A 55,788-nucleotide genomic window follows, 5' to 3' on the forward strand; every position below is an offset into this window, starting at 1 on the left:
GATTTGTGCTCGGTTTCGCGATGAACCGCGGCTCGATCTGCACCGTCATCGCCACGAGGGAGTTAGTATTGGAGAGGAGGCCAGCGCGTTTCATCGCTCTGGTCGAATGTGCCGCCTGGGCGGCCCTCGTCTACGCAATCCTCGAAACGGCACCGATGATGCCAGAGGGCTGGTCGTCACTCGGCTACTTGGTTCCCGCAGCCATTCTGCTTGGAATCGGTTCCTATTTGAACGGCGCCTGCGTGTTCGGGTCTGTTGGGCATCTCGGCAATGGCGAAATCGAATTCGCGTTCACGTTTCTCGGCATCTATGCGGTCGTCCACATTGAATCCCTGCTCGATCTGCTTACGGATCGGCCGGCGATAGATGCTGCCCCATCGCTTGGGGCGGCGCTTCCCTCGCTTCTACTGCTGACCTTCGTGATTGTCAGGCTTGGCGTGTCACACAGATCCAAGTCTGGTTTCCGACGACTGTCGCTGTCGATGGGTGCGGTCGGCATCACTTCTTCGATCCTGGCGGTTCTTGCGCCCGGGTTCTCGCTCACGGCATCGTTTGGGCCGATCGCTTCGATACCCGTCGCGGGCGCCTTGGTTTCGTTCAGCATGTTCGGCGGCAGCCTCGTCTCCGCGAGACTTAGGAGGCATGGATTCATGCTGAAATGGCCGTCAGTGAAGACCATGCTCAAGAGATCGCTCGCAGGCATGCTCATGGGATTGGGTGCGCTGCTCATTCCCGGTGGGAACGACACGCTGCTGCTAATTGGTCTTCCCGCGGGAGCCTGGCAGGCAGCGCTCGCCTACGGGCTGTTCGTTGCGACGCTCGCCGCACTTATAGTCAAACTCGGTTCGATCGCAAAAGCTTGGACATGACGCTCGACAGAAGACCGCCCCACCGTCGGATGGTATTATGACGTAGGGCTAAAGTTAGGGAGAGGATCGATGAGTGGCACGCTGCACCCGCTTCTGCAAGAAGCTCTGGAGGCGCACGGCGGGCACGACCGCTGGCGCACGTTCAGGGGTATTGCCTCGACCATACGGACTGGTGGAAAGCTATGGGAGCTGAAAGGCGCTCCTTTGATTCCTGTTCCGCGGCGCGCAACAAGCGAGTTTCTCCGCCAGTGGACCCGAGTCACTCCGTTTGGAGAACCCGACTGGGCCATGACCTGGACTCCCGAGCATGTGGAGATCACTGCTGGAGATGGCTCGATTGTCGCCGAGCGAAACAACGGGCGTGAAGCGTTCGACCGCAGCTTCAATGGACAGTGGGACCCGCTGAACCTCGCCTACTTCAACGGCTATGCCATGTGGACATACCATGCGGCGCCTTTTGTTTTCGGCGAGCACGGCTATGAAGCTCGCGACGTTGTCCCGATCGAGACCGAAGGTGAGAGGCTTCGTGGCATAGCCGTACGTTTCCCTGACTCCGTGCATAGCCATACGCGGGAGCAGCGCTTCTACTTCGGCCTGGATGGATTGCTGCGCCGTCACGACTATACGGTTGATGTGTGGGCGGACACGCCGGCCGCGCACTTTATTTCTGATTACGTCGACGTAGACGGACTGAAATACCCGACTCGCCGTAGCGTGTACGCACTCAAGCCGGATGGCACTCTCGACCGCAATTTCAACGCCGTCACAATCGAGCTGTCGGATTATGCGCTGTTCTGAGTCGAGGCTGCCGCGATAACTGTGTTGTTCCCCACGGCTATACTCGAGACCAGTAGCAGCCAATCGTCGAAGTCGCACTCAGGGGCCGCGAGGCCGGTGAACCTTCGCGGAAGACCGAAAATATGATGCGGGTCACCCAGGAAGAGATCCGCCTGAGCCGTGCACCATGCCGCGCCGCGGCGGGCGTTCGGGGATCAAGTTTCACCCGTGCATTCGATTACCGCCATCCTCTCCCCGGGTCGGCGGCGTCAACCGTTCTGCCGCCACGAGCAATTGGTGCGCCATACGTTTGGCCTGCCGGACGGGCTCGGCGACGCGGGTGATTTGCGCAACGGCGACCGCCCCCTCGTGCAGGAGGTTGATCTCGGCCGCGATCCGCTTCGGCTCGGCAAACCGCGCCGCATGGGCGAGTTCCTCCAAATAGGCGAGCGCCAAGCGCTTGTGCATCAAGGAAGCGCGAAACACGGGATCGACCGTGTCCTTGTGTTCTCCCGCCGCGCTCATGAACATGCAGCCGCGGAACTGCTTGTCGCGGACCGTGGTTTCGAGGAAATCGAACGTCGTCAGAAGGCGTTCGACCGGATCGCTCGCATGCTGCTCGACAAAGGCACGCATGGCATTGCGGTCCTCCTCGTCGCGCCTCTCGAGCGCGGCCAGGATCAAGTCTTCCTTGTTTTCGAAGTGCCGGTAAAGCGTCGTCTTGGCCACCCCCGCATCGGCGATGATCAGGTCGACGCCCGTCGCGTGATAGCCGTGCTGGTTGAACAGCCGCAGTGCGGTTTCGAGCAGGTGTTCCCGAATTTCCGAACGGCGCATTATCGTCCTCGCAATGCGTAACAGGTCTGTATCTTTTCATACCGGTCACGGAAAACAAATTCAAGGGGCTTTCTGAGGCATTCCTTGCAACGGGCAGCCTTTCGGCTCACGGCAGCCCCGGGAAAAGAAGTTCCCTGGGGAACAAGGCCAGGATCCTTTCAGAAGCTCGCTCTTGCGAAACGATACAGATCGGTATACCTCTTCTCTCGTTCGATACAGATCGGTATCGTTACTCCGCGTCAGTCGGGGGATCGCCCACCGCGACAACCCAAGGAGAAGACAATGCCTCATGTTCCCATCCGCAGCGCCGCGGCCCATCGGCGCGCGCAGACTCGCGCCGCTTTCCTCGATGCGGCCGAGCACCACGGTCGGGCCGTCAGCGCGGCTGGCCTCTATATTTCGCTGGTCGTGATCTATGGCTGGTTCGGCGGTATGAAGTTCACCGCTTATGAAGCGGAAGGGCTGACCGGCCTAGTCGGCAACAGTCCGCTGTTGAGCTGGACCTACTCCATCTTCAGCGTAAGGGACTTCTCAAGCCTTCTCGGCCTCCTCGAACTCAGCATCGGCGCCCTGATAGCGGCACGGCTCGTCAACCCGGTTTACTCGCTCGTCGGCGGCTTGCTCTCCGCCGGGCTGTTCGCAACCACGCTCAGCTTCATGGTGACGACCCCGGGAGTGTCCGTGCCGGAGCTCGGTTTTCCAGCGATTTCGGTCGCTCCCGGCCAGTTTCTGCTCAAGGATATCGGCCTGCTCGCCCTTTCCCTCTGGATTGCCGTCGACTCGCTCGCGGCGCTCCGCTCAACCAGGGCATGACCGAAAACGACGGCGGAGCCCCGCCTCCGCCCGCATTCCTAATTGCATTGAACGAAACCACCATCCCCAGATCGGCCGTGCCGGTCGGTTCAACGAAAGGAACGTCCCATGTACTTGACCTTTGTTCTGTCTAAGATCCGCGCCCACCAGCGCTATCGCCAGACCCTTCGCGCGTTCACGCAATTGAACGATCACTTGCTCGACGATGTCGGCATTGCCCGCAACGAAATCGACGTCGTCGCGCGCCGGCAATACGACCAATGAACCCCCGAGACTGCGTCACGGCTGATCCCAGACTGTGACGCAGAAGGAGATCACCTCATGAACACGCATCGTGCCAGGGTCCTGATCATCGGGGCCGGACCGGCCGGTTATACCGCCGCCATCTCCGCTGCCCGCGCCAACCTGAAACCGCTCCTTGTGACGGGGCTGCAGGCGGGCGGTCAGCTCACAATCACGACGGATGTCGAGAACTACCCCGGCTTTGCCGAACCCGTTCAAGGCCCGTGGCTCATGGAGCAGATGCGGCAGCAGGCGGAGAATGTCGGCACCGAGGTGGTGTACGATATCATCACCTCTGTAGATCTCTCAAAGCGCCCGTTCCATCTCAAAGGTGACTCCGGCGACACGTACATCGCTGACGCGATCATCATCGCGACGGGAGCCCAGGCCCGCTGGCTTGGCCTTACCTCGGAGAAGACATTCAGTGGATTCGGCGTCTCCGCTTGCGCAACCTGTGATGGCTTTTTCTATCGAAACAAGGAAGTGGTCGTTGTCGGCGGCGGGAACACAGCCGTGCAGGAAGCGCTCTATCTGTCGAATCTTGCCTCCAAGGTGACGGTCGTCCACCGCCGCGATCGTTTTCGCGCCGAGTCGATCCTGCAGGACCGCCTTTTGTCCAAACCGAATGTTGACGTCATTTGGAACCACGTCATCGATGAGGTTATCGGCGAACGCGAGCCGAGGAAGTCGGTAACCGGCGTCCGGATCCGCAACGTGAAGACGGGCGAGGTGAAGGAGCTATCGACGCACGGCCTTTTCGTCGCGATCGGACACGATCCGGCAACCGCGTTGTTTCGCGGCCAGCTCGACATGGATGCGGACGGCTACCTCAAGGTCGGCTCCTGGTCGACCAAAACAACCGTCCCCGGGGTGCAGGCCGCCGGCGATGTCATCGACCCGGTATTCCGCCAGGCGATCAGTGCCGCCGGCATGGGATGTATGGCGGCCCTGGAAGCCGAGAAATTCCTGACCGAGCATTCACCCGATTCGGTCGCTTGGCCGATCGAGGCGCGTGAAGCGGAGATGGCTGAAGTATAAGTGCGGGGGATCACCGACGAAACGAGGGGCCCTTGGGAAAGCGCGGACCCGCCCGCATCACTGCGGAGGTCCGTGCCTTCCCTACGCCTTCCGGCTGCCCTTGCATTCGAACGGCGCCGGAGTGACAACCGGTATCCGGCAGCCGCCGATGTCTTTCCTTGCCGAGATGATGGCCCGTTCAATCCAACCCCAAGCGAGACCGATCCATGGACATCAATCAGGTCAGATACTTTCTCAATCTCGCTGAAACACTGAACTTTACCGAAGCCGCGCGTCGAAGCGGTGTCTCGCAGCCCAGTCTCACGCGGGCAATTCAGCGCCTCGAGGAAGACTTGGGCAGTCCGCTGATCTATCGCGACGGCAAGGATAGCCGCCTGACGGCGCTCGGCCGCGACGTCCAGGCTGAGTTCATGCGGATTGAGCTCGCGCTTAGAAACGTGCGCGAGCATTCCGAAAACACGGTGCTCGGCCGGCGCCGGATCCTCGATATCGCTGTCGCCCCGACCATCGGCCCTGCCGCATTTGTCGCGTTCTTTGAGGACGCGCTTGGCGAGCTTCCTTCGGTGAAGATCAACATGCATCAGCTATTGGCTGGCGAAGGCGCTAACGAAGTGCTTTCGGGCAAGTATCACGCCTGTGTCCTGCCGCGGGCTCCCCGCTCCAACCCCAAGCTCAACGTCGTGCCGCTCTTTCGCGAGCCGTTCCTCCTCGCCTGCGCGGAGAGCCATCCCCTGGCGGGCACGGATGTCGTCAGCACCGAGGCGATCGCCGCCTACCCCTATGTCGACCGGCTGGCCTGCGAGTTCCACACCGAGATCACCGAGCACCTGATGGACCATGACGCGGTCATGCAGCCGCGCTTCAGTGCCGACCGCGAGGACTGGGTCCAGCAGGTCGTCGCCGAGGGCCGTGCGATCTGCATCATGCCCGAGCGGTCCATCGTCGTGCAGGGCATAGTTACCCGTCCGGTGGAAGGGATTTCCCTGGCGCGCGAACTGGTACTTGTGACGGTTTCCGGTTCCGGCACACCGCTCGAGATCCGCAAAATCGCGCAGCTGGCGGCCCGGCACGACTGGTCGTGAGCGGGTGCGCCTATCGCTCGGCTATGGAATCTATGCACATCCGATATTGGGAATCCTCATCACCCTTCGCCATATTCAGGCAACAGGAACGGAGGTAAGGGCCATGACCTACAGAAAGACCGACGAGGCGGTTCGGAAGCTGACGTCTGAGCAGTATCGGGTGACCCAGCAGAACGGCACCGAACGCCCCTTCACAGGAGAGTATAATGACAACAAGGAGCCGGGAATCTACGTCGACATCGTTTCCGGCGAACCGCTGTTTGCCTCGGCCGACAAGTTCGATTCCGGCTGCGGCTGGCCGAGTTTCACCAAGCCGATCGTACCGGCAAACGTCAACGAACTCAGGGATAACTCGCATGGCATGATCCGCACCGAGGTCCGCTCGGTGCATGGCGATAGCCATCTCGGCCATGTGTTTCCCGACGGTCCAGAAGACCAGGGTGGGTTGCGATACTGCATCAATTCCGCCGCACTCCGCTTCATTCCGCGCGAGGAAATGGAGGCCGAGGGCTACGGCGACTATATCAACCAGGTAGAGGATATCTAGATGAGTGAAAGACCTGAGAGAGCTGTTTTGGCTGGTGGCTGCTTCTGGGGGATGCAGGACTTGATCCGCAAACTCCCGGGCATCATAGCGACCCGCGTAGGCTACACCGGCGGCGACGTGCCGAACGCGACATACCGCAATCACGGCACTCACGCCGAGGGCATCGAGATCATCTTCGATCCCGGGACGATCAGCTACCGGCGAATTCTGGAGCTTTTTTTCCAGATCCACGATCCGACCACGAGAAATCGGCAGGGCAACGACATCGGCGCTTCCTACCGCTCGGCTATCTACTACGTCGACGAAGAGCAGAAGCGGATAGCCGAGGAGACGATCGCGGACGTTGACGCGTCAGGCCTCTGGCCGGGAAAGGTTGTGACCGAAGTCGAGCCCGTTGGAGACTTCTGGCAGGCAGAGCCCGAGCACCAGGACTACCTGGAGCGCTACCCCAACGGCTACACTTGCCACTTCCCGCGCCCCAACTGGGTGCTGCCCCGGCGGTCGGCGGCCGAGTAAACGGCCGGAGATTTTCGCGACCTAAAGCAACTCCGAGGGGCCTTGCGGATACTCCGGGCTCCTCGGAAAAGCAGGTCGAGCAGTCGACACCCCTGCCAGGCTGCGCTGCGCGAGCTACGCTGACCAGCAACTCGAGCGTTGACGACTTCCGCCTAGGCAGCAGCCGTTGCAGATGTAGAATACTTATCTGCAGCGGAGGGTCGTAACCATGGCATTCAATACGCAACGGCTCCAATTTTCCGTCATTCCGGCGCGGCGCTTAGCGCCGCCTTGATCTGCCAAATGGGCCATTGCGCGCCTACGCGCTTTTTGCCCATTGCTTCACCTGTTCCAAGGATCTGGCGGCAGCGCAACGGATTGCAGCGGAGCTTGCGCGTGAAGGCATCGCTGTCCTGCGTTTTGATTTCACGGCGCTGGGATCGAGCGAAGGCGAATTTGCCTCGACGAACTTCTCCTCCAACGTTGCGGACCTTCTTTCAGCCGCGGACTATTTACGCCACCATTATCAGGCACCCGCGGGGCTGATCGGCCACTCGCTCGGCGGCGCAGCGGTCCTGGCCGTCACCGGGACATTCCGGAAGTGCGCGCCGTAGCCACCTCGGCGCGCCGGCCGATGTCGGCCACGTGTTGAAGAACCTCGGAGCGAGCCTCGAGGACATCGACAAGAACGGTAAGGCCGACGTCGATCTCGCCGGGCGCACATTCCTTATCAGAAGGCAATTTGTCGAGGATACGCGTGCGCACCGCTTTAAGGATGCGGTTGGGAGGCTGAAAATGCCGCTCCTCGTCCTTCACGCGCCGCTGGACCATACGGTCGAGATCGAGAACGCCACCGAGATCTTCGTCGCGGCCAGGCATCCGAAAAGCTTCATCTCGCTGGGACAAGGCCGACTACCTGCTCACCGACCCTGAGGACGCAGTCTTTGCCGGACGGATGATTTCGGAATGGCTGACACGCAATCTTGCCGCCGACACGCCGCAAGGCGCGGGTCCGATCGAACATTTGCGCGTGAGGGAAACGGGCGAAGGCAAGGTTCAAAATGCGGTCTCGATTTCGGACCATCGCTCTACGACTTCCTTGCTATTGCGCTTGGCGCCTGCACCGCTATGACGCTGCGCCTCTATGCCTGTCACAAGCAGCTGGCCCTCGGGCGCATCGGCGTTGACGTCTCGCACACCAAAATCCATGCGAAGGATTGCGAGGAGTGCACCGAACTGGAACGTGGCCGCAGCGGCAGGATCGATCGTTTCGAACGCGTCATTTTCCATTGATAGCGATGTCTCGGAGGAGCTTCGCGGGAAGATCGCCGAAATCGCCGGCAAGTGTCCGGTCATCGAACGCTCGAGCCAGTGGCGAAGATAAGAACGGTTGTGAAGTAAGGTGCCCAGTGACAGGACGATAGCACCAACTTCGATGATCTCTTGGGCCGAGCATGTCTCGGCGCGTCTCGACGACGATGAACGCACAAAAGCGGCTCCTGTTTGGAATTTCTTGCGTTCCGCTCTTTGGAAGAATCGGCTTCTGGCGCGCATTGCTGTCACTCAGCAAGTTGCCCACCGCTTCCGCTCATGAGCTGACTGAGATGATCGGAAGCCGGCAAGATGCGCCCTGTCCGGTTTGTCGACTCCTACCCCTCGCCTGAATGGATCGAACTGTCGACCCTGCATTTGTCGCTCTTGGTGGCAGCTTCGGGCGATTTGGGCGCTGCGTTGGTTGTGTTTTCACCTCCGATCCAGTGCCTGTCATTGATCCTGCGCGTAGCAGCTCACTCGTGCGCAAGCGATATCTTTCCCGATGCGAATTGGCGATCGTGGAAAATCCGCACTGACAGAACGACGCCGGCGATCAGCACAACCACCCCGGCCACTTCGATCGGGGTTGGCCAGCGGGCATGGACGACAAGTCCTCCGATGACACCAAAGGCAGTTTCCGAGACGATCAATTGCGCGGCCAAGGCAACCGGCAGGCTCCGGGCGGCAATGTTCCACGCCCAGACCCCGCCTACGGTTGCCAGCAGCGCGAGGGACACACCCCAAGCATATAGGCTGCCGGCGGCACTCCAGCCGAACCCCAACGTTGGAAGCCGGAAGAGGTCCATCGCGGCACCGACGGGATAAAACGCCAGCATCAAGACGCCGCCTCCGACCAGTATCAGCGCTGACCACACACCGGAGGGCATTTCTGGTCGGGCGGCGAGTGCAGCCTGATTGACAAGGGCGAAACAGACCCAAAGGCCCACGGCAGCGAGCGATAGCGGCACGCCAATCCACACTGATTGGACAGAGTTCAATCCTTCGGCCGTGAATGCCGTGCCATTGACAAGAACGAGGCCGACCAGCACCAGCGCCAAAGGCATCATAAGGAATCGCCATGGCATTGTTCCCTGGCGTTGATTACCGATGACCATCAATACAATCGGGACGAGACCCAGAAATGCGGGAGCGATGACTGGGCCGGCAAAGATGGCCGCTCCTGTCACTGTCAGGAAGTAGCCGACATATCCGACGAAAGCGAGCCAGACGGCTTGCAGGCAGTTTCCAAGCGTGAGGTGGCGCATGACGCCCTTTTCGGAAGCCAGGATGTAAAGCCCGACGAGCGAAGAAACGACGTGCCGGACCAGCGCAAAATCAAAGGTGGAATAGTCACCGATAATAAAGGGCACAACGAAGTTGAGCGAAAAGGCAAAGGCCGCAAAGAGAGCGGCTGACACACCAACATAAAAGACCCTGTTCATAGAGCATCCCTTTGAGTTTGCGTCACTGGTATTTGATTGCGGTGACGCTGACTGCTTTCGTTAGCAATCAAGCGAGATCCTTGAGCGAATGAGGAAAATTACCGACCGCGAGCCTGTGGCGGTACTCAGCGAAAATGAGAACCACCCTCTCGATACGCACTCATCGGACCATGACCCAGATACGATTCACCAGACGGCTGCTCCTATTCAGCAGAACTGATTTCTCATATCCTCAACATCGAGGCTTCCACTCGTAGGGACGTTATGGATCGGCTTGATGCAATGCGGGTTCTGCTTGCGGTGGTTGACGCCGGGAGCTTGTCGGCGGGCAGTCGGAAGCTGAATGCGCCGTTGCCGAGCGTCAGCCGCAAGGTCGCCGATCTGGAGCGATATCTCGGCGCAAACCTCATCATCCGAACAAGCCGCAACCTGCAGCTTACCGACGCCGGTCGCGACTATGTCGATGCGGCACGCAAGATCATCGCCGATCTGGAGGAAGTCGAACGCCGGGCCTCCGGCGAATATCAAACGCCACGGGGACTGCTCACCATCACGATGCCGATCGAATTTGGCCACCGGTACGTTCTGCCGATCGCACTCGACTTCATGAACGAGCATCCGGAGGTGACTTTGAACGTCCTGTCCCTCGACCGTTCTGTTCATCTCGCCAACGAGAAGGTCGACGTCGCCATCCGACTTGGCGAATTGGCCGACAGTTCCCTCTACGCCGTCAAGGCCGGCGAGTTCCGCCTGTTGACCTGCGCAAGCCCGGCCTATCTGGAACGGCATGGCGTTCCCCAACATCCCACCGAGCTCACCAATCATGACGGAATCATGTTTCATAACCGGTCGTTCTTCTGGAGTTTCGAGGTCGACGGCAATTCTGTCGAGGCGATGCCACGCAGCCGGATCGAGGTCAACACTGCGGCCAGTTGCGTCGCAGCCGCGCGAAATGGAGCCGGGATCGCCCGCCTCTTCGACTATCAGGTTCCGGAGGAAGTGTCCTCGGGCGCGCTCGTGCAGATCTTGGGGGACTACGGCGGTAGGCCCAAGCCGATCCACATCGTCTACTCGCGTCAGGGGTTGATCGCTCTCAAAGTGCGTTCCTTTATCGATTGGACGCTCCCCCGGCTTCGCGCGGCTTGCAGCAATTATTGCGATGCGCCGTCACCGGAATGAAGCGCACACCTCCTCGACCGTCCTCTCCAAATCCGGGAGATGCGGGCAATAGCCAGTGTCGGTCGTCGCCGCGACGACAAACGGAAGCCGGGCCAATCGAAAGCGTGGGCCTCGTAATCGTCGGCGAGAGTGAAGCGATGCAGGAAGAGCACCCCTTCGGGTCGATACAATGGACTACCGACCTTCTCAGTTAGATGTCGTGGTCGATCTGAATGAAGCTGATACTCGCCCTCGGTTGATGCGAGCTGATCTCGGCATGTGTCACGGTTGCGATCGAGAAAAACACCGCTGCGGCGGCAAACAGCCGTCGAAAATTGGCCATTGTCATGTCGGTAGCTCCAGCCTGGTCTCACTTCAACGGACAACCCGGTCGATCTGCACCTGGAGGCGCGGGCCGACCAGCAGGATGACGGGGATAACGATGAGATAGGCGATGCTCCACGACCGGAGCCATGTCAGGACGAACCCGCTTGAGAAGCCCAGATTGAGCGCGAGCAACGTGAAAGAGATCAATCCTGTCGTTACGATACCCATCGACAGGGCGAAGGCGATCTTGCGTTTGAAATGCGTGTCCATGTCGGTCTCCCGGTTCGAGGTGAAACAGGGATCGCCTTGGCGGTTACGATCCCGGATTGTGTCTTCGAAGGTCGCGCGACTTCGGCAGCAGCGGTAGCCGGGAAACCCGAGAGGCAGCCTCTTGAATCCCGTAAGTTCTCAAGGGGGAGGAAACCGTTGGATCCGATCGCGAAAGGACACCCGTCATGTCGTGACAGCGCCCCAACGCTCTGATCCCCGATGCGTCCTGTGCGATCGGCCTGGTCTAGGCCGACCGCCTCGTAGGCCGCGGGTACGATCTCGTGCTGCTCTCACTGCGGGCCGAACGCCCCGGCGCGCTCGCGCGCTTCCTTGGAAGCCGAAACTGCCCAACACGCACTGCTTTTCGACATCGTCACGGCGATCCCGCGACTCGCTACCTGAAGCGTCGCTGATCCAAAACGAGAGGCTCACTCTCGTTTTCGCCCGCTACCGGGCAAGTTTTCCCAAGCTCATATTTTCGGTCATCGCAGCCCACAATCGCATTGGTCGGGGCGGCGTCCACCAAACTTGAAAGGAAATGCCATGCCTGAGACATTGGGAACGGCCGTCATTACTGGGGCTTCGAGCGGCATCGGCGCTCTCTATGCCGATCGCCTTGCCCGGCAGGGCTACGACCTGGTGCTCGTCGCCCGAAGTGCCGAGCGGTTGGAGCGGATCGCGCGTTCGATCCGCGAACAGACAGGCCGCACCATCGAGACCATCACTGCCGACCTGACATTGACCGGTGACGTCAATCGCGTCGCCAGCCTGATCGCTGACAACGCCGAGATCACCGTACTGATCAACAATGCAGGCGTGGGAGCGACCGCGCCGTTGCTTCGATCCGACGCCAACGCGATGAGCGCGATGATCGCACTCAATGTCGAGGCGCTGACGCGGTTGACCCACGCCGCCGTCCCCGGCTTCGTAGCGCGCGGGCGGGGAACGATCGTCAATATCGCATCGGTCGTGGCGATCACGCCCGAAAGGCTGAACGGGGTCTATGGCGGCAGCAAGGCGTTTGTCCTCGCCTTCAGTCAGAGCCTCCGGCAGGAGCTAGAGGGTAGCAATGTCCACGTTCAGGTCGTCCTTCCCGGAGCTACCGCCACCGACTTCTGGGACGCCGCCGGTCTGCCCGTCGCCCACCTGCCCGAGGAAATTGTGATGCCGGCCGATGCCCTGGTCGATGCGGCGCTTCTGGGGCTTTCCCGGAAAGAGTTCGTCACCATACCCAGCCTGCACGATGTCACGCAGTGGGACGTCTACGAAGCCGCCCGGCAGGCCATGGCCGGAAATCTGTCTACCAACAGGCCAGCAGCCCGCTATCTCGCCGGCTGAAAATCAACAAGGTACATCTCAATGTCGAAAGTCATCTACACTGGCAACACCAACACCACGGGCGGCCGCGACGGCGCGTCTCGCAGTTCCGACGGGCGTCTCGATATCAAACTGTCGCCGCCGGGCTCTTCGGGCCTGGGCACCAATCCCGAACAGCTCTTCGCGGCGGGCTGGTCCGCCTGTTTCCTCGGCGCAATCGGAAAGGCGGCTGCCGAGCGCCAGCTCCGCGTGCCGGCCGACGCTGCGATAAATGCCGAGATCGAACTGGTCTTGAATGACGATGGCTAGGTGCTGCAGGCACGGCTGAATGCGAAGCTGCCGGGCATCGAGGCAGGCCTCGCCAAGTCTTTGGTCGAGCGCGCCCACGAGCTCTGCCCCTATTCCAAGGCCACCCGCGGCAACATCGCCGTCGAGCTCAACGTCGTTTGATCGTTGTCCGATCAAGGCCCTCCAGCTTAACACCGCGCCGGCGTCCCGAGATATTTCGGTCGTGACCGGCACGACTACCACGGGTTTATTCTCATGACCAAGATTGCAACCGCCCTCGCAACGGCCGCTTTCCTGCTCGCCGCGGGCACACCCAGCCACGCGCAAACGCCGCAACATGCAGCCACACAGTTCCTGCCGATCAAGAACGAGCCCGCACCCAGACTCTTCGTGGATCAGCCCCTTGCGAGACCGCTGACTACCAGAGGCGTGGCGATCATTCCCTATCGCGCCGAGAACTTCCGCATCCTGCCCATCTTCGGCGCCGGCGCGACCGATGTCTCCCCGCGTGCTGGGCACCTCCATGTCAGCATCGATGATCTGCCATGGCGGTGGGCCGATGCAGGCGGCACCGGCGCAATCGTCCTGACAGGGCTGCCGCCAGGCGAACACAAAGTGCTCATCGAAATGGCCACGCCAGAACACGAAGTGCTCGGCGGAAAGGTTGTGAAATTCACCGTACCCGCGACCGACGGCTCACACCATTAGACGTCCAGTTGACATGGTGGCCAGTTCCACTTTGCCTAGCTTGGGCGGCGGGCTCAATTGGGAGTCTTTTATCGAAGACAGACAAGAGATCTGAACCGTCCACCTCTGCGACAATGCCGCCCATCCAGTGGATCCTTGCAAGAGTCCGGCAGAAAGACTCTGTGTTGACTGCCGTCCGTATGACCGTATGAGGGAAGTCTGCGCGCCTTCCGCGTTCAGCAAAACGCATTCCTTCGATACATTACGCGATCTTCCTGGCCCAGAACGGTGGACATCCTTCGCAACAAGCCGTGCACGGGGCTCGTGAAGAACGGCTCGGTTCGACCCGTTGCGGCCGTAGGGACGAGGACCGGGAATGGCTCGATTGAGCCCAATCCGGTCCTTCCAGGTCGCAGAGTTCGGCGAGCCGACATCATGGCCGCAGTCCGAGGATCACTCGAGAATGGTCTTCAACCGCTCCCACCAACCCGGCATCTCGCGTCTTGGCTTCTGTACGTTGTTGCTGAGGCCGTTGATGTAGAGAAGCATGTTCATTGGATCGAACCTCAGACCATGGAATTTCGCCGCAAAGCGTCCGCCGCGGTCGATGACATGCGTGACGGCCCCGTGCATCTGCTGGTCGTCGTCGAGCGGCTCGAAACGGACCTTGTAAGCCTCCGAGAGCTTCCTGGTCGTGTCCTCCGGTTGGCCCGGTCCTATCGTCAGAAACATCCAATTGCTCGCGTCCAATCCGTGCTCGGCGCCATAGGTCTTGAGCACTTCGGGCGTGTCCTTTGATGGGTCGGTGGTGATCGCCAGAAACTGCACCATGTCCTTCATCGGTGTAATGTTGATCTTGCGCTGAATGTCGGCGATCACCTCGGAATGAATCGGACACAGATCCGTGCAACTCGCGAAGATGAAATAGAGCACCACGACGATCTTGTTGGAAAAATCGGAAAGGCGCACCATCTTCCCGTCCGCATCGGCCAATTCGAACGGCGGCGCGACCGGCTCGTCGATGACCTGGAAGAATTTTTCCGAGCTACCCATCATCTTGTCGAGATCCGCTCCCGGATGATGCGGCAGCGTGGCCGGCGCGGAGGCCAGCAACAGCGACAGTGTAGCGATTGCGATTCTTGATTTCATGACCATGCTTTCCAAGTGAGGAGGGATCAGGCGCGCGGGCGGCACATCTACTGCGCCGCCTCTTGCTCACGGCGGCTCATCTCCGCCTGATATCGCCTTTCCTGTTCCGGCCAGCTGCTCTTGATGAAAGCCAGCACTGCCCGGATTTCGTCGTCACTCATCACATTCCCGAACCCCGGCATGTCGCTTCGGTAGCCCCCGCCAACGACAGACGCCGGACCGTCCTTGATGATGCGGAAGAGCACGCCGTCCGGATGGTGCCAGGTGTGGCCGGATACATCGTGCGGCGGCGCAGGCATGCGCCCCGAAGGCAGCGGACTTTTCCAGTCCCGCTGACCTTCGAGGTTCGCGCCGTGGCAGGCGGCGCAGTGCTTGCCATAGAGCGTCTTGCCGAGCGCGATCGCCGCGGCCGTGGCATCGCTGCTCGCCATCTGAGCGACAAGCCAAGGCCATGCCCATGCGAGTCCAAAACCCGCCGCGGCAATCAAGAGCATCGGCATGAGAACTGAAGTCCTTCTCATTTCCCGTTCCGGAATAACAAGTATTTGACGAGCGCCGTAGCCCCGAGGACGAGCACGACGACGACGAGCAGCCATACCAGACCCATGCCGAACATCATGCCGCTCATGCCTTCCATCATCGGGCTGGTCCTATTCCCTGGCGTAAACGCCTCCGACGCCGCCGGATTTCTTGATCTCCAGCATCTCGAACGGTGCTTCCTTGGTGCCGCTCATTCCAGGCGAACCCATGGGCATGCCCGGGAGTGTCACTCCTTTAATGTCGGGACGTTCGGTCAACAGCTTGTTGACCGTGCCGATCGGCACGTGGCCGCTCACCACATAACCGTCGATCATCGAGAGGTGGCAGCCCTGGGCGTCCTCCGGAATGCCGGCGTCCCGGCTCATCTGGGTGAGGTCGTGCGTCGGCTTGACGGCCACGTTGAACCCGTTTTGGCGCAGATAATCGGCATAGCCCTCACAGCAACCGCATTCCGGGTTCTTGTAAAGGGTCACGTCCTTTTGGCCCGCGAGCGCCGGAGTAACTCCAGACAGGATCGTGGTGACGATAAGGGCTTTCAGAAGTGTGGACATTAGCTTCTCCTTTCGTGGCTGTCGGGCGCTCAGGCGACGCGGAAGACAGCCATCATGCCGCCAGCCTGGTGCTCGAGAACGTGGCAATGAAACATCCAATCACCGGGATTATCGGCAACGAAGGCGATTTCGACCTTCTCGCGCGGCGAAATCAGCACTGTGTCCTGCCATTCGCGATGGCGAGTGGGTTGGCCGTTACGAGAAATCACCCGGAAAGAGTGACCATGCAAATGGATTGGATGATGCCACGCGGTGGCGTTCGTCATGGCGAAGACGTGGGTCTTGTCCTTCGCAAGCGTCAGCGCCGGTCTCATGTCGTGACTGGCCTCATCGGCGGCGACACCATTGATGAACCAGGCGGCGCCGGAGTTCATCATCCGCATCATCCCGGACATCATCGAATTCGTGTCAGTCATCATTCCACCCGGCGCGTCCGGCCCCATGCTTTCACCCATGTCCTGCGCCACCATTTCGCCCATCATGCCACCGGTGAAGACCACCTGGTGGCGGCTCGAGGTCTTGAGATCGGGCTCGGGCAATGGATTTGCCGGGAGGGCTAGCGGCCAGTCGGGCGGGCGCTCCCTCAGTGGCGTGGCGTCATAAACGATGTCGACGAGCTTATATTCCAGCCCCTCATAGAACCGGTCCGTGACCGAAGCTCGGCTGCCGCCCTTGCCGGTCATGTCGATGATCAGGTCGACACGCATTGCTGGCCCCAGCACCACCAGGCCCTTGTCCGGCGCGTGCGGAGTGACCGGTTGGCCGTCGAGCGCGATCACGATCGGCTCGTGCCCCGCAAAATCGAGGCTGAAGATGCGAGCATTGGCGGCGTTGATCAGCCGCAGGCGGATGCGCTCGCCCTGCCGGACGGCAAAACCGTCCGGCACGCGGCCGTTGATGGTCACCGTGTTGCCGACGCGGCCATTGTGATGGATGTCGTGCCCGTTACCAAAATCCTCGCGGAGTTCGCCCGCTTTGGTCAGCCGCCAGTCGCCCAGCATCCAGGTCACATCCCGGTCGACACGCAGCGGCTCCGGCTCCTCGATGATCAAGGGACCGTAGAGCCCACGCCCGACTTGCTCGAAACTTCGCTGATGCGGGTGATACCAGTAGGTGCCGGCGTCAATCGCGTCGAACTCGTAAACAAATCGTTCGCCCGCTCCAATGGGTTTTTGCGTAAGATGGGGCACGCCATCCATGGCATGCGGCACGCGCACCCCATGCCAGTGAATGGTCGTCGCCTCCGCCAAGGCATTCTCGACTGCGACCCGCAGCCGGTCTCCATGGCGGAGACGAATCTCCGGACCGGGAACAGTTCCATTGTAGTGCCACGCCGCCGTCTCGCCGAAGGGCCGAGGTGCCAGGCGCATGCGTCCCGGCGCAGCCCGCAATGAGATGTGGCGGATGGTTGCGGCAGCCGAAACTGCCGGTGAGAACGGGACCATCAAGCTTGTCGCGCCGGCAGCCGACGATGCGAGAAGGGCCCGACGCGTAAGCATCGGAGCAAACAAGTTGAACATGAACATGCATCCTGTGATCTGAGGTATGCATCCGCAGGAGCGGTTGCGACTAGGCTTCGGGCGCATACGCATCCAAAGGCCATCACGCCGGCTACCGAGATACGGGGCCAGCGGTCAGCTACAGAATGACGGTTCGAGGAGGAAAAGGGTCAGGCGGCACCGCACGGCCGGCCAATACTTCCAAGGGCAAGACCGGCAAATCGGGCGTGACAAACGTAAACTCAACGCGGGCCGTTACCGGAATAGCGGCCCAAGATGCGAGACAATAGTCGATGCATGACGAGGCCCTGCCGTCATCGGCAGGCGGACATTCATCACAATCGCCCATGTCGGCATCTGCCATGACAGCAGTCGACATGGCCGCCGACATGGCTGCCGCCTTGGCCGTGTGCACGATTGTGCCCGCGGCAAGCACCGCGACCAGCACGACAGCAAGAAGGCGGATGAGTTGGGTCATTAATGGGACTCTAGTCCGATTTCGAGAGATGTCCACATCCCAGGTGTCGCAGGAAGGCGGGGAACTTTGACCGGTTCGGACGTGACGTTGGCCCCCAAAATGCCCCAAGAGATACATGAACGCCGCTCAATGTCGGAGTTCGGGCCGATGGATTGGCACGGGGATGTCGGCATTGTACCGCCTTGTACCACCGGGCGCGAGATCTCGAATTTCCGCACCGGGTCGAACCCGACCCTCCCAGCCGCCAATCCGAACGTCTTGAAAGTCCGCATCTCGGCCATTCGGGCTAACCGCTGCAGACGACCGGTCACCACCCTGCTGAGACGATCGGAAGCGGGCGACACGCCCCCAGCCGGGATGTCGGCTCCTATCCCTCGCCTTTACGGGAGCAGAACGTGAGACCCGCCATCCGACACTGGGCAGTTGATCGGATGCGAACTGCTGACCCTGTCATTGCCATCGAGCAGGCGACATCTCGACGCAGACTGAAGGTCTGACGCCAAGCTCATTATTCCCAGGTTCGCGGCTGCAATAGCGTGCGGCATCAGGAACGCGGCAATCTCCGCGATGACACTCGTTACCCGGATTGTGCGCAACGCCTTCGACAAAAGCGCGCCATTGCCGTTGCTTTTGCTCGTCCTTAGCAAAAGCATCCGTCAAAGCATCCGGTAGTAGGTCTTCTGGGATCGGCGTTTCGCGGCGCTCGAAGGTGGCGGCGATTGCGCGCGCCAGCCTGTCATCATCGAAATCAAAGGACCTGCTGAAAATCCAGATGTCGTAAAAGTCCTTCATCCGGCTGTTCACGCGCCCGAGCATGACCATCGCCTGGAACTTCTCGGCGATGACCGTCTCCCGCGCATAGGCCCGCAGCCGTGGCGCCGGGAAATCCAGCATGCAAGGATAGTCCAGTATCTCCGCTCCGGGCTCCAGCGCATCGCCAAAGCCAATGTCGATCGTCAGGTTGATCCGGGCGCCGCTGATTGAAGCAACGACCCGTAGCCGAGCCCACCATATTCCAGCTCCTCCGGATGCGATCCACCCGCAGAGTATCGGCGTCGAACATGACACCATCGTCAATCTCTAGCGCCAGAATTTCCCGAAATGTCTCCAGCATCGGGTCCGGTTCGGGGCTGCCAAAGCCCAGAAGGTCAAGGTCGCGCGTGCCGCGGTGCGGATCGTCGAACCATCTCATCATAAGCACGGCGCCCTTCAGCACGAAACGACCGGCATGGGGTGACCGGCTGAGCCGGAACAGTAACCGCTCAAGCGCAAAACGAGTCAGAACCAGATCGAAGCTTTGTCCGCTTGCCTTGGCCAGTTGCACAGGCGGGCGCGCACCGAGGCACCAACATTGCTGATGTCCTTAGCCATTGGCGGTCAGTGCCTCGAGATAGGGGCGGATCACGGTGCCAACACCACCACGTTCGGCCTGGTTGGCAATTTCGCTAGGCGTGGCCTTGCGCTGCCGCAGCGCTTCCTGAAGCCCCTCGATCGCCACAGAAAGGCCGATCTTGCTGCGATGGCGGAAGCAATCGGCAATTGTTTTGGCAATCCCAAAGACCTTCACGGGAACGCCTTCAATGACATGGGTTTCGACGCTTTCGTTGAGTAGGCTGCCCGTGAAACGCACGATGCAAATTGGGATGAGACTTCGGAAGAGATTGGGCGCATTCGGCGGCGCTTGGCCGAACTCGATGCCGAGCGCGCGGCGCTTGAGCGTGCGCTGGAAGCGCTCGAGCAAAAGATGGCATCCGATAGTCGGGCATCCGAAGGATCGGCCTCTGCCGATGCGCCGGTCACCAATAATTCGCCATCGATCGAGAAAATCGAACTGTTTCGCCGCTTGTTCGCGGGACGCCCCGAGGTTTTTCCTGTTCGATGGGAAAACTGAAAGGCTGGGCGCTCAGGATATTCGCCGGCCTTCCAGGGCGAGTTGCGACGGCCGCAGGCAAAGGCTTTCGACGCTCTCGTTGCTCACGACAACGGCGTGCTCGCGGCGACGACCGCCTTCGGCAAAACCGTTGTCGCCGCAGCGCTCATTGCGAAGCACCCTTATCCTCGTCCACCGACGGGAACTGCTCGATCAATGGGTCACGCGTCTCAGTTCCTTTCTGAATATCGACTCGAAGCAGATCGGCATTATCGGCGGCGGGAAAAGAAAGCCGACGGGCGTCATTGATGTGGCGCTCATCCAGAGCCTTGTCCGCAACGGTGAAGTTGCGGACCTTGTCGCCGACTATGGCCATTTGATCGTCGATGAATGCCACCATCTGTCCGCCGCAAGCTTTGAGCTTGTCGCTCGCCGGTCGAAGGCGCGATACGTGGTGGGCCTATCCGCGACCGTCGCCGGAAGGACGGACATCATCCAATCATCTTCATGCAATGCGGCCCCGTTCGCCATCGGGTTGATGCAAGAGTTCAGGCTGCCGAACGCGGCATTCGTCATCGCGCTCGCGATCGTGCAACGAAGTTCGAGTTGCCGCCGTCCCTGGCTTCGCTCGAACGCCCTTCGATGCCCGCGATCTATGCGGCTTTGGCGCAGGACAGCGGGCGGAACGCTCTCATTTTCGATGATGTGCTGAGATCGCGCGAGGCGAAGCGTTCCCCCGTCGTGCTGACCGAGCGGAAGGACCATCTCGATTATCTTCAGCAGCGCTTCGCGCCGTTCGTGAAGAATCTCGTGGTGTTGCGCGGCGGCATGTCCGCGAGCGACCGAAAACTGGCAAAGGCGGCTTTGCGGGTCGCGGATGACCAGGAGCGGCCGATCATCGCGACGGGCCGCTACATCGGCGAAGGCTTTGATGACGCCCGGCTCGACACGTTGTTCTTGACGATGCCGATCGCCTGGAAGGGAACCTTAGACCCAATGATCGTCATTCTCCCCGTCCGCGGGGCCGGTGGGTAGCATGGGAGCCGCCAATGTTGCTCACCCGGAGGATGACGATGAAAGAAATGAAGTTCATTGGTCTTGACGTCCACAAGGAGACCATCGCGGTTGCGATTGCTGATGGCGGTCGGGATGGCGAAGTCCGGTTTTATGGAACGATCCCGAATACGCCGGAAGCTGTTCGCCGGCTTTTCGAACGGCTTTCCGGTTCAGGTTCCGATCCGCAGTTCTGCTATGAAGCGGGTGGGTGCGGTTACGGAATCTATCGCCAGCTTCGGCAGCTCGGGGCCGTCTGCAGCGTCATATCGCCGGCGATGATGCCGAAGAAGCGTGGCGACCGGATCAAGAACGATCGCCGCGATGCAGTTGCCTTGGCGCGCTTGCTGCGGGCAGGCGAATTGACGGCCATCTGGGTGCCCGACGAGGACCACGAAGCGATGCGCGATCTTGTCCGTGCCCGGCGGCAGGCGAAGGAGGATCTTGTCGCCGCTCGCCAGATGTTGCTCGGGTTCCTGTTGCGGCACGGGCGCAAGTATTCCGGGCGGACGAACTGGACACGGATGCACTGGCGTTGGCTGGGAGAGCAGGCCTTTTCCTCCCCGCACCAGCAGTTCGTCTTTGCCGAAGGCATTCGCCGCATCGACGAGGCACAGGCCCGGTGTGACCGGCTGGACCGCATGCTTCAGGAGGCGATACTGGGCTGATCTCTGGCGCCGCTCGTCAAGGCATTGCAGGCGTTGCGCGGCATCGGCCTCGTGATCGCCGCCACATTGGTGACCGAGATCGGCGACTTCGGCCGCTTCCGAACGCCGAAGCACCTGATGGGCTGGCTCGGCCTAGTTCCCTCCGAGGCGTCGACCGGAACGCGCACCCGGCGCGGCGCGATCACCAAGACCGGCAATGGGCAAGCGCGGGCGATGCTGGTAGAGGCCGCCTGGTCCTACCGCCTTCCGGCCCGCGAGGAGAAACGCTACCGCATGCGCGTCGAGGGGCTTCCGGAAGAGATCAGGGCCATTGCGTGGAAGGCGCAGGCCCGATTATGCCAGCGCTACCGCCGCCTAGCGGCGGCAGGCAAGTCGCAGCCGAAAGTGATCACGGCCATAGCCCGCGAACTGGCCGGCTTCGTTTGGGACGTGAGCCGGCAGGTCCAATCGGGCTGAAGCCGCTCGGTGGCGTCGACACCGCAACAGGGAGGCCTAGGATCTGATCATCACATAGCAACCTGACTGGCGTGCCGCGAAATCCAGGCATGATGGGAAATCCTCGGACTACGCTGGGGCGAGCGTACGGCTCATGCCCGTCCTTAGAGTGAGGGAAGGCCCGCGACGAAGATGGGAAATGCGGTAATCAATCCGCGGATGAGAGCGTGATCAATCGTCGTCCGATCGGATCGCGGCACCCCAGTCAGGTTGAAATCATCACCCGCCGATGTAAACTCGGCGATGGCTTTTTGTGCGTTCCCACGCCCATGACGATCATGAGAGCGCAGTATGTCGGTCGTCTGCATCGTCTGCATGATGGCAAGAAAGATGTCCTGGTCGTCGACTATGTCGATAACACAGTGCCGGTCCTGGCCTGGATGGCTGCGAGGCGTCGCGCGGGTTATCGGGCGCTGGGCTACATGATCGAGTAGGCGCCCTGCGCGGAGCGGAGTGCCCCTGGCCGGTTCACAGCGACCCCTCCCCATCTTCCCCCCGTGAAGCCGCAACTTCAGAATTGGGATTGCTCCAATCGAAAGCGGCAAGCTCAAAGCCTGAACGCGCCGAGGCCGACGTCGACAGGCTGAAGGCCGAAAATAGGCCCCTGCGCGACTAAATCGCCTATCTGAAGGAGCTGCCGTCCCGCCCGCCCTTCGACCAAATGGGATGGAGAAAGCGACGGATCCGGAGACCAATGCTTCCGAGTACGGACTGCGGACCTTCATCACCAGGCGCAAGATCTCCGGCGGCACCCTCAGCCGCGACGGCCGCATTGCTTCGCGGTGTCATGCTGGGCCTCACGAAGACCTGCCCAGCTCGCGTTTGCCACTATCTCGGTGATCCCCTCCTTGGTCCGGAAACCGGCGGGTCAAAAGTACCGCCGCTGGCCGACCTGTGGCATGCACCGCCTGACGGTCACCCCTTCCGCGAAAATGGCACGAGATTGCCGCCTTGCGCGGCGCCTGCTCTTTTTTCCTTTCGCAAGAGCTGCGGCGAGACGTTCCATTGCCGGCCGTTGTCGCCGTGCACCGTCACCGTTTTGCGGTTTCGACGGATGACGATTCCGGCCTGCGTCTGGCCGTTATTGTCTTCGAACATCACGCGCTCGCCGATCGCCAGTTCAAGCAAAGCATGCGTCGTCTTCTGCTGATGTAGAACGTGCAGCCGATCGACGACCGCGTCGTGCAATTCAATCAGCTCTGCTTCGTTCAAGGCGTCAAGGTTGATCCCGTGCGTCCTGGGCCTCCATTCCGGACGATCGTCACTCCGAAGTTCGACCAATGCAATGCGGATCAACAGCTACCCACAACATCATCAACCAGCTGAGTTTCGGCGCCGCCATCCTTTGCCCCACGTACACCCTGCCTAGCGGCAGCACGAGCAATTCATGAAGAATTAACCGTATGATTTCGTTTCATTTCGCAAACGGAATCTAACTCGGCTCATCTTTCTGTCATCCGGACGCCGAATTCCGTGCCCGATCACTACCGATAGTATTCAAGTATCGTAGTGATCGATTTAGCCGGTTTTTGCCGTTTGTGGCACCTTTGATGCTACTCTGAGGCGGATCCTCGAGATGGAGCCTGTCCCAAGCGATGTCCGGGCAGCGCCCCAACCCTTGATTTCGCTTCAATAATCAATAATAATCACTGTGATTGAAAATGAATCGGCAGGAGCCGAACATCGGCAGGAGCCAAACTTCGGCAGGAGCCAAACATGGAAACGAAGGTGCTGACGGCGCACGTACCACTGCCGCTCGCCGAGAAAGTCGATCAGATCGCGGCCCGGCTTGAGCGCTCGCGCGGGTGGATCGTCAAGCAGGCGCTGACCGCCTGGGTCGACCAGGAAGAGGAGCGCCGACGCTTGACGCTGGAAGCGCTTGCCGACGTCGACGCTGGCCGTGTTATCGATCACCAGGCCGTCCAGGCCTGGGCCGACAGTCTTGATAGGTGACAAGCCGCTATCCTTGCCGCTGTGATGAAGCTTGGGTGGACGAATAAGGCAGTCGCCGATCTTGGGCGCCTCTATGATTTCCTGACACCGGTAAATCGGCAAGCTGCGGCTCGTTCTGTGCAATCGTTGACGAGCGCTCCAGCACGCCTGCTCGAACAATCGCGTATCGGCGAACGGCTGGAGGAATTCGACCCTCGAGAGGTTCGGCGAATTCTCGTTGGCCATTACGAAATACGGTATGAGATCCGGCAGTCGACGATCTACGTGCTGCGGCTCTGGCATACGCGTGAAGACCGTTAGGAGGTGCAAACGGAAAGGCGTTCTTGTGGCAAAGGGGACCTGTCCTGTGACAATCGGCGAGGATGCGATCCTGCGCCGCGCCGAAGAGCTCGACGCGCTCGACGCCATCCTGCCGTTCGACCGACGCGACCAGCTCGCCGCGCTGCTGACCGGCGACGACGTCGCGACCCTGAAACATCTCGCAAGCGAAGGCATGGGCGAGAACACGCTGCGGGCGCTCGCCTCCGACCTCGGCTACCTCGAGGCCTGGTGCCCCTGGCGACCGGTGACCCCCTCCCCTGGCCTGCGCCAGTTGGACTTTTGGGGGCGGTACGGCCCTGATACTCCAGATCGATCACCGCGAGAGTTTCCACGTCGACATTCTCCTCGATGATCCGCAACTTCTGCCATATCTGAATCCGAAGACACAGGGTTACGCCCTCGACATCAGCCCTGGATCCGATGGGTCGCGGACGTTGAAGATTGTTTTCGAGAATGTTGGCGAAAACGACTTTATCTGTGCCCCCAGCCTGACCGGCAACTCGGCGCTGAGAGTGAAGGTGCGCGGGTGACACGTTCTGCTCGAAGCCCCCGGCGAGATCATCACAAAGAAGGTTTACTACCCCCCCGATGCAGCCCCGCGACATGTTCGATATCGCTTGCGTCATGGAAACTCACGGCGTGGAATACCTCAATGACGCCCTAGCGGCGGATAAATGCGAGGCGGCCCTGAAAGTTGCTCGCCAGATGAAACGCAGTTCGCGGAAACCATCATGACGAGACTTCTCTAACGAAAGAGCTTCTCCGATATTCCGCACGTGCCTTAGTCAATGACGATTGAACTCCTGGAAACCATCTGCACTGGCGCAAAGACCTAGCGGACGATACGGAGCCTAGCGGTCCCGGGGCGCCGTTCGCCCGCATCACCGCCATCAGCATTGGCCCGAGCGAAAACTCGCCGCGTGCCGCCCTTCGCGTGAGATCACGCAGGTAGCCGCCGGCGTTGGTTAGGACGCCGCTTGCCTGGCCATGTCGGGGAACCGAGATATCCATGTGGGGCTGTGCGCCCCGAAGTCGGTTCCGCACGCGGCGATGAGCGCGGCGCTAACTTCGCACAGGGTGGGCTAGCCAGCCGCTCCGCGGACATGCCGTTCGGGTACTAGAACGCGTACCGGCCCTTCGTCCTTATAGACAATCTCGCCATCACGGATCTCATACTCCAACCTGCCGAACGAGTGGATGCCAAGAGAAGTATGGTGAGTGCCCATCGGGGGCATTTCGACCTCCGCGATAAGGCTGCTTGTCGTCGATTCCCATCCAGGGAACTCAATCCCTACTATCTTCCGAACAAGGCTGCGCCCACCATCACGCCCGACGAGGTATTCGGCCCGAAGCGATTGACCCTTCTACGCCGATGTCGTCCTGAGCAAAGTCCGATACCGCACTTCCGCAATATATCGTGACGTCTAGCTTGTCGTCCCTGCCGGCAAGTATCCGCTCAATGTGGTTCTGCCATCGACCGAGCCCGTAGGGGTACCTGGTCGGGAAGTCGCTAATGTCGAGCTTGGCCGCGGCGGACCTGACCTGGGCCACCTGTCCTTCCGAGAGGAACCGGTCAGCGATGCCCCGCTGATCAAAAACCTCAATGTTGCGGGAATGGAGACCGCACGCACGCGACGCCACAACGTCCGGAGTGCCGCGACGCTCGACAATGGCAACATCGGTTCCGGCCAGCGTCAGCTCGCACGCGAGCATAAGTCCAAGCCACGCGACATTTTGATGAATTCAAACTTCATCGAAATGTCTTGGCGAGCGGCTCTTTTGCCACGGCGGTAACCACCTGCCGCGCGGGAGAAAGCTCAAGCCGGATGATGCAGGACGCTCAACCCGCCATCCACCGTCAGGCAGGTCGCGTTCATGAAAGGGCACTCGTCGGAGATCATGAAGACGGCGGCGCGGGCGATCTCTTCTGCCGTCGCGATGCGGCCGCCCGGGTGGAGCTTCATGGTTGCCGCCTCGGCTGCCGCCGGGTCCGGGAAACTGTTCCAGTAGTCGTAAGCCTTCTGGGTCAACACATAACCCGGTGCCAGCGCATTCACGCGAATGCCCTTTGGGGCATATTCGATGCCGAGCGCCTTCGTCATGCCGAGCAGCGCGTGCTTTGCGACGGGGTATGGAAAGGTGTGCGGAATGATGGTGAAGGCATGGGTGGACGCAATGTTGAGGATCGCCCCGCCGCCCTCTTCGATCAGGCCAGACAGCACCGCCTTGCAGCAGTTCCAGGCACCACGGAGGTTGATGTCGAAACAGCGCTGCCAGTCGGCATCGCTCATCTCCAGCGGCTCCGAGAAGACGTTGACCCCGGCATTGTTGACGAGCGCATTGATCGGACCGATCGATGAAGCGGCTGCCGACACCACCGCCTCGATCGCATCGGCGTCCGTAATGTCGGCTTCGGCGTAGGCGAGCGCCCGCCCCTCCCGCTGCAGCCGCTTCGCCTCCATTTCAAGCAGGGGACCGTCTCGGTCGACGAGGAAGAGTGCTGCCCCCTCCGAAAGGAACACTTCGGCAATCGCAAGGCCGATACCCTGCGCCGCACCGGTCACCATGATCCGCTTGCCTTTAAGCCGGTCACTCATCCCTTGCCTCCCTTCGGTCCGCGCATAGTCTTCACCATTCGGCAACACTGCCGTCCGCATGCCGCCAGATCGGATTGCGCCAGCGATGCCCCTCCTTCGCGCGTTCGATCACATAGGCCTCGTCCACCTCGATGCCGAGACCGGGCCCCTGCGGAATGGAAACGAAGCCGTCTTCGTAAGCGAAGACCTCCTTGTTGGAGATGTAGTCGAGGATGTCGTTCGCCTCGTTGTAGTGGATGCCGAGGCTCTGCTCCTGGATGAAGGCGTTATAGCTGACGGCATCGACCTGTAGGCAGGCGGCAAGCGCAATCGGCCCGAGAGGGCAGTGCGGCGCCACAGCCACGTCGTAGGCCTCGGCCATGGCAGCGATCTTGCGGCATTCGGTGATCCCGCCGGCATGGGAAAGATCCGGCTGAATGATGTCGACGAAGCCGTCCGAGAGAACCGATTTAAAGTCCCAGCGCGAATAGAGCCTTTCGCCGAGTGCGATCGGCGTCGAGCAATGATTGGCGATTTCCCTCAGGGCTTCGCGGTTCTCGGAAAGCACGGGCTCCTCGATGAACATCAGTTTGAACTGCTCTAGCTCCTTGGCGAGTACCTTCGCCATCGGACGGTGGACCCGCCCATGGAAATCGACGCCAATGCCGATATGAGGGCCGATCGCATCGCGGATCAGCCCTATCGTCTCTACCACCTTGTCGATCTTATCGTTGGTGTCGACGATCTGCATCTCCTCGCAGCCGTTGAGCTTGATCGCCTTGAAGCCGCGGGCGACCACCTCGCGCGCATTGTTCGCGACATCGCTCGGGCGGTCGCCGCCGATCCAGGAATAGACCTTGATCCTGTCACGGCACTGGCCGCCGAGCAGAGAGTGGACGGGCTGACCGAGCGCCTTGCCCTTGATGTCCCAAAGCGCCTGATCGATGCCGGCAAGCGCACTCATATGGATGGCGCCGCCGCGGTAGAATCCGCCGCGATAAAGGACGTTCCAATGGTCCTCGATCAGGAAGGGGTCCTTGCCCACGAGATAGTCCGAAAGCTCGTGAACGGCAGCTTCGACCGTCAGGGCGCGCCCCTCGACCACGGGCTCTCCCCACCCCACGACACCCTCATCGGTTTCGATCTTGAGAAACAGCCAGCGCGGCGGAACGATATAGGTGGTCAGCTTCGTGATTTTCATGAAATGCGTCCAATCTGAATAGGAATATGGCGATCCGAACGGCGTCTATGTTGGTGGTCAGCCTTGCGGCGAACGCCGCTCGACGGCGACGGCAAGATCACGTGCGGCAAGGTCCAGCAACTGGTACGAACAGTTGCGCGCTGCCGCCGTGTCGCGCATCCGCAGCGCTTCGACCAACTGCCTGTGGATTTCCACGGCGTCGCCGCAAGTGTCCGCCGCCTCGTTCGAGGCTTGCAGAGAGAATTTGAGGCCCGCCTGAATGATGCTCGCCAGCTGCTGAAACACCTGATTGTGGCTCGCCTTCAGGAGCGATTCGTGGAAGGCGACGTCCGCCGCAGTAAACTTCACGATGTCGCCTTCGGCGTCCTTCATCTGCTGCCAGGCGCGCTCGATCGCGGCGATTTCCTGCACCGTCGCGCGCGCAGCAGCCAGCTCCGCCGCAACCGGCTCGATCGCACGGCGCGCTTCCAGAATACAGTTCAGAAGATCGAACTGAAAAATCCGGTCGCCGATCCACTCCAGGACCTGTTGGTCGAGAATGTTCCACTCGTCCTTGCTGCAGACGACGGTGCCTACGCGCGAACGCCCGCGCACAAGGCCCTTCGATTCGAGAATCTTCAGCGATTCCCGAATCACCGTGCGGCTGACGCCGTAGCGCTCGCACAGGTCGTTCTCCCGCGGCAGGAAACTGCCTGCCGGATAGTCGTCGCCGCAGATCTCGGCGGCGATCGCCCGCGTCACATCCTTCTGGACACGGGGCCGGCGGGAAGGCGCGCCGCTCGGTTCCATCGATTGATCCTGTTGTCCTTGCACCGAAATCTCCATGCGCGGGCCGCTATTTGCCTGGGACTTGAAGCGATGCTTATCGCAATTGAGCCGAAGTGACGACCCTTCGAGCAGCATGCATTATCAGACACGCGATTATCATTCATCATACATGTTCAATTGACAAGTATGATCTTTCCATCATACACAAATGCGGCTGCTGGGAGCAGTTCGAACAGGGAGAGAAATCATGCGCTTTATCAAAGCCGTCGCTTTGGCCGGCACCGTCGCGATTCTTGCTGCAACATCCGCCTTCGCCGCCGACGTGAAGATCGGCTTCATCGTGAAGCAGCCGGAGGAGCCGTGGTTCCAGGACGAATGGAAATTCGCCGACGAAGCGGCCAGGGAAAAGGGCTTCACGCTCGTCAAGATCGGCGCCCAGGATGGCGAAAAGGTCCAGTCGGCCATCGACAATCTCGGCGCCCAAGGCGCGCAGGGCTTCATCGTGTGCACGCCGGATGTGAAGCTCGGCCCCGGCATCGTCGCCAAGGCGGCAGCCAACGACCTCAAGTTGATGACGGTCGACGATCGGCTGGTCAACGCCGACGGCAGCCCGATCGAGGACGTTCCGCATATGGGCATCTCCGCCACCAAGATCGGCGAGACCGTGGGCGAGGCGATCGTCGCGGAGATCAAGAAGCGCGGCTGGGACATGAAGGAAGTCGGCGCTATCCGCGTTTCCTACGACCAGCTCCCGACCGCCGTGGACCGGGTGGAAGGCGCGCTCTCCGTTCTGAAGGCGAACGGCTTCCCCGAAGCCAACATCTTCGACGCGCCGCAGGCAAAGACCGACACCGAAGCCGCTCTCAATGCCGCGACAGTCGTTCTCAACAAAAATGCGGGCATCAAGAAGTGGATCGCCGTCGGTCTCAACGACGAAGCCGTGCTTGGCGCAGTGCGTGCAACCGAGACGGTCGGCATCCCCGCCGACAGCATGATCGGCATCGGCATCGGCGGCGCGGACTCCGCGATCAACGAGTTCAAGAAGCCTACCGCGACGGGCTTCTACGGCACCGTCATCATCTCGCCAAAACGCCACGGCTACGAGACGGCCCTCAACATGTACGAGTGGATCGCCAACGGCAAGGAACCGGAAAAGCTGATCCTGACCGCCGGCCAGCTCGCGCTGCGCGACAACTATGAGGCCGTCCGCAAGGAACTCGGCATCGAGTGAGCCCTGCTCCGACTGAAACGAGCCCGGTGTCGCCAAGCGCCGGGCGTCCTTCCCGGAGCGCTGCAATGCAGGACTTTCTGGAATTCCAATCGATTTCAAAAGGCTATCCCGGCGTTCAGGCGCTGTCGGAGGTCTCCTTCTCTGTACGCAAGGGCGCGGTTCACGGGCTGATGGGAGAAAACGGAGCCGGGAAGTCCACCTTGATACGGGTGCTCTCCGGAGACCAGGCGGCCGACACCGGCGAGATCCGCATCGACGGTGAGCCGCAGCACTATCGTTCCGTACGCGATGCCTTCACCGCGGGCGTCATCGTCATCCATCAGGAACTGCAGCTCGTACCGGAGCTGACGGTCGCCGAAAACCTTTGGCTCGGCCGCTTCCCCGGCAATGCCGGCGTCATCGACCGTCGACAATTGGTTCGCGTCGTCTCCGACAGGCTTAGGGAAATCGGTATCGACGTCGATCCCGAGGCGAAGGTTGCATCCCTGTCAATCGGCGAGCGGCAGATGGTCGAGATAGCCAAAGCGGTGATGACCGACGCTCGCGTGATTGCCTTGGACGAGCCCACCTCTTCGCTCTCCTCGCGAGAAAGCGAAATCCTTTTCGCCCTGATCGAAAGATTGCGGTCGAACGGCACGGTCATCCTCTATGTCTCCCATCGGCTGGACGAGATCTTCCGCCTGTGCGACAGCCTGACCGTGCTGAGAGATGGCCGGCTCGCAGCCCATCATCCGGACATCTCGAAAGTCGGCCGCGAGCAGATCATCGCCGAGATGGTCGGGCGGGAAATTTCGAACATCTGGGGTTGGCGCGCCCGGACGCTCGGAGCTGCGAGGCTTTCGGTCGAAGGCGTTTCCGGCACCACCCTGCCCCAACCGATCAGCTTTGCCGTCCGCGCCGGCGAGATTCTCGGCTTCTTCGGCCTGATCGGCGCGGGCCGCAGCGAAATGGCCCGTCTGGTCTATGGCGCCGATCGCCGGCGGCAGGGCAAGGTCCTGATGGATGGCGCCGCCGTACCGGCGAACAGCCCGCGGCTGTCGATCCGTGCCGGCGTCGTTTTGTGCCCGGAAGACAGGAAGTCCGATGGCATCGTGCACGGGCGCTCGATCGAGGAGAACATGGCGATCTCCTCCCGCCGTCATTTCTCGCCCTTCGGGGTTGTCGACAAGCGTAAGGAGGCGGACCTTGCCGAGCGTTTCATCGCGAAGCTGCGGGTGCGCACGCCCTCGCGCCACCAGGACATCGTCAACCTTTCCGGCGGAAACCAGCAGAAGGTGATCCTTGGCCGCTGGCTGTCGGAAGAAGGCGTCAAGGTGCTTCTGATCGACGAGCCGACCCGCGGCATCGATGTCGGCGCGAAATCGGAAATATACGAGATTCTTTACGAGCTTGCGGCTCAAGGCATGGCGATCGTCGTCATTTCGAGCGAACTGCCCGAGGTCATGGGGATTGCGGACCGCATTCTCGTGATGTGCGAGGGTCGGATCGCGGCCGAAATCGACCGGAGCGATTTCGACGAACACCGGATACTCGCAGCAGCACTTCCGGATGCCTCAGCCACGACGGCCACCCTTCCCGAACAGGTAAGCTGACCATGACGACTTCCTTGAAAAAAATTCTTCTCGGCGAACAGGGCCTGCTGGTGATCTTTGCCGCCGCCTTCGTGGTGGTGTCTCTGACGGTTCCGAATTTCCTCACCGAACGCAACATGCTCGGCTTGCTGCAGTCGGTGGTGACCATCGGCGTCGTCGCCTGCACCATGATGTTCTGCCTGGCCTCACGCGACTTCGATCTTTCGGTCGGCTCTACCGTAGGCTTCTCGGGAATGGTTGCCGTAATGGCGTCGAACGCGACGGGCTCGATCGTGCTCGGCCTTCTGGCGGCTCTTGCCTGCGGTGGGATCGTTGGTCTCGCGAACGGCATCGTGATCGCCCGTTTCCGCATCAATGCGCTCATAACGACGCTGGCGACGATGCAGATCGTACGCGGCTTCGCCTTGATTGCATCGGACGGCCGTGCCGTCGGGATCAACGATCCGGCATTCTACCAGCTCTCTCTGTCGAAGTTCCTGACGGTACCCACGCCGATCTGGGTGATGGCCCTCTTTTTCATCGTGTTCGGTTTCCTGCTCAACCGGACCGTCTTCGGCAAGAACACCCTTGCGATCGGCGGCAACCCGGAGGCCTCGCGGCTGGCCGGCGTCGACGTTGCGCGAATGCGCATCTGGATCTTCGCCCTGCAGGGGCTGGTATGTGCGGTAGCAGGGGTGCTGCTCGCCTCGCGCATCACTTCGGGTCAGCCGAATGCGGCCACAGGCCTCGAACTCTCGGTGATTTCCGCCTGCGTTCTCGGCGGCGTCTCGCTTGCCGGCGGCCGGGCGACCATGACCGGGGTCGTCGTCGGCGTTCTGATCATGGGTATTGCCGAGAATGTCATGAACCTGCTCAACATCCAGGCCTTCTACCAGTATGTGGTGCGTGGTCTCATCCTGCTGATTGCGGTCCTCCTCGACAATATGCGCTCTGTCGCCGGCAGGTCGCGAGGGTGATTTCCGGCACGAAGGACGCAGGTCCCTCGGTTCTCAATCCTTAGTCCTCTCCCTGTCACAGAAATCATGCCAGCCCAAACCCTTGGGCTGGGTTTACGCGTTTCGCCGCAGCGCCTGCATTGGTGAAATATATTTCACATATAGAAATATATTGACATGCTTCCCTTCCTAGCGTTTCCTGCCTCTACCGGACTTCGAGGAGGAAGAACGGACTTCACGAACACAGCGGCCGCCTTTGGCGCGCCGACGCGCTTTTTGGGAGGGGCTTCGGCCTCGAGGAGGACTCTTGCGCAATTTTCTCAGCACGACCGCGATGGCGGTCCTCGCAACCACGCTTCTTGCCGGCACGGCCGCCGCCGCCACGGAAAACCCGTTCCGCTGCAAGCCGGGCGAAAAATACGTCATGAACGTGATGGTGTCGGGCGTCGAATACTGGTTCCCGGTCTACGAGATGTTCAAGCAGGCCGGCCAGCAGTTCGGCTGCGAGACGGAATACACCGGAACGCCGGAATATGACGTCAACAAGCAGATCGCCAGCTTCGACCAAGCCTTGGCGCAGAACCCGGCCGGCATTCTGGTTCACCCGATGAATTCGGATCCGTTTATCGAGCCTATCAACCGGGCGACCGACCAGGGCACGGCGGTCGTGACCTTCGCCGCGGATTCTCCCCTGTCGAAGCGCGTTTCCTACATCACCTCCGACAACACACGCGAGGGCATCTACGCCGCCGACAAGATCGCCGAAAAGCTCGGGGGCAAGGGTGAATATGCGGTGCTCGAAAATCCCGGCCAGGACAATCACGACAAGCGCATCGCAGCCTTCATCACCCGCATGGAGGAGAAATGGCCCGACATGAAGCTCGTCGGGCGGGCCGCTTCCAACCAGGACCCTAACAAAGCCTATCAGGGACTCACGAGCCTCATCCAGGCCAACCCCAATCTCAGCGCCGTGTTCATGCCCGAAGCAAATTCGGCGATCGGCGCGGCGCAGGCGAACAAGGAAACGGGCGGCAAAGTCCTCGTCATGTGCGCCGACGTCAACGCCAATATTCTCGACATGATCAAGGCGGGCGAGGTCTTCGGCTCGATCAACCCCAATCAGGGCATGCAGGGCTATATGGGCTTCCTGCTGCTCTGGCTCGCCAAGCACCCGGAGCTGATCGACCCGATGAACGATGCCAAGCGATCCGGCTTCAATCCGATGAGCATCCCCGTCGTCGACAACGGGCTCTCGATCGTCACGGCCGATAACGCCGACGATTTCTACTGGGACAAGTACCTGAAACGCCGCGGTACCAAGGGCATCGAGGAATAAGATCGCATGGGCGGCCGACCGGATCCTTGCTCCGGGCGGCCGACGAGGCGGGAGGGGAAAATCGCGATGACGTCAGAGACCGTGCTGGAGATCCGCAATGTCAGCAAACATTTCGGCCCCGTAAAGGCGCTGACAGGCGTAGACTTTCGGCTCGAACGAGGCGAAGTTCACGCACTTTGCGGCGAGAACGGCGCCGGCAAGTCGACACTGATGAACGTCATTGCCGGCGTGCTGCACCCGTCGGACGGGGAAGTCCTCATCGAAGGCGCACCCGTGAAGATTGCCTCGCCCGCGGTCGCACAGTCGCTCGGCATCGGCCTGGTGCATCAGGAGATCGCGCTTTGCCCCGACGCGACCATCGCCGAAAACATGTTCATGGCGGCGACGAACCGCCGACGCTCGGCTCTGATGAACTACGCTCAGTTGGAGCGCGACGCGCAGGCCGTGATGAATCGTCTGGCCCCGATCGACGTCAGCCAGAAGGTCGGCGACCTGCCGATCTCCAGTCAGCAGCTCGTCGAGATCGCCAAGGCGCTGACGCTCGATTGCCGCGTGCTTATTTTTGACGAGCCGACGGCGGCGCTGACAGAGACCGAAGCGCAGGTGCTCTTCGGCATCATCCGCGATCTCAAGGCGCGCGGCATCTCGATCATCTATATCAGCCACCGCATGGCAGAGGTGTTCGATCTCTGCGACCGGGTGACCGTCTTCCGCGACGGGCGCTATGTCGCCACGGAAAAGATAGCGGACGTCACTCCTGACGATGTCGTCCGACTGATGGTCGGCCGCGAGATCAGCCAGCTTTATCCGGACAAGCCGCATCCCTCCGAACGCCTGGGCGAGCCGATTCTTTCAGTCCGCGATCTCGGCGATGACGCACGCTTCCGCGACGTCAGCTTCGAGCTCCGCCACGGCGAAATTCTCGGCGTGGGTGGCCTGATCGGTTCCGGGCGGACGGAAATTGCCGAGGGCATCTGCGCACTGCGACCGGTGACGCAAGGCGAAATCCGGCTGCATGACCAGGTGCTTCGTCTGCGGCGCTATTCCGACGCGGCCAAAGCCGGCGTCGTCTATCTTTCGGAGGACCGGAAGGGATCGGGCGTTTTCCTCGATCTCTCGATCGCCCAGAACATTGCCGCACTCGATCTGAAGGCATTGACCTCACTTGGCCTGCTCAACTCCCGCAAGGAAAGAGTGCTCGCCGAGGACCTGACCCGCAGGCTTGGTGTCCGGATGGGCGGCGTCGACATGCCGGTCTCCTCGCTATCGGGCGGCAACCAGCAGAAGGTGGCGATCGCCAAGCAGCTGGCCGTCGATCCAAAGGTGATCCTGATGGACGAGCCGACGCGCGGCATCGATGTCGGCGCCAAATCGGAAATCCACCGCCTGCTGCGCGAGCTTGCCCATGCCGGCATCGGCATTCTGGTCATCTCGTCCGAACTGCCGGAGCTGATCGGCCTCTGCGACCGCGTCCTGGTGGTGCGCGAGGGACGGATCGCAGGCGAGGTATCGGGCGACGAAATGACCGAGGAGGCGATCATGCGGCTTGCATCCGGCATCGGGTCGGCAAGCGAAACCACCTTGAAGGCATCCGGGCATGCTGCCTGAAGAAGCGGGAGACAGGACTATGGCAGTCGATACATTGGCGGTCGCGGGAAAAACGCGCAGGCCGGCATGGAAGCGGATCGGCACGATGCGCGAGGCCGGACTGATTGCGATCATCCTTTCGCTCTCGGTGATCATGAGCTTCGCCTCGCCGCATTTCCTGACGCTTGGCAATTTCCGGGCAATGCTCATGTCCTTCTCGGTCGAGGGCATCGTCGTCGTCGGCATGACGATCCTGCTGATCGTCGGCGGCATCGATCTTTCGGTCGGCTCCGTCGTCTGCTTCTCGATGGTGCTCTCCGGCTCGCTCTTCCTGATCGGCGTCGATCCCTGGACGGCATCGCTCGTCGGAATTGCCGCCAGTGCCGCCATCGGCTGCATCATGGGCTTCTTCGTCACCGTGGTCGGGCTCAACCACTTCATCACATCGCTTGCGGCCATGGTGATCGTTCGCGGTCTCTGCCTCGTCATCACCAAGGGCACGCCGCTTTCGCTCTTCACCTTGCCGCCGGCATTCAAGGCGGTCGGCCAGGGAACCTTCTTCGGGGTTCCCTATGTGATCCTGATCTTCATCGCGGTCGTCGCCGCCTTCGATTTCCTGCTGCGCCGGGCAACTGCCTTCCGCAAGGTCTTCTACACCGGCAGCAACGAGAAGGCCGCGCTCTACTCCGGCATCAAGACGAAGGAGGTCAAATTCTGGGTGACGGTGCTTTGCGCGACGCTTTCCGGCGTGGCGGGGACGATCTACATGTCACGCTTCGGCGCGGCGACGCCGACCTTCGGTGTGGGCATGGAGCTCAACATCATCGCCGCGGCGGTGATCGGCGGCGCCTCGCTGAACGGCGGCTCGGGCACGATCCTCGGTGCCATCCTCGGCATCGCCCTGCTCTCCGTCGTCACCAGCTCGCTGATCCTGCTCGACGTTTCGGTGTACTGGCAGGACATGATCAAGGGCTGCATACTGCTCGCCGCCGTTTCGATCGATCACTTGCTGCACAAGCGGAAGGCTCTCTGACATGGCGAACGCCAAACCGAAATCACAATCCGCCCCCCGCGAAGAAATCGTCATCGCCAGGCAGATGCATCAAGCCCTGGTGCTGCACTTCCTGGAGGGCCTGACGCAGGCGCAGATCGCCGACCAGCTCGGCATCTCGCATGCGACCGTCAACCGCCTCATCAAGCGTGGGCGCCAGCTGGGCCTCGTCGAGATCAAGATCAAGTCGCCGGTCGAGCCATTGGTGGAAATCGAAGAACAACTGCTGGCGCTCGGAGGCATCCGCCGCGCGGTCGTCGTGCCGACGGTCTCGGACAATCCCCAGATCGCCCTGCAATCGGTCGGCGAAGCCGCGGCACGGCTCATGCTCGAACAGATCGCCGACGGAGACACGATCTGCATCACCGGCGGCAAGGGGGTGAGCGCCGTGGTTGCCGGCTTGCAGCCGTCGCGCCGCTTCGATATCGAGGTCATTCCCGCGACCGGCTGCGTTCAAGGCAAGCACTATACCGACGTCAACCACGTCGCCACCCTGATGGCAGACCGGCTCGGCGGGCATTCCTTCCAGATACACGCGCCGCTCTTCGCCGACAGCGAAGCGGAAGGGAAAATGCTGCTCGGCATGCGCTCGGTCGCCGACGTCTTCAAGCGGGCGCGCGACGCGAAGATTGCCGTGGTCGGCATCGGCTCTATCCTTTCGGACGACTCCAGCTATTACGACCTGCACCCCTCCTCCAGCACCGATCGCGAAGCGATCGAGCAATCCGGCGCCTCCTGCGAACTGCTGGCGCATCTGCTCGACGATTGCGGGCGCGTCTGCGGCTACGGGCTCAATCGGCGTCTGGTTTCGCTGACGCTCTCCGAATTCGCTTCGATCCCAACGAAGATCGGTGTCGCAAGCGGGCCCAGCAAAGCGGGGCCGATCTTAAGCGTCATGCGCGGCAATCATCTGGACACGCTCGTCACGGATCAGGCGACGGGAGCGCGCATTCTCGAACTGGCCAAGGAAGGCGGAGAGCGTTCATGAATGGACAACAAATCATGCGGGAGATCGGCCGCTCCGGGGTCGCAGCCTCGGCGGTCGGCCTCGGCACCTGGGCAATCGGCGGCTGGATGTGGGGCGGCACGGACGAACGGGAATCGGTCGCCGCCATCCATGCCTCCCTGGATGCAGGCGTGACGCTGATCGACACGGCACCCGCCTATGGGCTCGGGCGGGCGGAAGAGATCGTCGGCAAGGCGCTTTCCGGGCGCCGCGACAAGGCGGTGATCGCAACGAAGTGCGGCCTCGTCTGGCACACACAGCAGGGCAATCACTTCTTCGACCAGGACGGCAGGCCCGTCCATCGCCATCTCGGTCGGGAATCGATCTGCCACGAGGTGGAACAAAGCCTCAGCCGGCTCGGCACGGACTATATCGACCTCTACATCACCCATTGGCAAGACCCGACGACGCCGATCGAGGAAACCATGCGGGCGCTCGAGGACCTGCGCGCCGCCGGCAAGATCCGGGCGATCGGCGCCAGCAATGTCAACCTGGAAGAACTCGAAATCTATGTGAAGATCGGCGGTCTCGATGCGATCCAGGAACGGTTTAGCATGCTCGACCGGGAGATCGAAGCGCAACTCCTGCCGGTCACGACGGCAAACGGAGTGGCAACGCTCAGCTATTCGTCTCTCGCTCTGGGCCTTCTCTCCGGCTCGATCGGGCCGGAACGCGTCTTTTCCGGTGACGACCAGCGCAGGGACAATCCGCGTTTCTCCGTCGCAAACCGGGAGAAGGTCACGCGCTTCGCCGAAGCGATAAGGCCGATCGCGCAAGAGCACGAGGCATCGATCGCCCAGATCGTCATCGCCTGGACCCTGGCGCAACCCGGCATCACCTTCGCGCTTTGCGGCGCGCGCAATCCCGCCCAGGCGCTCGACAATGCAAGAGCCGGCACGATCCGGCTCAGCGCGGAGGACCTCTCGACGGTCGAGGCGGCAATAGCGGCTGAGCTGGCGAATATGGACAGGTAACGGACCGCCCCATGACAAGGACAGAGATTTTGGACGGGCTCCGCCGGAGCCCGAAGGTGGACGTCTGCGTCCTCGGCGGCGGCATCAACGGGCTCAGCGTCTTTCGCGAGCTCGCGCTGCAGGGGGTGCGCGTCCTGCTCGTCGAGAAGCACGATTACTGCTCGGGCGCGAGTGCTGCGCTGTCGCGCATGGTGCATGGCGGCCTGCGCTACCTCGAAAACGGCGAGTTCACGCTGGTGAAGGAGTCGCTCGTGGAGCGCGACCGGCTGCTCAGGAACGCGCCGCACCTCGTGGCGCCTCTTGCGACGACGGTTCCCGTCTTCGACATTTTCTCCGGGCTTGCCAATGGCATCGTTCGCTTTCTCGGTTTGAGCCGCCGGCCGAGCCGCCGCGGGGCCATTGCGATCAAGGCCGGACTTTCGATCTACGACCTGCTGACGCGCAAGCGGGCACTGATGCCGCGTCACCGGTTCCGCGGCCGTCGTGCGACGCTGGCGAAATGGCCGGCGCTGAACCCGAAGATACGCAGTTCCGCCACCTATTACGATGCCTGGGTGAGCCACCCCGAGCGGATCGGCATGGAGCTGTTGCGGGACGGACTGTCCGCCTCGAGCGAGGCGGCGGCGCTGAACTATGCCGAGCTTCGCCGAAACGAGGCCGGCAAATACATCATCGCCGACGGCATCGATGGGGTCGGCGTCGAAATCGAGCCCAGTCTGATCGTCAACGCGACCGGCGGTTGGATCGACATCACCAATGGCGCGCTCTTGCCGCCGGATCACCCCTCCACCCCGCTGATGGGCGGCACGAAGGGATCGCATCTCATCATCGACAATATGGATCTGCGCGACGCACTCGGCGATCACATGATCTATTACGAGAACGAGGACGGCCGCATCTGCATCCTCTTTCCCTATTTCGGCAAGGTGCTGGTCGGTTCGACCGACATCCGGGTCGACGATCCCGGGACGGTCAAGTGCGAGGAAGAGGAGCGCGATTACATCCTGCAGTCGCTGGGCTTCGTCTTGCCTGGTATCGAGATCGGGCAGGAGGAAATCGTCTTCCAGTTCTCCGGCGTGCGACCGCTGCCCGCCAGCAGCGACAGTTTCACCGGCCGCATCCCGCGCGACCATTTCTGCACCACGATCGAGAGCGCCGGCACGCCGGTACTGTGCATGATCGGCGGCAAGTGGACGACCTTTCGCTCCTTCGGCGAACTTGCAGCCGATACGGCGCTGGAACGCCTCGGCCTTTCACGCCGCGTCTCGACGGCTGACCGCGCCATCGGCGGAGGGCGGGGATTTCCGGCCGATCGCGAAAGCTGGATTGCCGCCTTGGCCGCTCGCTGCGGCCTGCCACCGCCGCACGTCGCCGAATTGTTCTCCCGCTACGGAACAGAGGCGGAGGCGCTGGCGGCTTTCATAGGCCAGGGAAGCGATGCCGTGATCCCGGGCGCCGCTCATACGATGCGGGAACTTCTGTTCCTGATCCGCAACGAGGCGGTCGAGCATCTGGACGATCTGCTCTTGCGCCGCACGACGCTCGCGATTTCGGGCACGCTCTCGCTCGCCATTCTCGACGCTGCGCTCGAACTGCTGACGGAGGAGAAGGCGTGGTCCGAGGCGCGCCGCCTGAGTGAGCGGAACCGGTGCCTGGCGCTCCTGCGAGACCGGCACGGGGTCGACGAGAAAGCCCTTGCAGCCCGAATGCCGCCCCCATTGGCGAAGGCCGTCGCGGCGGGTTGATACCGCAATCTTTTGCGGTGGCCCCGACTCAGGCTGCCGCGCAACCTACGACGAAGGAGAAGAGCATGAGAATCAACAGCCAGGTGCGGATGAACCGCCTGTTCAACGGCGGACGCTGCCTCGACGTGGCGATCGATCACGGCGTCTGCAACGAGCCATCCTTCCTGAGCGGACTCGAGAACATGGAGTCCGTGGTGAAGACACTCACCGCGGCGGCGCCCGACGCGATCCAGATGAACTACGGCCAGGCCGATCTGCTGCAGGATCTGCCCGGAAAGGACAAGCCGGCGCTCGTCATGCGCATCGACATGGGCAATCCCTATAACCGCGTCCGCCACCGCGACATGTGGGCGGTGCTGCAAAACGAAGCCGAGCCGCTGATCGGGGCGCTGGCGATGGATGCGGCCTGTGTCGTCGTCAACCTGTTCATGCTGCCGGACGAACCGGATCTTTTCCGCCAATGCGTGCAGAACATCGCCCGCGTCCGGGCCGATTGCGACAAATACGGCATGCCACTGATGATAGAGCCGCTCGTCATGCAGCCGGTTACCGAGCATGGCGGCTACATGGTGGACGGCGATGCCGACAAGATCGTTACGCTGACACGGCTTGCCCGGGAGATGGGCGCCGATATCGTCAAGGCGGACCCGACCACCGATGCGGACGAATTCCACCGGGTGGTGGAAGCGGCGCGTTGCCCGGTTCTCGTTCGGGGCGGCGGCAAGGAGGATCTGAGAGCCGTCTTCGACAAGTCGGCGGCCTTGATGAAGCAGGGCGCCATGGGCATGGTCTACGGGCGCAATGTCTATCAGCACTCCAATCCGAATGCCGTGGTGCGCGGACTGATGGCGATCGTTCACGACAATGCGAGCGGCGAAGAGGCCTTCGCGCTGTATCGTCAAGGTTGATCTGATATCGGACCTTGGGAGGGGTTCAGCATGGGAGACTATCTTTTGGGCCTCGACGCCGGCAACACCGTCATCAAGGCGGTGGTCTTCGACCGGCAGGGCAAGGAAATCGCTTCGGCCGCGGCGGAAGGGCACAGCCGGATGCCGTTCCCCGGCCATGTCGAACGCAGCCTGGACGAGCTATGGGAGAATGCCCGCCGGGTCATCCGCACATGTGTCGATGAGGCCGGGATCGACGCCGGCGAAATCGCCGCCATCGGCTGCGCCGGCCATGGCAACGGGCTCTACGCGCTCGACCATGAGGGGCGTCCGCTTCTCGGCATACAGTCGCTCGACACCCGGGCGGCGGCGCTTGTCGAAGAGTGGAGGTCGCAGGGTGTCGGCGACCGGACTTATCCGATCGGCCAGCAACGGCCCTGGCCTTCGCAGACCCCCACTCTTCTCGCCTGGCTGAAACGACATCGGCCGGAGGTCTTCGCCAGCATCGGCACGGTCTTTCTCTGCAAGGATTTCATCGTCAACCGGCTGACGGGCACGCGCGTCAGCGACGTCTCGGACATGACCGGCTGCGGATTGCTCAACGTCGCCGGCCGGCACTACGACCGGGAACTCATGGCAGCTTACGGGCTCTCAGAAACGATTGACCTCCTGCCGCCATTGGTGGAAAGCGCCGACGTCGCCGGTCGCATCACCGAAGCGGCCGCGGCCGAGACGGGACTTGCCGCCGGAACGCCGGTGGTCGGCGGGCTCTTCGACGTGGTCGCCTCGGCGATCGGCTCGGGGGTCACCCGCACCGGGGCAGCTTCAATTATCGCCGGGACCTGGAGCATCAATCAGGTGATCATCGAAAGCCCGGAGCTCCAGGGACCGGTGTTCATGTCCTCCACCTTCGACCGCGACCGCTACTTGGCGATCGAGTCCAGCGCGACCTCCGCCGCAAACCTCGAATGGCTGGTGCGGGAGTTCTTTTCCGAGGTGCGCTCCGATGGGCGTTCGCCCTTCGACCTCTGCTGCGAGCTCGCCTCCTCAAGCGATCCGGCCTCCGACGACCCCATCTACCACCCCTATCTCTACGGCGCCCAGCAGGACGGCAGCGCGCGCGCCGGCTTCTACGGGATCGCCGGCTGGCACACAAAAGGCCACCTCGTCCGCGCGGTACTCGAAGGCGTGGCTTTCGGTCACCGCCAGCACATAGAGACGATGCGCAAAGCAGGCGCGGCCTTCGACGAGGCGATCCTTTCCGGCGGCGGATCGCGCAGTCTCATATGGCCGCAGATATTCGCCGACGTCCTCGGCGTCCCGGTCTCCGTGGCCCGCTCGCGTGAGACGGGCGCCCTGGGGGCGGCAATCGCCGCCGGCACCGGCGTCGGCATTTTCTCCGACTTCGCCGAGGGTGCGGCCGCGATGGTGAGAACCGAGCGGCACTATCGTCCGAACAGGGCGCTGGAGGCCCATTATGCCCGGCGATACGCGCTTTACAGGGACATCGCGGACGCCATGACGCCGATCTGGCGACGGCTTTCGGCAATGCAGGCCATCACGGCGGGAGTTGCGGCGTGAACGCGGATATCAACGAGAAGATCGCCGATGCGGGCAGTTACGATTTCATCGTCATCGGCGCCGGCTCCGCGGGCTGCGTTCTTGCCAACCGGCTTTCCGCCGACCCGAAAAACCGGGTCCTGCTGCTCGAAGCCGGCGGCAGCGACCGTTATCACTGGGTGCATGTTCCGATCGGCTATCTCTACTGCATGGGCAATCCGCGCACCGACTGGATGATGAGGACTGCCGCGGAACCCGGTCTCAACGGCCGCAGCCTCCCCTATCCTCGCGGCAAGCTGCTCGGTGGCTGCTCTTCCATCAACGGCATGATCTATATGCGTGGGCAGGCGGCCGACTACGACGGCTGGCGCCAGGCCGGCAATACCGGCTGGGGCTGGGACGATGTTCTGCCCTATTTCCTGAAGTCGGAGGACAACTTCCGCGGCAAGTCGCCGTTGCATGGCGCCGGCGGGGAATGGCGGGTCGAACGGCAGCGTCTGTCCTGGCCGATCCTTGATGCCTTTCGCGATGCCGCCGAAGAGCTCGGCATTCCGAAGATTGAGGATTTCAACACCGGCGACAACGAGGGATCCGGCTATTTCGAGGTGAACCAGCGCGGCGGCCTGCGCTGGAACACGACCAAGGCGTTCCTGCGCCCCGCCATGAAGCGGCCGAACCTTCGGGTGCTGACGGGCGCCGAGACCGAGCGTCTGATCTTCGACGGCCGCCGGACGAAGGGCGTGCGCTTCCGGTCGGGCGGCCGCATCCAGGTGGCGCGCGCCACGCGCGAGGTCATCCTCTCTGCGGGCGCGATCAACTCGCCGAAAATCCTCGAACTATCCGGGGTGGGCCGACCGGACGTCGTCTCGGCAGCCGGCGCGCAGGTCGTCCACGACCTCCCCGGGGTTGGCGAGAACCTGCAGGATCATCTTCAGATCCGCACCGTATTCCGGATCGAAGGCGCGAAGACGCTGAACCAGCTCTATCACAGCATTTTTTCCCGCATGGGAATGGGCTTCGAATACATGCTGAGGCGTTCCGGTCCGCTGTCCATGGCACCGAGCCAACTCGGCATATTCGCGAAAAGCAGCCCCTCCGTCGCAACCCCCGACCTCGAATACCATGTCCAGCCGCTGAGCACCGACCGATTGGGAGAGCCGCTCCACAGATACCCGGCCGTCACGGTCTCGGTCTGCAATCTGAGGCCGGAGAGCCGGGGGAGCGTGCATGTCACGACAACGGAATCATCCGCCGCGCCGGACATCCGGCCGAACTATCTGTCCACTGCCGGCGACCGGCTGCTTGCGGCACGGGCGATCCGCCACGCTCGCAATCTCATGGCGACGAAGGCCATCGCAAGATTCAAGCCGGCGGAAATGCTGCCCGGCGCGGAGTTCCAAAGCGAGGATGAGCTCATCCGACGCGCCGGCGACATCGCGACGACGATCTTCCACCCGGTCGGCACCTGCAAGATGGGCAGCGACCCAATGGCGGTGGTGGATTCTTCGCTGAAAGTCCACGGGATTTCTGGCTTGCGCGTCGTCGATGCGTCGATCATGCCGACCATCGTCTCGGGCAACACCAATTCTCCGGTCATCATGATTGCGGAAAAGGCGGCCGAGGCGATCCTGCGACAGTAGATCGCGATTTCGGAACCCAGGCAAACCGCACGCGGCGTCCTCATCCACTCCAGGTGACGGGTCTCGGGGTGGATGATGCATCCTGGAAATCGACCCTCGAACGTGAGCGTGGGCCGTCCAACTCCAAAAGGCGCTGGAACTGACCGGCGACGTGGCGGCGCGGGCCCGGATTGATCCTGCTTCAATGGTTTCGTGCGAGGCATTGTGCTCATCGTGCTGGGCTGCTGGACTATGCCGCCAGCGTCGATACCCGTCCCTCGGAAGCTGGCGGTTCAGTTCAGTGTTCTTCGCCAGGCGGTACTTCGCGTCATCGGCAAGGGCCGGAGCGGCGACGAAGAGGATCGCTGTGGGACAGAGCGCTGGAGAGAAGTGTGTGTTCATGGTCATTCTCAATAGTTTCGATGTGAAAGACGGTGGCATTCGGCCGCTTCACTCGCTTTTGCGGCGTTTGCAGGCCCGTCCAGATTTGACGAGGTATTCAATTTCGAAACGCGTCACGCCGATGTCCTTGAGGATGTAATCCGGCATTTCCTGCAGAGCGCACCCGCGTGCACGACCGCTTTGTCGGCGACGGTGGATTGCCTGGGCCACCTGTGCCACGCAGCTCGAGAAGGCTGTGCCTAGTGCCGTGGTCAAAAAGGGCGACGGATTGGTGTTGAAGGAGGTCTTAGACATGGTGCTTCCCTCTTGGTCTGAGTGTCGGCCTGTCGGTGGACACTCACCAATGCGGCTGTTGCGACGGAGCCACCGCCTTGTTGTTCCAGATGTGGTGGCAAAGGCTCGTCCAGCCCGCGTGCCATCGTCGTTCAGCCCGCACGAGCCATCCATTTGTTACTGGTACCCGGTCTGAGCCTCTGCGGCAGTTCCGGAAGTAACAGGAACCAGCGTTGGCGCCCCCCGCACGAACCGCGCATCCGTGGGTGTTCAGACCCGGTAGACGCGACGGTGCGCGCCGGGGATTTGATTTATCTTTGATCAAGCCCACGCATGGAGAGCATATGCAAAAATATACTTCCTTACCGTGCCAGTAGGGCAGGCTCTTGAGCACTTCTGAGGGAAGATTGGTGTGAAAAAGCAGATCCAATTCAAACCCGAGACATGACTTCAGGGCGTAGTCAAAGACGCCAGAGTGGCCGTGTGCCTGCCACAACCATGCTCTGTTTCGCCAGTGCCCACCGCTGCCGCACATCGAGAGTATAAGGGCTAGGCGCCCAGGCACCTCAGGCCGATGAATAAAGGACTGCTTGCAATCTTTCGCCGCTCAAGCCCCAGCGAGTAAGCGATCTTCTGTAACGGGCTTTGCGTCAATACCTTGTAAGTTCGATCCCTCGCCGAGTGCTCGCTTCTGTTGGGACGGCCCCCGCACGGCATCGAAATGTGCCAGAGTGAGTCGTTGTGAACTCAAGCAAAGAGGATCTCGGCCAGCAGGTGATTGTCCAAGACGTTACCGGCGCCGGCGGCAATGTCGGCGCCGCCTTGGCAAAGCGCTGCACCATACTTCTGACATGTTGCTCAGCCGAGTTCTTGGGCGAGTCCGATGAGAAGCCCTTCGGGCCCACGGATGTAGCAGAGCCGATAGACGTCTTCATAGTCGACGACTTCGCCTACGAGCTGCGCGCCGCGGCTGCGAAGCCTGTCCAGCGTCTCGTTGATGTCGTCGACGGTGAACATGACGCGGAGGTAGCCGAGAGCGTTGACCGGGGCGTTCCGGTGATCCGCGACGACAGATGGCCTGAGGAAGCGGGAGAGCTCTAGCCGGCTGTGTCCATCAGGGGTGCGCATCATGGCAATTTCGACATGCTGATCGCCCAGCCCAGTAACACGTCCCGCCCATTCTCCTTCGATCGTGGCCTGCCCTTCGAGCTCGAGGCCGAGCTCGCGAAAGAACTCAATCGTCCCTTCGAGATCTTCGACGACGATTCCGACGTTGTCCATCCGCTTGAGCGCCATGTTTCCAATCTCCCGGGTGTCGTTCCAACCTACAAGGTATCGCCTGGTCTAACAACGGACACTTGAAGTGCCCGAAGACGGCGCTCAAGATATGAAAACAGGTTTCCCGCGACCCGCGTCCTGCCGACTTGATGGAAACGCAGCGTCAGGCCAAGTGGTATCCACCTTGTATCGATGGCGATCAGGCGGCGCTCGCCTGAGCGAAACAGCAAGGCGTCCGCGCGCATGTCCGAGTTGAAGCGCTTGCCGAACCAGCCGAAATTTTCCATCACACCGTCGAACGAATGGCCGGCCGGAATGCTACGCCCTTTTCATACGCCGACGAGTTCGCGCGGCTCGATCGGCGGCAGGCTTTGGAACGCCTCAAGCGCTCTCCGCTGGTCTTTCAGCGGATCAGTTGTCCTTATGCTGGCGCTTTTTGACCCGCCGTCTGGATCTGGCGTTGCGGCGCGCGTCTCGTAACTCCTCGAGCGTCGGCATCCACCAGCCGCGATTCAGTTCGTGCTGTTCCGGTGGCGTCCGCGACGGCCAAGTTGCCACTAGTTCGTCCAGCGAGCCCGGCCGCCACGACGCCCAGACATACTCCTCGCCATCCACTGCGGGAAAGTAGAATGCGCTGACCGTGGTGGGGTCCGCTAGTTCTCCGTCAGTGCCGATAAAGAACACGACGCCGACATGCGTGCCCATCGCGCGATCCAAGGGCGGGGCGTCATTGCTGGGAGCCGGGTAGCGCTTCCGCCGCCGCTCCCTTGTCCTGGCTCTGCGTGCTTCGTCCTGCTCGGTCCCCTCGATCGCCTCGCGCCGCGCCCGCCTTGTTTCCGGCTCATTGCGCTCGGCGGCCGCCTCGATTGCCGGCCAGCGTTGCCGGAGTTCTTCAAATGAGCGGTAGGGCACCGTCCAGAGGCGGCGATCGGCGTCCCAACGCGCGTGGGGAATTTCGCGGATTTCGTTGACCACGGTCCGTGAATAGGGCGTCCGGATCTGGAGGGTTGCCGGTGCCGCCTCAAGGTAGCGGCTTTCGATCGGCTCGAAGGCAAAGACGTCCCGACCCTTCTCGTCGGCGAATCTACCTTCTTCAGCCTCCATCTCGGCCAGCCATCGGCCGATCCGCTTCTCGGCGGTACGGCCCGGTACGAACCAGGCATTGAGGCGGTCGCTCCACCTGGCGCGCGGGAACGCCTCCCGAAACCGCGCGACCGTTATCCGGTCGTGCGGCAACTCGGTCGTTGCACCCTCACGCGGGCGTGGTTCGGATGTGTCCTTTCGTTCCATATCACATCGCCTGGCAGCCACGCTTCAGAGATCACCCTGTCCGCCTTGATTTGACATGCGTCTCGCCGCTCGGTTCGCTAGTCTTCTTGAAATCCCGTATGGCGGTGTATTTTGCAAGATTGTTGGCCATGCTCAGCGGCTCGACACACGGATGGCGCCGGCATCTCCAAGACTGCGCCGGACGGCGGTGACCTGGCTGGACGCGATATCGGCGGAGACCTCGATCTCGCCTGCGAGCGGCGCGTCTCGACGGGCGCCCCCGTCATGAGAGGCATCCCCGCCCGAGGGCCTCGCACCCGCAGTGTTCCGGTCGCTTGCCGACTGAACGAAGATATCGGGCCTCAAAATCCCGTGCTGCTGGACCAGATGCTCGACTGCCAGATCGGCTGCTTCGCGTGTTTCGAACGTGGCCCGGATTGTCGTGGTGCTGTCGTCCGCCATTGGCTGTTCTCCTGATGTTAAACTCACGGGATGAAGAACGCCTCCGGCGGCTGGTAGTTTCGCTTGCGGCGCCCCTTCCGGAAATAACCGTCTGCCGCCTTCGTTCCGGCCGAAATACCTGCATTTTGACCGAACCGGACTGAACGACAGCAAGCAAAGGAGACGATATTGAGCGAATCGGGTTCGAGCAATGCGGAGCGGAAGCTGGAGCTGACAAGCCGGATTGTCGGAGCCTATCTAAGTCGCAATGCGGTTCCTGCCCGCCTATGCTTGCCGCCGTCTGAGACTGCGCTGTGTCAGACTATCCGGCCTGGACGATCTCTCCGGGTAGCCACCAAACCGGGAGTTTATGTGACGCCCTTAGTAAACTGAGTGGGGACAATGTGCCGCTGGAAGAGCACGAAAAGGATGAGGACCGGCACGACCGAGAGGAACGCACCTGCCAGAACGAGGCCCCAATCGCCCTGCACACCCCCAAACGAACGACGTAGGCTGAGGAGCCCGACTTGGACCGTCAGCGCTTCAGGTGGGCTGGTGATAAGGACAAGGGGCCAAAAGAAGTCGTTCCAAGCGCCTTGAAAGGCGAGAATCGCGTTGACCAACAAAGCCGGCTTGGCGTTTGGCAGAACGATCTTCCAAAAGACCTGAAAACGGTTAGCGCCATCGACGATGGCAGCTTCCTCTATCTCTCTTGGGAACCCCTCGAAAAACTGCTTCATTAACAGGACATTGGCCGAGGCGACGAAAACAACGATTACGCTCCAGGGGGTATTTAGAAGCGACAGGTCCCGGAAAATCAAATAGTTTGAGACGAAGGTCACTTGGGCCGGAATCGTCATTGAGAAGATCAGTGCTGCGAACAGTAGCCGGCTGCCCCTGAACTTGAACCGCGCAAGCGCATATCCGGCAAGGCTGGCGACGACGAGCGTCAGGACCAGGCGCCCGGTAGCGATGGCAAGACTATTGACCAGCCAGCTTCCGAACAGGCTCTTCCCTGTCTGCAGGTCAGCCGTCTCGTTTATAACTCGCCGGTAGTTGTTGAAGATCAACCCGAGAGCGCCTGGTGTGATGTTGTCCCAACTCAGCAGACGTCCACGACGCTCGGATCGCGATGGTGAAATCGGACTGTCGATAAGCGTTTGAGAAGGCGGAGCGGTCAGATTGAGCGGCGTGCGTTCGATCCGCGGCCCGTTCCGGCGGTCGGTACGGTAGGCGATCTCATAGACGAATGTTCGAGTCTGCCACACTCGCCGAATGCCGCTTTCGTCATGAACCTCCATCGTTGCCGAACTGGAACTTTTCAGGGCAATCGACGCGTAATCCGCCGCATAGTCCCGCATGAGCGCAGCGGCGATGCCCGATCCCGGGCGCCGACGAGGAATCTCGGCCTTCGGTTCGACGATGTCGGCGACCGCCGCGTAGGTGACACTGAACTCGACTTTGGCTCCATAAGCAAACCCTCCCCACAAAGCGTCGCCCGCGCCCTCATGTCCCAAACGCGCCGCGGCAATCCATGCGGCCGGATTGATTTGATCGAAATAGATGCGGAATGGTCTTTCGAGTGGATCGACCTTTAGGCTCGCCATGAAGGCAAGAACGAACATCCCCCCCATTATGGTCGCGACGGCAAGAAAGGTCATATACAACCAGGCGCGTGCCGCAAGCTGCCGCCGGCGAAGTGCGACAACCGGCAGACGGCGGCGCGGGGGCGAAGCAGTCACGGCGGTCATCCTCGCCATCAGTCGGCCCTTTCCTTCACACCGACCGATTTTTGCACGTAGACGACTGCGATTGTGAGAATGCCAAGGACGAGCGCAGCGGCACTCGCCACGCCAATCCTGGACGAGGCGCCAGCCGGAAAGGCGTTCTCATAAATGTAGTAGGCAAGCGTGACGCGGCTTGCGAGGGGCGCTGCATCCCCCAGAATAGCGACCTGGTCGAACATCTGCAGGGTGCCGATGACGCCCATCGTAACGACGGCGAAGGTCACCGGTCTGAGCGCCGGCACGGTTATGTGGCGAAATCGCTGAAAAGCATTGGCCCCGTCGATCTCGGATGCGTCGTACAAAGCGTTTGGGATTGACTGTAGCCCCGCCAGGAACAGCAGCATCAGCGTCGGGACTGTCGTGAAGACATTCATCAACGCCACGGACCACAGCGTGACCGGCATGAAAAGGAAATGCTGCTGGGTATTTAACCAGGTGATAAGCAGATTGTTATCGAAAACAGGCAGCAATCCCGCGAAAGCACAGGTAACGACAAGCGTCAATGCGCCAAAGGCGGCCGCGAGCAGAAAGAAGGGATCGAGGATCGAGATCCCTTCATACCTGCGCCGCGCGTTGAGAACGAGTGCGCCCTGCAACGCAACCAAGCCCATGAAGAACAACAGAATGTGCCCGCGGTAGGCAAGGACGACGCTGACTGTCGCGGTCATGAAGCCATCTCTCTGAAAGAGCCAGAGAAAGATAAGCGTCATGGCCGTACTAGACATGATCGACGGCAGGTAAAACACCGTTTGAATGAGTCCCCTCGCCCGGACGGCGTGATTCACGAGAACCGCCAGGGCAAGCGCAAGCATGCTCTGGAATGTTGTGACAATGAGCGAGAAGCCGATCGTGTTGCGCAGGGCGATAAGGAAAAGTTCATCGGAGACAAGTGCAGTGTAATTGGACAGCCCGACGAAGCCCGGTCCCTTGAACAAGTCGAAATCGGTAAAGCTGTAGCAGGCTGTCCGGACGATCGCGTAGACGAAAAACAGCGCCATCGAGATTGTAAAGGGCAATACGAAGAGCCAGCCGCTCCTCTCTTCCGAACCTGCTCGCGACATGCATCCCCTCCCGCAGGTGCCCTGCTTCACGTTGCGCATCCGAGAACTCGGCCTACTTTGCGAGCATCCGATCGAAGACGCTTTGTGCCGATGCCAAAGCGGTGTCGGCATCCGCCTCCCCGAGGATGACAGCATTGAGCGCAGCATTGATTGGCTGCATCCAACTTCCTCCGACGTTCCCAAAGAAATATGGCGTGACGTGATCGTCCGAGAGGCCTTCAAAAACCACTCGGCTTGTCATCTGTTCGGACTGGCCGCCCCGTAACCAGGGGTTGCGAGCCAGAGCGGTCCTGCTCGGGAGGGCCAGCCCTTGCTCCAAAACCCATTGCTGGGCCTCCTCTGTGGTCAGGAGCTCGGCGACCTTTGCAGCAGCCTTACGGACTTTCGAGGCCGCATTGACGGTCCAACCGACGGTAAAGACGATATTTCCTCGTTTGCCGCTTTCAGGGTCTTTCGGCATCCGGGCAGTGCCGAGGCTCATGTTTGGAGCACTATCGCGCAGGGCGCTGATGATCCAGGCGCCCTCGATCGCTGTGGCAGCCCGCTCGGACGCCAAGCAACCGCCGCTCCAGCTTTGACCTGCGTCGGCGGCCATAACGGCGGCCCCAGACTTCACGAGGCCGGTGTAAAAATCGAACGCCCGCTGAAAACGCTCATCGAGCATAGTTTTTCCCCGACTGTCGAAAGGGCGCCAGCCCGTCGACACTGCAAAGGCGCCGAAGCGGGCATATTCCGGAACGATGCAGAGGCCATCGACCTCCGGAAGAGCCTTGTGCACCGCTACGAGTTTCTCCTGCAGCGTCGTCCAGGTATCGTCGTCGCTTGGATAGGCAACCCCCGCATCATCGAAGATGTCCTTGTTGAAATGTACCGCCAGCGTGTTGAAGTCCTTCGGGATCGCGTAAAGCTTCCCATCATAGGTGAAGGCTTCGAGGAGATTGGCTGCAAAACCGAAAACGTCCTCCGTTACCGGTGCTGCTTGCCCGGCGCTGAAAATGGAGCGCGCCCAGAAGATATCGACGTAGAAGAGGTCTGGAGCGGTGCCCGCCGAAAGGCCGTTGATAATGAATTGCGAAAAGTCGCCATCAACGGGTTCGTACGTTACCGTGATGCCGGCTTTTTCGAGCTCGTCGGCAAGAACGTTGGTTAATAAGCCGTTGACGATGGCGACCTCGGACCCGCCCCAACCCGATACCCGCACAGTGTCCTCAGCAAACGCCGGCAAGCCAAGGAGCATGGTCGCCGCGGCAAGTGCTTTCGCAGGACGGAACGGCATATCGATCCTCCCTCCGATCAGAGATCAGGGACCAGAGCGGCAACTACGAGACGGCTTCCCGCTGCTCAGGAGGTAGATAGCTTCGCATGCGAAAACGTCGAGCAGCGCACCACCGCAAGAGCAGCCTGCCGTTGTTGATCGAACTCAGATATCCTCACCCTCTTCACTCCAGCGGCTCGGCTAGGAGCTACGCCCCTCTTACTGACTATCGCACGCTTGCGTCGGGGCGATCTTCTCAGCACAGAAGGCTTACCTTTGGAGGCTCCCTGGTTGAGAAAAGATCTCTGTTCAACCAGCGTCTCACTTGGGTGAAGCCGTAGTTCTCTCCCGGAGATCGTAGTTGTTGGGATTCTCCTCCAACTTGTGGATACCCTCGGTAAGCCCTGATCGAATACGATGACGAACATCATTCTCGAGCTGGTCTATGCTCTTGCGAATTGCCTCTTTCCAGGCTGGACCACGGTCGTACGCTTCCATGAAGGCGTCGGCCAAGTCCTCCGTCTGTCGCGTTTCGATCATGGCTTCCATTATGGTGGCAGCCTGTGCTCGGTCCTTACGACTCTTCGCCATGCCGTCATCGTCCGTCAGGCGACGGCTGGCGACGATGAGTTTATGAATGGCGTACCGCTGCGGAGCGGGGACATTCACCAGCACGCCGGCACCGTGCAGCAGAACGGCTCGGATCGGATGGTAAATCAGATAGTCGAGGAATCGGAGCGGCTGAGCCGCAGCTCCGCCGAGTGCGGGCATGGGTGTCGGTCGCCCGCCATATTCTTCAGAACCACGATTTGGAGTAAGGAATTCGACCTTGTAGCCCTTCCGAGACGCGTACTGCGTTGTGAAGCGACCGTCGGCTTGGTGAGGGATCTCCCTGAATGTCGGATCGACCTTCTTCAGCGTCTCGAGCATGGGCGGCACTTGATCGTCCACAGCCACCGAAATCGAATAGAACTGAGCGAAATCCGCATCGGCCGTAAGCATTGCCGTCCCCGGCAGGCGAACGCCTAATACTGCCGGATAACACTGGTAGGCGACGGTACCGATCAGGACGCCACGCAACCGGAAAAAACCGGCCTCAGCCAACGCCTGCACAATGTCCCCCGTTTGCCTTTCCGGGCGGGGTAGATACGCTTCGCGCACGAGAGTTGACACCAACTTTCGGCGCTCACGGATGCCTGCCTTTAAATCTTTGAAAGTTTCGACCCGTCTTGTGATCTCAGGATCCTCGACAGGGCCGACGTATGTTCGCTTCTTGCCGCCCGCCCCATCCGGTAGATCGAAGTACCAGTATCGACGCCCTTTCACCTCAGCAGTGATAAACCGGCCTTCTACATTGAACTCGCCTGCGAACGAGCCATCAAGAGATCGCTGCGAGAGCTCGCTGTAGAGCGTCTGGTAGGTGTGCGAGATGTTCTGCATTGCGTTGTTACCATGTTCGCATAGATGGTAATAGCAGAAATTCGCTACAATGTCACCCGGGAGTTGTTACCAAAATTGCGTTAATGGTAACAACGGTCCGCTCCAAGCTCTGTTCCCAGTCCACAGACAGGTTCCGGCCGATACGTTATGCGATCTTCTGAAACGGGCTTTGCGCCAATCCCTTGTGAGCTTAATCCCTCGCCGAGTGCTTGCTTCTGTTGGGGTTGGACGGCCCCGAACGGCATCGAATGTGCCAGAGTGAGTCGTTGTGAACTCAAGCAAAGGGAGCCGTCCGTGGAGCAGATTATTCGTATTGGCATGGATACGTCAAAACATGTCTTTCAATTGCATGGCGTCAACGCTGCTGAGCAACCGATCCTGCGCAAGAAGTTGCGCCGTAAGGAAATGATGGGCTTTTTTCGCGCAATGCCCGCCGACTGTGATTGCGATCGACTTTTCAGCGCACATCCGGCTGATTCGCGCGCCGCGCAGGGCCAGCTCCTTAGACGCGCTACCCGCGACGTCAAGGGGCGAAGGCGCTCTGCTGCCATCACGAGAACAGTTAAATTGAGTCGTGGGTGCGCTATCAAATCTGTTTCAGGATCAGCATCTCCAGCGCCTTCACAGCCAGCGGGTATCCCTCCGCCCCCAGCCCCGCCATGACGGTGGTCGCCGTCATCGAGACATAGGAGCGGTGATAAATCGGCTCGCGGCGATGAACGTTGCTGATGTGAAATTCTATAATCGGCCCCTTGAACATCTTGAGGGCGTCTAGGAGTGCGACCGAGGTGAACGTGAACGCGGCAGGATTGATAATGATCCCCTCGCCCTCGTCGATTGCTTCATGAACCCAGTCGATCAACTGTTCTTCGCTATTGGTCTGACGAAACTCTACCGGCCGATCTCCCGCCGCCTCCCGGCACCAGGCCTCGACTTCGGCCAGTGTCGTCGTCCCGTAGATTTCAGGCTCTCGCTTGCCAAGGCGGTTGAGGTTAGGCCCGTTCAGAACGTAGATCGGCTTCATGATCACTCCCATCAGCCCTGGTAACCAAGCAGCCTTGGCAGCCAGAGCTCGACGCCGCGGAAGTGTTTAGGCTACCGAACGCCCGCAGAAGTCTTCCGCAAGAAACTACTCGCGCAAATGCGACGTGTCGGTTAGCGTCACACGCTCAGGTCGCAGTTCGGCACGAATTCACAGGCTGAACCTGTTGATCAGCAAGCTTGAAGCATTGCGTAACTCCGGCGATCACTCGCATCTTCTGACACCCTCGTGGGCTGGCGACACGCTTACTGAGGAAAAGCAAGGAGCCGATAGGTATAAGCTCGTCCACCACTTGCGCTCTCCGTGGTTCGGCCATTCATTCTCCAGCAAATCAAGGGTGTCGTAGGGCCGCAGAACTGGCGTTTCATAACGTTTGCAGCGTCACCGCAGCCAATCCGAGCGTTTCGCGCACCTGGCCAGTCCGTGAGAGCTGGAACTCCACTCCTCTGTTGGAGTTCTTACCGTCATGTCGCTCTCAGAAGAAGGACGATGCGTAGGAAATGAAGCCGGAAAAATGGGCGCATCTGTGCATAGATATGCAGCGCATGTTCGCCGAGGATACTCCTTGGCAAGTTACCTGGATGCCGAAGGTATTCGACCAGGTCGTTGAAGTTGCAGGCCGGTTTCCGGAGCGCACGATATTCACGCGTTTCGTGCCGCCGTCGGCCCCTGAGGAACTGCCAGGCATGTGGAGGGCGTACTACGAGAAATGGCCGATGATGACGACTACCCAACTTGATCCGGTTCTGGTGGATCTCGTTCCGGACCTGAAAAGATTGGTACCGCCAGCGCGCATTTTTGACAAAAGGACCTATTCGCCCTGGACGGATGGTCGCCTGCACAGCGCCTTGCTTCATCAGGATATCGGCACACTGGTCGTAACAGGAGGCGAGACGGACATCTGCGTGCTGGCCGCGACGCTTGGGGCTATCGATCTCGGCTATAATATTATCCTGCTGAAGGATGCGGTATGTAGCGCGACCGATCAAACGCACGATGCATCGCTGGAACTTCTCAGCAAGCGCTTCTCAGTTCAAGTAAAGGTTATGAACACCGAGGAGTGGTTATCGTCATTTTAGAGCCTGCGCGAAACGAGCGGAGCTGTTCCTGGATCCCTACGCGACCTTAGAAGGACGAGCCGAGCAGATTGTGCGCCGGAGGTGCTGAACGGTCCTGACGGCAGTCTTGCGGCGACCAGCCGGCTGAGCGGACTCCTTGAGCTGTGTTACACTCCGGCCCATCGCTTCAATGGAGTGGTCCCATGGGCATAACGTTTCCGAACGAAAGTTCAAGTTATCGCACCGCTCGCGACAAGCTACTGCAGCGCGAAGCAGCACTCAGGCGCGAAATGG

At 61.0% G+C, this 55,788-nt stretch carries 53 protein-coding genes and 11 pseudogenes (1 of these 64 only partly in view); 35 read left to right on the plus strand and 29 right to left on the minus strand.

The annotated features are described in order from the left end of the window. Positions 1-869, plus strand: an 869-nt coding sequence (locus tag AC6CIG_RS16540; protein WP_498323031.1) for a YeeE/YedE thiosulfate transporter family protein, incomplete at its 5' end; no start/stop codon positions are given. A gap of 69 nt (positions 870-938) precedes the next feature. After that, positions 939-1,667, plus strand: a complete 729-nt coding sequence (locus AC6CIG_RS16545; protein ID WP_198516934.1) for a hypothetical protein — start codon at positions 939-941, stop codon at positions 1,665-1,667. A 201-nt stretch (positions 1,668-1,868) separates the two neighbouring features. Here AC6CIG_RS16545 and AC6CIG_RS16550 read toward each other — a convergent pair whose 3' ends face one another. Then, positions 1,869-2,483, minus strand: a complete 615-nt coding sequence (locus AC6CIG_RS16550; protein WP_498323033.1) for a TetR/AcrR family transcriptional regulator — start codon at positions 2,481-2,483, stop codon at positions 1,869-1,871. 282 nt (positions 2,484-2,765) lie between these two features. Here AC6CIG_RS16550 and AC6CIG_RS16555 point away from each other — a divergent pair, with 282 nt between their 5' ends. The 7 genes and pseudogenes from AC6CIG_RS16555 (at position 2,766) to AC6CIG_RS16585 (ending at position 8,141) form a co-directional block, all read left to right on the plus strand. Continuing rightward, entirely contained in the window at positions 2,766-3,296 is a 531-nt protein-coding gene (locus tag AC6CIG_RS16555) for a YkgB family protein (protein ID WP_018098566.1), read from the plus strand. Positions 3,297-3,404: 108 nt separating this feature from the next. Then, on the plus strand, positions 3,405-3,560 hold the full coding sequence (locus AC6CIG_RS16560; RefSeq protein ID WP_018098565.1) for a DUF1127 domain-containing protein: 156 nt from the start codon (positions 3,405-3,407) through the stop codon (positions 3,558-3,560). Positions 3,561-3,617: 57 nt separating this feature from the next. Next, a complete protein-coding gene (gene trxB / locus AC6CIG_RS16565) occupies positions 3,618-4,616 on the plus strand; it encodes a thioredoxin-disulfide reductase (protein WP_498323035.1) in 999 nt (332 codons plus the stop codon). Between the two features lie 206 nt (positions 4,617-4,822). Beyond that, the gene (locus AC6CIG_RS16570; RefSeq protein WP_498323036.1) at positions 4,823-5,698 is read left to right on the plus strand and encodes a LysR family transcriptional regulator; all 876 of its coding nucleotides are present in this window, start codon (positions 4,823-4,825) and stop codon (positions 5,696-5,698) included. A 103-nt stretch (positions 5,699-5,801) separates the two neighbouring features. Next, positions 5,802-6,245, plus strand: coding sequence for a peptide-methionine (R)-S-oxide reductase MsrB (gene msrB / locus AC6CIG_RS16575; protein WP_437406666.1), 444 nt, complete (start codon positions 5,802-5,804; stop codon positions 6,243-6,245). Then, the gene (gene msrA, locus AC6CIG_RS16580) at positions 6,246-6,761 is read left to right on the plus strand and encodes a peptide-methionine (S)-S-oxide reductase MsrA (protein WP_127711776.1); all 516 of its coding nucleotides are present in this window, start codon (positions 6,246-6,248) and stop codon (positions 6,759-6,761) included. Between the two features lie 208 nt (positions 6,762-6,969). Beyond that, a pseudogene (locus AC6CIG_RS16585) lies at positions 6,970-8,141 on the plus strand (bifunctional alpha/beta hydrolase/OsmC family protein). Positions 8,142-8,527: 386 nt separating this feature from the next. Here AC6CIG_RS16585 and AC6CIG_RS16590 read toward each other — a convergent pair. Next, positions 8,528-9,496, minus strand: a complete 969-nt coding sequence (locus AC6CIG_RS16590) for a DMT family transporter (RefSeq protein ID WP_498323038.1) — start codon at positions 9,494-9,496, stop codon at positions 8,528-8,530. Positions 9,497-9,760: 264 nt separating this feature from the next. Here AC6CIG_RS16590 and AC6CIG_RS16595 point away from each other — a divergent pair, with 264 nt between their 5' ends. Then, positions 9,761-10,675 carry a LysR family transcriptional regulator gene (locus tag AC6CIG_RS16595; protein WP_498323039.1) on the plus strand — a complete coding sequence of 305 codons (915 nt, stop codon included), beginning with the start codon at positions 9,761-9,763 and terminating at the stop codon, positions 10,673-10,675. Between the two features lie 190 nt (positions 10,676-10,865). On the opposite strand, the gene AC6CIG_RS16600 is transcribed toward AC6CIG_RS16595, so the two are convergent. Together AC6CIG_RS16600 and AC6CIG_RS16605 are read right to left on the minus strand one after the other, a co-directional pair. Then, positions 10,866-11,003 carry a hypothetical protein gene (locus AC6CIG_RS16600; protein WP_018098558.1) on the minus strand — a complete coding sequence of 46 codons (138 nt, stop codon included), beginning with the start codon at positions 11,001-11,003 and terminating at the stop codon, positions 10,866-10,868. A 26-nt stretch (positions 11,004-11,029) separates the two neighbouring features. Then, complete coding sequence (locus tag AC6CIG_RS16605) at positions 11,030-11,251, minus strand: DUF2798 domain-containing protein (RefSeq protein ID WP_100674911.1); 222 nt, start codon at positions 11,249-11,251, stop codon at positions 11,030-11,032. 543 nt (positions 11,252-11,794) lie between these two features. Here AC6CIG_RS16605 and AC6CIG_RS16610 point away from each other — a divergent pair. The 3 genes and pseudogenes from AC6CIG_RS16610 (at position 11,795) to AC6CIG_RS16620 (ending at position 13,564) form a co-directional block, all read left to right on the plus strand. Next, positions 11,795-12,589, plus strand: a complete 795-nt coding sequence (locus AC6CIG_RS16610; RefSeq protein ID WP_018098556.1) for an SDR family NAD(P)-dependent oxidoreductase — start codon at positions 11,795-11,797, stop codon at positions 12,587-12,589. Between the two features lie 21 nt (positions 12,590-12,610). Next, positions 12,611-13,018 (plus strand): annotated as a pseudogene (locus AC6CIG_RS16615) (organic hydroperoxide resistance protein). Positions 13,019-13,111: 93 nt separating this feature from the next. Beyond that, positions 13,112-13,564 carry a DUF6130 family protein gene (locus tag AC6CIG_RS16620; RefSeq protein WP_102762708.1) on the plus strand — a complete coding sequence of 151 codons (453 nt, stop codon included), beginning with the start codon at positions 13,112-13,114 and terminating at the stop codon, positions 13,562-13,564. A gap of 432 nt (positions 13,565-13,996) precedes the next feature. Here the strand turns inward: AC6CIG_RS16620 and AC6CIG_RS16625 are convergent, their stop codons facing one another. The 9 genes and pseudogenes from AC6CIG_RS16625 to AC6CIG_RS16665 all read right to left on the minus strand — a co-directional run. Next, complete coding sequence (locus AC6CIG_RS16625; protein WP_498323041.1) at positions 13,997-14,692, minus strand: SCO family protein; 696 nt, start codon at positions 14,690-14,692, stop codon at positions 13,997-13,999. Between the two features lie 47 nt (positions 14,693-14,739). Continuing rightward, positions 14,740-15,213 carry a c-type cytochrome gene (locus tag AC6CIG_RS16630; protein ID WP_437412948.1) on the minus strand — a complete coding sequence of 158 codons (474 nt, stop codon included), beginning with the start codon at positions 15,211-15,213 and terminating at the stop codon, positions 14,740-14,742. Further along, entirely contained in the window at positions 15,210-15,332 is a 123-nt protein-coding gene (locus tag AC6CIG_RS16635) for a hypothetical protein (protein WP_437412947.1), read from the minus strand. The genes AC6CIG_RS16630 and AC6CIG_RS16635 overlap by 4 nt, the downstream gene beginning before the upstream one ends. Positions 15,333-15,342: 10 nt before the next feature. Next, complete coding sequence (locus tag AC6CIG_RS16640) at positions 15,343-15,783, minus strand: DUF411 domain-containing protein (RefSeq protein ID WP_437412946.1); 441 nt, start codon at positions 15,781-15,783, stop codon at positions 15,343-15,345. A 29-nt stretch (positions 15,784-15,812) separates the two neighbouring features. Beyond that, on the minus strand, positions 15,813-17,303 hold the full coding sequence (locus tag AC6CIG_RS16645) for a multicopper oxidase family protein (protein ID WP_498323043.1): 1,491 nt from the start codon (positions 17,301-17,303) through the stop codon (positions 15,813-15,815). Between the two features lie 118 nt (positions 17,304-17,421). After that, entirely contained in the window at positions 17,422-17,760 is a 339-nt protein-coding gene (locus AC6CIG_RS16650; RefSeq protein ID WP_437412944.1) for a hypothetical protein, read from the minus strand. Between the two features lie 450 nt (positions 17,761-18,210). After that, complete coding sequence (locus AC6CIG_RS16655) at positions 18,211-18,831, minus strand: nucleotidyl transferase AbiEii/AbiGii toxin family protein (RefSeq protein WP_498323267.1); 621 nt, start codon at positions 18,829-18,831, stop codon at positions 18,211-18,213. 28 nt (positions 18,832-18,859) lie between these two features. Next, a pseudogene (locus tag AC6CIG_RS16660) lies at positions 18,860-19,084 on the minus strand (nucleotidyl transferase AbiEii/AbiGii toxin family protein); the annotation flags it as partial. Positions 19,085-19,123: 39 nt separating this feature from the next. Then, positions 19,124-19,393 (minus strand): annotated as a pseudogene (locus AC6CIG_RS16665) (type IV toxin-antitoxin system AbiEi family antitoxin domain-containing protein); the annotation flags it as partial. A 154-nt stretch (positions 19,394-19,547) separates the two neighbouring features. Here AC6CIG_RS16665 and AC6CIG_RS16670 point away from each other — a divergent pair. The 4 genes and pseudogenes from AC6CIG_RS16670 (at position 19,548) to AC6CIG_RS16685 (ending at position 22,280) form a co-directional block, all read left to right on the plus strand. Further along, positions 19,548-20,342, plus strand: a complete 795-nt coding sequence (locus AC6CIG_RS16670; protein WP_498323268.1) for a DEAD/DEAH box helicase family protein — start codon at positions 19,548-19,550, stop codon at positions 20,340-20,342. After that, positions 20,294-20,665: a hypothetical protein gene (locus AC6CIG_RS16675; protein ID WP_498323274.1), complete on the plus strand. Its 372-nt coding sequence runs from the start codon at positions 20,294-20,296 to the stop codon at positions 20,663-20,665. The genes AC6CIG_RS16670 and AC6CIG_RS16675 overlap by 49 nt, the downstream gene beginning before the upstream one ends. A gap of 38 nt (positions 20,666-20,703) precedes the next feature. Continuing rightward, positions 20,704-21,807: pseudogene (locus AC6CIG_RS16680) on the plus strand (IS110 family RNA-guided transposase). 206 nt (positions 21,808-22,013) lie between these two features. Beyond that, positions 22,014-22,280, plus strand: coding sequence for a hypothetical protein (locus AC6CIG_RS16685; RefSeq protein WP_498323044.1), 267 nt, complete (start codon positions 22,014-22,016; stop codon positions 22,278-22,280). Positions 22,281-22,761: 481 nt separating this feature from the next. Here AC6CIG_RS16685 and AC6CIG_RS16690 read toward each other — a convergent pair whose 3' ends face one another. Continuing rightward, the gene (locus AC6CIG_RS16690) at positions 22,762-23,133 is read right to left on the minus strand and encodes a hypothetical protein (protein ID WP_498323270.1); all 372 of its coding nucleotides are present in this window, start codon (positions 23,131-23,133) and stop codon (positions 22,762-22,764) included. 429 nt (positions 23,134-23,562) lie between these two features. Here AC6CIG_RS16690 and AC6CIG_RS16695 point away from each other — a divergent pair. The 3 genes and pseudogenes from AC6CIG_RS16695 to AC6CIG_RS16705 form a co-directional block, all read left to right on the plus strand. After that, positions 23,563-23,824: pseudogene (locus AC6CIG_RS16695) on the plus strand (CopG family ribbon-helix-helix protein). Further along, complete coding sequence (locus tag AC6CIG_RS16700) at positions 23,824-24,099, plus strand: type II toxin-antitoxin system RelE/ParE family toxin (RefSeq protein WP_498323045.1); 276 nt, start codon at positions 23,824-23,826, stop codon at positions 24,097-24,099. The pseudogene AC6CIG_RS16695 and the gene AC6CIG_RS16700 overlap by 1 nt, the downstream one beginning before the upstream one ends. A 25-nt stretch (positions 24,100-24,124) precedes the next feature. After that, positions 24,125-24,402, plus strand: a pseudogene (locus AC6CIG_RS16705) (integrase); the annotation flags it as partial. A gap of 585 nt (positions 24,403-24,987) precedes the next feature. Here the strand turns inward: AC6CIG_RS16705 and repC are convergent. The 5 genes and pseudogenes from repC to AC6CIG_RS16730 form a co-directional block, all read right to left on the minus strand. Beyond that, positions 24,988-25,086 (minus strand): annotated as a pseudogene (gene repC / locus AC6CIG_RS16710) (replication initiation protein RepC); the annotation flags it as partial. 2 nt (positions 25,087-25,088) lie between these two features. Beyond that, positions 25,089-25,833: pseudogene (locus AC6CIG_RS16715) on the minus strand (FAD-dependent monooxygenase); the annotation flags it as partial. Between the two features lie 104 nt (positions 25,834-25,937). Next, entirely contained in the window at positions 25,938-26,717 is a 780-nt protein-coding gene (locus AC6CIG_RS16720) for an SDR family oxidoreductase (protein ID WP_127711344.1), read from the minus strand. Positions 26,718-26,748: 31 nt separating this feature from the next. Beyond that, on the minus strand, positions 26,749-27,897 hold the full coding sequence (gene dgoD, locus AC6CIG_RS16725; RefSeq protein WP_498323047.1) for a galactonate dehydratase: 1,149 nt from the start codon (positions 27,895-27,897) through the stop codon (positions 26,749-26,751). Between the two features lie 57 nt (positions 27,898-27,954). Then, complete coding sequence (locus AC6CIG_RS16730; protein ID WP_498323049.1) at positions 27,955-28,722, minus strand: FadR/GntR family transcriptional regulator; 768 nt, start codon at positions 28,720-28,722, stop codon at positions 27,955-27,957. 190 nt (positions 28,723-28,912) lie between these two features. Here AC6CIG_RS16730 and AC6CIG_RS16735 point away from each other — a divergent pair, with 190 nt between their 5' ends. The 12 genes from AC6CIG_RS16735 to AC6CIG_RS16790 all read left to right on the plus strand — a co-directional run bounded on the left by AC6CIG_RS16735 (position 28,913) and on the right by AC6CIG_RS16790 (position 44,209). Further along, positions 28,913-29,896 (plus strand): arabinose ABC transporter substrate-binding protein, encoded by a 984-nt coding sequence (locus tag AC6CIG_RS16735; RefSeq protein WP_102765095.1) that lies wholly within the window; start codon positions 28,913-28,915, stop codon positions 29,894-29,896. A 65-nt stretch (positions 29,897-29,961) separates the two neighbouring features. Next, positions 29,962-31,488, plus strand: coding sequence for an L-arabinose ABC transporter ATP-binding protein AraG (araG, locus tag AC6CIG_RS16740; RefSeq protein ID WP_127711352.1), 1,527 nt, complete (start codon positions 29,962-29,964; stop codon positions 31,486-31,488). Positions 31,489-31,490: 2 nt separating this feature from the next. After that, positions 31,491-32,444 carry an L-arabinose ABC transporter permease AraH gene (gene araH, locus AC6CIG_RS16745; protein ID WP_498323052.1) on the plus strand — a complete coding sequence of 318 codons (954 nt, stop codon included), beginning with the start codon at positions 31,491-31,493 and terminating at the stop codon, positions 32,442-32,444. A 286-nt stretch (positions 32,445-32,730) separates the two neighbouring features. After that, positions 32,731-33,759 carry a substrate-binding domain-containing protein gene (locus tag AC6CIG_RS16750; protein WP_498323054.1) on the plus strand — a complete coding sequence of 343 codons (1,029 nt, stop codon included), beginning with the start codon at positions 32,731-32,733 and terminating at the stop codon, positions 33,757-33,759. Between the two features lie 66 nt (positions 33,760-33,825). After that, positions 33,826-35,367, plus strand: coding sequence for a sugar ABC transporter ATP-binding protein (locus AC6CIG_RS16755; protein ID WP_498323056.1), 1,542 nt, complete (start codon positions 33,826-33,828; stop codon positions 35,365-35,367). 19 nt (positions 35,368-35,386) lie between these two features. After that, the gene (locus AC6CIG_RS16760) at positions 35,387-36,379 is read left to right on the plus strand and encodes an ABC transporter permease (protein ID WP_102762688.1); all 993 of its coding nucleotides are present in this window, start codon (positions 35,387-35,389) and stop codon (positions 36,377-36,379) included. Between the two features lies 1 nt (position 36,380). Continuing rightward, positions 36,381-37,385, plus strand: coding sequence for a sugar-binding transcriptional regulator (locus AC6CIG_RS16765; RefSeq protein WP_127711358.1), 1,005 nt, complete (start codon positions 36,381-36,383; stop codon positions 37,383-37,385). Continuing rightward, positions 37,382-38,377 carry an aldo/keto reductase gene (locus AC6CIG_RS16770; RefSeq protein WP_102762686.1) on the plus strand — a complete coding sequence of 332 codons (996 nt, stop codon included), beginning with the start codon at positions 37,382-37,384 and terminating at the stop codon, positions 38,375-38,377. The genes AC6CIG_RS16765 and AC6CIG_RS16770 overlap by 4 nt, the downstream gene beginning before the upstream one ends. An 11-nt stretch (positions 38,378-38,388) precedes the next feature. Then, positions 38,389-40,122: a glycerol-3-phosphate dehydrogenase/oxidase gene (locus tag AC6CIG_RS16775; protein ID WP_498323059.1), complete on the plus strand. Its 1,734-nt coding sequence runs from the start codon at positions 38,389-38,391 to the stop codon at positions 40,120-40,122. Between the two features lie 65 nt (positions 40,123-40,187). Then, positions 40,188-41,030: a class I fructose-bisphosphate aldolase gene (locus AC6CIG_RS16780; RefSeq protein WP_498323061.1), complete on the plus strand. Its 843-nt coding sequence runs from the start codon at positions 40,188-40,190 to the stop codon at positions 41,028-41,030. A 30-nt stretch (positions 41,031-41,060) separates the two neighbouring features. Further along, positions 41,061-42,590 carry an FGGY-family carbohydrate kinase gene (locus tag AC6CIG_RS16785; RefSeq protein ID WP_498323063.1) on the plus strand — a complete coding sequence of 510 codons (1,530 nt, stop codon included), beginning with the start codon at positions 41,061-41,063 and terminating at the stop codon, positions 42,588-42,590. Next, positions 42,587-44,209 (plus strand): GMC family oxidoreductase, encoded by a 1,623-nt coding sequence (locus AC6CIG_RS16790; RefSeq protein ID WP_498323064.1) that lies wholly within the window; start codon positions 42,587-42,589, stop codon positions 44,207-44,209. Before AC6CIG_RS16785 ends, AC6CIG_RS16790 begins: the two co-directional genes overlap by 4 nt. A gap of 429 nt (positions 44,210-44,638) precedes the next feature. Here AC6CIG_RS16790 and AC6CIG_RS16795 read toward each other — a convergent pair whose 3' ends face one another. The 9 genes and pseudogenes from AC6CIG_RS16795 to AC6CIG_RS16835 all read right to left on the minus strand — a co-directional run bounded on the left by AC6CIG_RS16795 (position 44,639) and on the right by AC6CIG_RS16835 (position 53,394). Further along, positions 44,639-44,884: a DUF1127 domain-containing protein gene (locus AC6CIG_RS16795; protein ID WP_102762682.1), complete on the minus strand. Its 246-nt coding sequence runs from the start codon at positions 44,882-44,884 to the stop codon at positions 44,639-44,641. Positions 44,885-45,721: 837 nt separating this feature from the next. Further along, positions 45,722-46,159 (minus strand): VOC family protein, encoded by a 438-nt coding sequence (locus AC6CIG_RS16800; RefSeq protein ID WP_102762681.1) that lies wholly within the window; start codon positions 46,157-46,159, stop codon positions 45,722-45,724. A 68-nt stretch (positions 46,160-46,227) separates the two neighbouring features. Further along, positions 46,228-46,566, minus strand: a pseudogene (locus AC6CIG_RS16805) (GXWXG domain-containing protein); the annotation flags it as partial. Continuing rightward, positions 46,553-47,431 (minus strand): hypothetical protein, encoded by an 879-nt coding sequence (locus AC6CIG_RS16810; RefSeq protein WP_498323066.1) that lies wholly within the window; start codon positions 47,429-47,431, stop codon positions 46,553-46,555. The gene AC6CIG_RS16810 and the pseudogene AC6CIG_RS16805, both read right to left, overlap by 14 nt. Positions 47,432-47,563: 132 nt before the next feature. Continuing rightward, on the minus strand, positions 47,564-47,872 hold the full coding sequence (locus AC6CIG_RS16815; RefSeq protein ID WP_102762679.1) for a hypothetical protein: 309 nt from the start codon (positions 47,870-47,872) through the stop codon (positions 47,564-47,566). 347 nt (positions 47,873-48,219) lie between these two features. Continuing rightward, the gene (locus AC6CIG_RS16820; protein ID WP_498323067.1) at positions 48,220-49,611 is read right to left on the minus strand and encodes a carbohydrate ABC transporter permease; all 1,392 of its coding nucleotides are present in this window, start codon (positions 49,609-49,611) and stop codon (positions 48,220-48,222) included. Beyond that, positions 49,611-50,699 (minus strand): carbohydrate ABC transporter permease, encoded by a 1,089-nt coding sequence (locus AC6CIG_RS16825; protein ID WP_498323069.1) that lies wholly within the window; start codon positions 50,697-50,699, stop codon positions 49,611-49,613. Before AC6CIG_RS16825 ends, AC6CIG_RS16820 begins: the two co-directional genes overlap by 1 nt. 52 nt (positions 50,700-50,751) lie before the next feature. After that, the gene (locus AC6CIG_RS16830) at positions 50,752-51,975 is read right to left on the minus strand and encodes an extracellular solute-binding protein (protein WP_411922394.1); all 1,224 of its coding nucleotides are present in this window, start codon (positions 51,973-51,975) and stop codon (positions 50,752-50,754) included. Positions 51,976-52,275: 300 nt separating this feature from the next. Further along, entirely contained in the window at positions 52,276-53,394 is a 1,119-nt protein-coding gene (locus AC6CIG_RS16835) for a nucleotidyltransferase family protein (RefSeq protein WP_498323070.1), read from the minus strand. Between the two features lie 294 nt (positions 53,395-53,688). On the opposite strand from AC6CIG_RS16835, the pseudogene AC6CIG_RS16840 reads away from it, so the two are divergent. Then, positions 53,689-53,848, plus strand: a pseudogene (locus tag AC6CIG_RS16840) (IS110 family transposase); the annotation flags it as partial. Positions 53,849-53,980: 132 nt separating this feature from the next. Here AC6CIG_RS16840 and AC6CIG_RS16845 read toward each other — a convergent pair. After that, the gene (locus tag AC6CIG_RS16845; RefSeq protein WP_437408129.1) at positions 53,981-54,418 is read right to left on the minus strand and encodes a type II 3-dehydroquinate dehydratase; all 438 of its coding nucleotides are present in this window, start codon (positions 54,416-54,418) and stop codon (positions 53,981-53,983) included. Positions 54,419-54,936: 518 nt separating this feature from the next. Here AC6CIG_RS16845 and AC6CIG_RS16850 point away from each other — a divergent pair. Then, complete coding sequence (locus tag AC6CIG_RS16850) at positions 54,937-55,515, plus strand: cysteine hydrolase family protein (protein WP_498323071.1); 579 nt, start codon at positions 54,937-54,939, stop codon at positions 55,513-55,515. A 182-nt stretch (positions 55,516-55,697) separates the two neighbouring features. Beyond that, on the plus strand, positions 55,698-55,788 hold the beginning of the coding sequence (locus AC6CIG_RS16855) for a DUF899 family protein (protein ID WP_498323073.1). It continues 647 nt past the right edge of the window; 91 of the gene's 738 nt are visible here — the first part of the coding sequence; its start codon is at positions 55,698-55,700; its stop codon lies off the right edge, out of view.

Source organism: Sinorhizobium sp. GQ132, assembly GCF_059758575.1.

Bases quoted from the DNA above. Each gene is read 5' to 3' on its own strand.
- AC6CIG_RS16545 (WP_198516934.1), top strand. From the start codon at position 939: ATGAGTGGCACGCTGCACCCGCTTCTGCAAGAAGCTCTGGAGGCGCAC.
- AC6CIG_RS16550 (WP_498323033.1), bottom strand. From the start codon at position 2,483: ATGCGCCGTTCGGAAATTCGGGAACACCTGCTCGAAACCGCACTGCGG.
- AC6CIG_RS16555 (WP_018098566.1), top strand. From the start codon at position 2,766: ATGCCTCATGTTCCCATCCGCAGCGCCGCGGCCCATCGGCGCGCGCAG.
- AC6CIG_RS16560 (WP_018098565.1), top strand. From the start codon at position 3,405: ATGTACTTGACCTTTGTTCTGTCTAAGATCCGCGCCCACCAGCGCTAT.
- trxB (WP_498323035.1), top strand. From the start codon at position 3,618: ATGAACACGCATCGTGCCAGGGTCCTGATCATCGGGGCCGGACCGGCC.
- AC6CIG_RS16570 (WP_498323036.1), top strand. From the start codon at position 4,823: ATGGACATCAATCAGGTCAGATACTTTCTCAATCTCGCTGAAACACTG.
- msrB (WP_437406666.1), top strand. From the start codon at position 5,802: ATGACCTACAGAAAGACCGACGAGGCGGTTCGGAAGCTGACGTCTGAG.
- msrA (WP_127711776.1), top strand. From the start codon at position 6,246: ATGAGTGAAAGACCTGAGAGAGCTGTTTTGGCTGGTGGCTGCTTCTGG.
- AC6CIG_RS16590 (WP_498323038.1), bottom strand. From the start codon at position 9,496: ATGAACAGGGTCTTTTATGTTGGTGTGTCAGCCGCTCTCTTTGCGGCC.
- AC6CIG_RS16595 (WP_498323039.1), top strand. From the start codon at position 9,761: ATGGATCGGCTTGATGCAATGCGGGTTCTGCTTGCGGTGGTTGACGCC.
- AC6CIG_RS16600 (WP_018098558.1), bottom strand. From the start codon at position 11,003: ATGACAATGGCCAATTTTCGACGGCTGTTTGCCGCCGCAGCGGTGTTT.
- AC6CIG_RS16605 (WP_100674911.1), bottom strand. From the start codon at position 11,251: ATGGACACGCATTTCAAACGCAAGATCGCCTTCGCCCTGTCGATGGGT.
- AC6CIG_RS16610 (WP_018098556.1), top strand. From the start codon at position 11,795: ATGCCTGAGACATTGGGAACGGCCGTCATTACTGGGGCTTCGAGCGGC.
- AC6CIG_RS16620 (WP_102762708.1), top strand. From the start codon at position 13,112: ATGACCAAGATTGCAACCGCCCTCGCAACGGCCGCTTTCCTGCTCGCC.
- AC6CIG_RS16625 (WP_498323041.1), bottom strand. From the start codon at position 14,692: ATGAAATCAAGAATCGCAATCGCTACACTGTCGCTGTTGCTGGCCTCC.
- AC6CIG_RS16630 (WP_437412948.1), bottom strand. From the start codon at position 15,213: ATGAGAAGGACTTCAGTTCTCATGCCGATGCTCTTGATTGCCGCGGCG.
- AC6CIG_RS16635 (WP_437412947.1), bottom strand. From the start codon at position 15,332: ATGATGGAAGGCATGAGCGGCATGATGTTCGGCATGGGTCTGGTATGG.
- AC6CIG_RS16640 (WP_437412946.1), bottom strand. From the start codon at position 15,783: ATGTCCACACTTCTGAAAGCCCTTATCGTCACCACGATCCTGTCTGGA.
- AC6CIG_RS16645 (WP_498323043.1), bottom strand. From the start codon at position 17,303: ATGTTCAACTTGTTTGCTCCGATGCTTACGCGTCGGGCCCTTCTCGCA.
- AC6CIG_RS16650 (WP_437412944.1), bottom strand. From the start codon at position 17,760: ATGACCCAACTCATCCGCCTTCTTGCTGTCGTGCTGGTCGCGGTGCTT.
- AC6CIG_RS16655 (WP_498323267.1), bottom strand. From the start codon at position 18,831: ATGGTGTCATGTTCGACGCCGATACTCTGCGGGTGGATCGCATCCGGA.
- AC6CIG_RS16670 (WP_498323268.1), top strand. From the start codon at position 19,548: ATGCGCCGGTCACCAATAATTCGCCATCGATCGAGAAAATCGAACTGT.
- AC6CIG_RS16700 (WP_498323045.1), top strand. From the start codon at position 23,824: ATGAAGCTTGGGTGGACGAATAAGGCAGTCGCCGATCTTGGGCGCCTC.
- AC6CIG_RS16720 (WP_127711344.1), bottom strand. From the start codon at position 26,717: ATGAGTGACCGGCTTAAAGGCAAGCGGATCATGGTGACCGGTGCGGCG.
- dgoD (WP_498323047.1), bottom strand. From the start codon at position 27,897: ATGAAAATCACGAAGCTGACCACCTATATCGTTCCGCCGCGCTGGCTG.
- AC6CIG_RS16730 (WP_498323049.1), bottom strand. From the start codon at position 28,722: ATGGAGATTTCGGTGCAAGGACAACAGGATCAATCGATGGAACCGAGC.
- AC6CIG_RS16735 (WP_102765095.1), top strand. From the start codon at position 28,913: ATGCGCTTTATCAAAGCCGTCGCTTTGGCCGGCACCGTCGCGATTCTT.
- araG (WP_127711352.1), top strand. From the start codon at position 29,962: ATGCAGGACTTTCTGGAATTCCAATCGATTTCAAAAGGCTATCCCGGC.
- araH (WP_498323052.1), top strand. From the start codon at position 31,491: ATGACGACTTCCTTGAAAAAAATTCTTCTCGGCGAACAGGGCCTGCTG.
- AC6CIG_RS16755 (WP_498323056.1), top strand. From the start codon at position 33,826: ATGACGTCAGAGACCGTGCTGGAGATCCGCAATGTCAGCAAACATTTC.
- AC6CIG_RS16760 (WP_102762688.1), top strand. From the start codon at position 35,387: ATGGCAGTCGATACATTGGCGGTCGCGGGAAAAACGCGCAGGCCGGCA.
- AC6CIG_RS16765 (WP_127711358.1), top strand. From the start codon at position 36,381: ATGGCGAACGCCAAACCGAAATCACAATCCGCCCCCCGCGAAGAAATC.
- AC6CIG_RS16770 (WP_102762686.1), top strand. From the start codon at position 37,382: ATGAATGGACAACAAATCATGCGGGAGATCGGCCGCTCCGGGGTCGCA.
- AC6CIG_RS16775 (WP_498323059.1), top strand. From the start codon at position 38,389: ATGACAAGGACAGAGATTTTGGACGGGCTCCGCCGGAGCCCGAAGGTG.
- AC6CIG_RS16780 (WP_498323061.1), top strand. From the start codon at position 40,188: ATGAGAATCAACAGCCAGGTGCGGATGAACCGCCTGTTCAACGGCGGA.
- AC6CIG_RS16785 (WP_498323063.1), top strand. From the start codon at position 41,061: ATGGGAGACTATCTTTTGGGCCTCGACGCCGGCAACACCGTCATCAAG.
- AC6CIG_RS16795 (WP_102762682.1), bottom strand. From the start codon at position 44,884: ATGTCTAAGACCTCCTTCAACACCAATCCGTCGCCCTTTTTGACCACG.
- AC6CIG_RS16800 (WP_102762681.1), bottom strand. From the start codon at position 46,159: ATGGCGCTCAAGCGGATGGACAACGTCGGAATCGTCGTCGAAGATCTC.
- AC6CIG_RS16810 (WP_498323066.1), bottom strand. From the start codon at position 47,431: ATGGAACGAAAGGACACATCCGAACCACGCCCGCGTGAGGGTGCAACG.
- AC6CIG_RS16815 (WP_102762679.1), bottom strand. From the start codon at position 47,872: ATGGCGGACGACAGCACCACGACAATCCGGGCCACGTTCGAAACACGC.
- AC6CIG_RS16820 (WP_498323067.1), bottom strand. From the start codon at position 49,611: ATGGCGAGGATGACCGCCGTGACTGCTTCGCCCCCGCGCCGCCGTCTG.
- AC6CIG_RS16825 (WP_498323069.1), bottom strand. From the start codon at position 50,699: ATGTCGCGAGCAGGTTCGGAAGAGAGGAGCGGCTGGCTCTTCGTATTG.
- AC6CIG_RS16830 (WP_411922394.1), bottom strand. From the start codon at position 51,975: ATGCCGTTCCGTCCTGCGAAAGCACTTGCCGCGGCGACCATGCTCCTT.
- AC6CIG_RS16835 (WP_498323070.1), bottom strand. From the start codon at position 53,394: ATGCAGAACATCTCGCACACCTACCAGACGCTCTACAGCGAGCTCTCG.
- AC6CIG_RS16845 (WP_437408129.1), bottom strand. From the start codon at position 54,418: ATGAAGCCGATCTACGTTCTGAACGGGCCTAACCTCAACCGCCTTGGC.
- AC6CIG_RS16850 (WP_498323071.1), top strand. From the start codon at position 54,937: ATGAAGCCGGAAAAATGGGCGCATCTGTGCATAGATATGCAGCGCATG.